The sequence below is a fragment of the Streptomyces sp. NPDC039423 genome (genome assembly GCF_055598725.1).
Map to the genome: position 1 here is coordinate 482,138 of NZ_JBVKAH010000005.1, position 57,671 is coordinate 539,808.

Here is a 57,671-nt window from a genome sequence, read left to right on the forward strand (position 1 = left end):
GCGGGCCCGTGATACGGGTCAGCAGAGCCACCCGTGCCTCCTTGCGTGTTGAGCTGGTCGAGCTGCCGATTTGGTCGAGTCTAATGTTCCGCCTCCGACGGTGGTCATCGGGCGGTCCGTAAAGTGCCGGGCATTGGCTCAGACGCAGCAATGCCCGGCGCCGGTTGACGGCGCCGGGCATCGCGGTGGTCACACTAGGCGCGACCTGCGGTCTTCTGGGTGCGGCGGGAGATCGAGTCGATCACGACGGCGGCGAGGAGCACCGCGCCGGTGATCATGTACTGGATCTCGGAGGCCATTCCGAGCATGTTGAGGCCCTGCTGGATCGACTGGATCACGATCATGCCGAGCAGCGCGGACCACACCTTGCCGCGGCCGCCGAAGAGGCTGGTGCCGCCGATGACGGCCGCCGCGATGACGAGCATCAGGGTGTTGCCGCCGCCCAGGCTCTTGGTGGCGCCGCCGGAGAGGCTGGCCACGAAGAGGCCGCCGAAGGCGGCGAGCAGGCCGGAGAGGCCGAAGACCATGATCCGGACCCGGTCGACGTTGATGCCGGCGCGGCGGGCCGCCTCGGCGTTGCCGCCGACCGCGAAGACCTGGCGGCCGAAGGTGGTGCGGCGGGCGACGAAGTCGGCGACGACCAGGACGGCGAGGAAGAGCACCAGCGCGAGCGGCAGGCCGCGGGCACCGGCGGGCTCGTTGAGGACGTACGCGACGACGAAGCACAGGACGGCGACGAAGCCGGCGCGCAGGACGATCTCGCTGGCCGGGCGGGCGGGCAGCGCGGCGGCCTTGCGGCGCTTGCTGTCCAGCAGCAGGGACCCGGCGTAGGCGAGGACGGCCACCAGGGCGAGGCCGTACGCGGCGGCCTTGTCCTCGAAGTAGTAGCCGGTCAGGTGCTCGACGACGCTCCCGGTGGGGGCGTTGATGGAGCCTTCCTGGCCCATGAGCCAGATCTGGAGGCCGCTCCAGCCGAGGAAGCCGGCCAGGGTGACGACGAACGCCGGTACGCCGATCTTGGCGAAGAAGAAGCCGTGCAGCAGGCCCAGCGCCAGGCCGGAGAGGACGGCGAGGGCGACGGCGAGCCAGTCGTTCATCCCGTTGCTCACATTGAGCACGGCCCATACGGCGGCGCCGACACCCGCGACGGAGCCGACCGACAGGTCGATCTCGCCGAGGATCAGCACGAAGACGATGCCGACCGCCATGATGCCGAGGCCCGAGGTGTAGACCGCGATGTTGGCGACGGAGCTGGCGGAGAGGAAGTTGCTGTTCTGGAGCTGGAAGACGACCGCGATGACGATCAGGCCGATGAACACGGGCAGGGAGCCCAGCTCACCGCCGCGCACCTTGCGGGTGAACTCGGTCCAGTAGCCCTTGAGGCCCTCCTCGCGCACCAGGAGGCGCGGGTCGACGGCCGGGATCGGCGCGGCGGACTGCTCGGCGGCGTCGGGGGCGGGGGTCTTGGTGAGGTCGCTCACTTCGCGTCCTCCTTCGTGGCCGTGCGCGCCTGGCGGCGGGTGACGGCGTTGTCCGTGGCGCCGGTGATCGCGGCGATGATCTCTTCGTGCGTGGTGTCCTTGACGTCGAAGACACCGTTGTTGCGGCCGAGGCGGAGCACCGCGACCTTGTCGGCGACGGCGCGCACATCGGCCATGTTGTGGCTGATGAGGATGACGCCGTGGCCCCGCTCGCGCAGCCGCTCGACCAGGTCGAGGACCTGGGCGGTCTGCTCGACGCCGAGGGCGGCGGTGGGCTCGTCGAGGATGACGATCTTGGGGTCGCCGATCAGGGCGCGCGCGATGGCGACGACCTGGCGCTGTCCGCCGGAGAGGGCAGCGACGGGGATGCGCACGCTGGGGATGCGGATGGACAGGGTGTCCAGCAGCTCCTTGGCGCGCTTCTCCATCGCGATCTCGTCGAGGACGGAGAGGCTCTTCAGCTCGCTGCCGAGGAAGAGGTTGGCGACGACGTCGAGGTTGTCGCAGAGGGCCAGGTCCTGGTAGACGGTGGCGACCCCGAGGTCCTGGGCGTCGTTCGGCCGGCTGATGCGGACCGTGTTGCCCTCCCACTCGATGGCGCCTTCGTCGATGGGGTGGACCCCCGAGATGGTCTTGACGAGCGTCGATTTGCCGGCGCCGTTGTCGCCGACCAGGGCGACGACCTCACCGGCGTGGATCTCCAGGTCTACGTCGGTGAGCGCCTGGACGGCGCCGAACCGCTTGGAGACTCCGCGCAACGCCAGCACGGGCGTAGCGAACACGTGAATCATCTCCTTCGCCGCCTGTCCGGCGGGGATGGTGGTACGTGGAGCTTGAGGGGGACCGGGTCCGCGGGCCCGGGTGCGGGCCGCGCCGCCGGGCGGGCGTCCGTCCGGGGGCGGCGCGGGGCGCCGGGGGCGGACGGTGCGGGGGCGGGGTCGCGGTGCGCCGTGGGAGGGCGGGTGCGGCGGGTGCCCGGCCGGTCCGGGAGGGGGTGAGTCCGGCGCCCGTCCGTGCTTGCGGGGCGTGGAGGGCGGGCGCCGGACCGGTTCGGGAGGCCGCCCGGTTACTTGATGCCGGCGGCGGCGCAGGCCGCCTTGTACTCGGCGGTGCAGATGTCGGCGGCCTTGTAGACCTTGTCCGCGATGATCGTGGAGCCGATGTTCTCCTTGGTCACGACCTGCGCGTCGTACAGCTTGGCCGGGATGTCCTTGAACTCACCGGTGAGGCTGGTGACCTTGGTGGTGGCCAGGTCGTCGATCTTCTCGCCCTTGAGCAGGCGGACCGCGATCTCGGCGGTGGTCTCGGCCTCCGGCTTGATCTGCTTGTAGATCGTGAAGGCCTGCTCGCCCGCGAGGATGCGCTGGAGACCGGCGAGCTCGGCGTCCTGACCGCCGACCGGGACCTTGATGCCCTGCTTCTTCAGGGCGGTGATGATGCCGCCGGCCATGCCGTCGTTGGCGGAGTACACGCCCTGGAAGCCGCTCTTGCCCAGGGAGTCGATGGCGGCGCCCATCTTCTTGTTGGCCTCGTCCGGGGACCAGTCCGGGATGTCCTGCTCGTACACGACCTTCTTGACGCCGCCGTCGAGGACGCTGTGGGCGCCCTTCTTGAACAGCGGGGCGTTGGGGTCGGTCGGCGAGCCGTTGATCATCACGACGTTGCTGTCCTTGGCCTTGGCGCCCAGCGCCTTGACCAGGCCCTCGCCCTGGAGGCGGCCGATCTTCTCGTTGTCGTAGCTGACGTACGCGGAGATCGGGCCCTCGGCGAGACGGTCGTACGCGACGACCTTGACGCCCTTCTTCTCGGCCTGCTGCACCCAGGACTTGGTGGCCTTGTAGTCGACCGAGTCGAGGATGATCACCTTGACGCCCTGGGTGACCAGCGCGTCGAACTGCTTCTTCTGGGTCTCGGTGTCCTGCGCGGCGTTGTTGTACTTGACCTCGCAGTCGCCGCACAGCGCCTTGATCTTCGCCTCGATGATGGGGCGGTCGAACGTCTCGTACCGGGTCGTCTTGTTCTCCGGCAGCAGCAGGCCGATGGTCTTGCTGTCGCCGCCGCCGCCGGCGGTGTCACCGTCGCCCGCCTTGCCACAAGCGGCGAGGGAAGCGGCCATCGATACCGCTGCCGTGCCTATGACGATGCGTCGCGTCATTGCGTTCATGTGGGTTGCCTCCCTGACGAGGCCGCGACGTTGCGGCCGAGGTGGCTGGAAGTCAACTCGGCCGCAAGGTCGTCGTCAAGGAGTAAATTGACAACGAGATGACAACGGTGCCATCCGTTATCTAAGTGAACGCAGGAGTGACCGGGGTGAGCGCACTCTCAAGCAGGGTCGAATCGCCCATCTCGCTCAGGACGAGGGCCAGCGCGCCGAGCACCTCGGCCCGGCCGCCGAGGGCGCCGGGAGCCACCGAGAGCTGCCGGGCGGCACTGGGGATGGCGTAGCGGGAGACCGAGTCGCGGATGGGCCCCAGCACCAGTTCCCCGGCCTCGGCGAGGTCGCCGCCCAGCACGACACGGCTGGGGTTCAGCAGGTTGCAGAGGTTGGCGACACCGCTGCCGATGTGGCGTCCGACGTCCGCGATCACCCGGCGGCAGCCGGGGTCGCCCTCGCGGGCGAGCTGCACCACCCGCTCCATGGTCAGGTCGGGCCCGTGACTGGGCTGGAGCAGGGGCAGGACGTAGCGGGCCGCGGTGAACGTCTCCAGGCAACCGCGATTGCCGCAGCGGCAGACGGGGCCGGACTCGTCCAGGGTGATGTGGCCGATCTCGCCGGCGGTGCCGCCGGGGCCCCGGTAGATCTGCCCGTCGATCACCAGGCCGGCGCCGACACCGCTGGCGACCTTGATGTACGCCAGGTCCTTGACCCCGCGCCCGCCGCCCCAGACCAGCTCGCCGAGCGCGCCGAGGTTGGCGTCGTTGTCCACGTACACCGGGACCCCGAGCCGGCCCGAGAGCTCCTCGCTCGGGTTGATGCCCTTCCAGCCCGGCAGGATCGAGGTGGAGCCGAGCGTGCCGGAGGAGACGTCGATGGGGCCGGGGACGCCGAGGCCGACGCCGACCACCTTGTCCTGGCCGATCCCGGTCGCCGCGATCAGCCGTTTGACCAGGGCTTCCGCCCGTCCGAAGCCTTCCTCGGACGACGCGTCGACGTCCAGCGGCTCGGCCTCCTCGGCGAGCACCTGGTGGGCCAGGTTACCCACGGCGACGCGGAGGTGCGTATGGCCGAAGTCCACGCCGATGACGATGCCGGCGTCACCGCTGAGCGAGACGCTGCGGGCCCGGCGGCCGCCCGCGGAGGTGGGGGTCACCTCGACGGTGCCGCCGTCCTTGAGCTCCCGGACGATGTTGGAGACCGTGGCGGCGGAGAGGCCGGTCGTTCTGGCGATCTCCGCCTGGGTGAGCGACCCGGCCATGCGCACCGCGCGCACGACCCGCTCGAGATTGGCCCGATGCAGAGATGTCTGCGACCCCGGAGTCTCCATCGACTCACTCACTCCTGCCGTTTTCTCCAACATGTGAACTCTAAGCTGAGCCTTTCGGGTTGGTCCCCGTCAAGACCTTGAGCGTCGAAGGCCTCCGATGAGCGAATTAGATGCGGAGGAAAAGGACATTTACCTGCATGTCGCAGAGAAACGGCCCGTCGGGAGCGTCCGCTCCACCGACGAGCCGTTTCGGATCGTGATGTGAACTACTTCAGGGCACCCGCCGTGAGACCGGACTGCACCTGGCGCTGGAAGACCGAGTAGACGATCAGGACCGGCAGCATGGCGATCATCATTCCCGCCATCAGCGCGCCCCAGTCGTTCTCATAACCCTGCTGCAACGCGATCATCGCCAGGCCCTGGGTGAGGACGTACTTGTCCTCCTGCTGATTGAGCACCATCGGCAGCAGGTACTGGTTCCACTGCCCCAGGAAGTTGAAGATGCCGATGCTGATCAGGCCCGGCTTGGCCATGGGCACCATCACCTGGAAGAACGTCCGCGTGTGCGAGGCGCCGTCGATCATCGCGGCCTCGGCCACCGAGGTCGGCAGGGTCCGGAAGAAGGCCGTCATGAAGAAGACGGTGAACGGCAGCGAGTACGCGATGTAGACCAGGATCAGTCCGTGGTACGTCGCCAGCAGCGAGCTGCCCGGGAAGTCCCGCATGACGAAGAAGAGCGGAATGACCAGCATGAAGACCGGGAAGGACATGCCGGCGACGAACAGGTAGTAGAGGAAGCGGTTGCCGGGGAAGGTGAAGCGGGCCAGGACGTACGCGGCCATCGACCCCAGCACCATCGTGCCCACCACGGACCCGCCGACCACGATCGCGGTGTTGATGAAGTACCGGCCCATGTTCGCGTCGTTCCACGCGTTGGACCAGTTCTCCCAGTGCAGGACGGTCGGCAGGCCCCACGGGTCGGTCAGGATCCCGTTGCTGTCCTTGAAGGCGCTCCACAGCACCCACAGCAGCGGCACGCCCACCATCAGCGTCCACAGGACGAGGATGCCGTGGGAGAAGACGTTGAGGGCCCCGCCCTCCGAGGTGCGGCCGGTCGTGGGGCCGAGCCGGCGGGTGACCCCGGCGGGCGCGGCGGTGTCCTGCTTGGTCACCGCTTCGATCTCTTCGGTCGTCATCGCCGTACCCCTAGTACTCGATCCGCTCACAGCGCCCGAAGCGCAACGCGAGCACTGCGAAGGTCATGGTGACGACGAGCATCGCGACGCCCATGGCGGAGGCGTAGCCGAACTGGCTGTCGCGGAAGGCCGTCAGGTACAGCCGCAGCGGCATGACGTCCGTGGCGCCGTCGGGCCCGCCCATGTTCACCGACATGATCTGGACGAGCGCGAACGCGTCCAGCGCGATGATCCCCATGTACACCCAGCCGGTCTGGACCGTGTCCCACAGCAGCGGGAGGGTGATCCGGAAGAAGGTGTGCGAGCGGCCGGCGCCGTCGAGCAGTGCGGCCTCGTAGATGTCGCGCGGGATGGAGGCCATCGCGGCGGAGAACAGCACCACGTAGAAACCGACGTGGCCCCAGACCATGACCGCGCCGATGCACCACAGGGCGAGGCTCTTCTCGCCCAGCCAGGCGTTCTGGAGGCCGTCCAGGCCGACCGTGCCGAGCAGGGAGTTGAGCATGCCGTCGTCCGGATCGGGGTTGTAGATGTTGAACCAGATGACGGCGATGATCGTGATGGAGATGACCTGCGGGAAGAAGAAGACGAACTTGTAGAACCGGGAGCCCGCCACACCGGTGACGACCTCGTTCTTCCGGCGGCGGCCGCCGACATTGAGCATGAAGGCGAAGAAGAGGCCCAGCGCGAGCGTCACCACCGGTACGAGCGCCAGCATGTAGACGTTGTGGCGCAGCGCGTTCCAGAACTCGTCGCTCTCCCACAGCTTGACGAAGTTGTCCGGGCCCACGAATTCCGCGGTGCCCACCAGGCCCGACCAGTCGGTCATCGAGATCTGGAAGGCCTGGACGAACGGCGAGATGACGAAGACGCCGTAGATGAGCAGAGGCAGGGCCAGGAAGCCCACGATGAATCGGTATTTGCCGTGTTGCATGGTGCTCCCCGGCCCTTCCCCTCGTTTCCGGCGACCGGCAGGTCAGGCGGTCCGCCTTTTCCCTTTCAGGCCGTGCGCGTGAACTTGGTGACGGAGTCGTCCTTGGCCACCTTGTCGCATTCCGCCTGGGTCTTCTTGATCCAGTCGGCGGCCTTCAGCTCACCGGCGAGCAGCTGGCCGGTCAGGCCGCCGATCTTCTCGTCGGTGAGCGCCGGGTACCACTCCTGGAGCTGAAGACTGATCAGGTTGTCCCCGGCCTCCTTGAAGACCTTGCTGGCGGAGGCGAGGCCGGGTGAGAGGGTCATGCCCTCTGTGGCGTCCATGACACAGGTCAGGGACTTCACCTTCGTGGCGAAGTTCTGCGCGTGTTTTTTGGAGAGCATGATGCGCAGCAGTTCCATGCCGCCGGCCGGGTTCCTGCCCTTGCTCGCGACGATGTACGGCTCGCTCGGCTCGCCGCGCAGGGTGCCGTGCGGCATCTTGTCGCCGGTGCCGTCGAAGAGGGCGCCGACGGCCATGCCGAAGTCGGCGGGCGTGGTGGGGGCGGCCTCGTTCTCGACCCAGGAGCCGTTGGGGATGAACACCGCCTTGCCCTTGGTCCAGGCGGTCTGGGACTGGATGTGGGTGAGGCCCTGGCTGCCTTCGAGGAAGTACTTCTTGGCCGCGAGCTCCTCGTAGTGCTCGACGACCTCCTTGACCGCGTCGTTGGAGGTCCAGGCGTTCGGCTCCAGGTTGTCGATCGCGATCCACTTCTCCATGCCGCCGATCTTGGCGATCTGGGCGAAGAGGTTGAAGTGCACGTAGTAGGGGAATTTGCCCGCGTACGTCCATGGGGCGACGCCGGCCTTCTTGATCTCCCCGCACAGCGTGACCATCTCGGACAGGCTCTTGGGGTACGTCCAGCCCTTGTCGGCGAGCAGCTTCCGCGAGTACCAGGTGCCGTAGATGGTGAAGGCGTAGTAGAGCACGTCGAAGGTGTCGCCGTGCTTGCCCTTCTCGATGGTGCTGGGGTGGATGGTGTCCCGGACCTTCTTCGCCGGGTCGTCCATCGAGGCGGCGTCGAGCAGGGCGGCGAGGTCCTGGAGCTGGCCCTGGGTGGAGAGCTTGTTCATGTCGAGGTGGTCGGCGCCGGAGTTGTCGATGACGTCCGGCGGGTTGCCGCCCGCGAAGCGCGGGGTGAGCTTGGGCCCGACCTGCTGGGTGCCGGTGTGCTTGACGCCGGCGCCGTAGGTGGCCTTGTAGTCGGTCTCGGCGTCCTTGGCGTACTGGTCGCCGAGGCCGCCCTTGAAGATGAACGCCTCCAGCGGGGCACCCTTGGCCACGCCGAGCGGGTTCTTCTCGGACTTCGGGCCGCCGGGGGCCTTGGTCCGCCCCTCGTTGCCGCCACCACCACCGGTGGCGCAGGCGGACAGGACGCCCATGGTCGGTACGGTGATCAGGCCGAGCGCGGCGGACCGCCTGATCAGATCGCGACGACCGAGGCCCTCGTCGACCGGGCCCCCGTGGACGGGGCCCCCTTTGGTGCGGCCGGAGGTGGATCCCATGCTCAAGTCCTCGCCTTCTCCAGGACTCAGGCGGTGTACCGGTCGCCCGTCCTGCTCGCCTGAGGCGAAGGGCCCCGCCACCGCGGTCGTTTGCTGGGTCGTGCAGGTGCTGGGTGTGCGTGCGGTGCTGAATGCTGCCATGCCACTCGGACGCCGACAGGTATAGTCCACTTCGCGTCAGATGAGCAAGATCGAAAACAACTTTGGTCAGGAGTCTTTCCCGAGTTGAGACCTCGGGGAAACGCCGGACCCGCCGGTCCGCGATAACCGGTCACCTCGTTCGGCGGAACGGCTGAATCGGATCTTCCCGCACCGTCAACACCCTTGACACCGGCCGCCACTCAGCTCCCTACTGGTTCCTGCGCAGATCGCCTGACAACGTTGTCCAACGCGCTTTCGGCAGGAGGCAGGACGCGGGATGCAGCCCAGACACCCCAGCACGTCCGGACCCGGAACCCGTCACCGATTCCCCCGAACGGCCGCCCTCGTGGCGGCCGCTTCGCTGCTCGTGGCGGCCGCGCCGCCGGCCGCGGCCCAGGCCCGCCCGGCCCGACCGTCCCAACCCGCTTCCGCCGAGCAGGAGTTCCGCTCGTCCTTCGAGGCGGACGAGCGCCCGCCGGACTGGCGCGACACCGTCGAGGTGGGCGCCGACGGCCGCAAGCGGGCCTCCGGGGTGGACGGCGCCTTCACGGCGGGGATACCGGGCAACGTCACGGACAAGGTCTCCGCGCTGCGCGCCAGCGGCGAGAACGGCGGCGCCGGTGAGACCAAGGAGAACCTGACCGACCTTCAGCCGGGCACCAAGTGGCTCACGTTCTCCGCCACCGCCTGGGTGGAATTCGACCTGGACGAACCCGTCGAGGTGGTCACGTACGCGCTGACGTCCGCGAACGACCACGCCGAGCGCGACCCCCGGAACTGGACGCTTTCCGGCTCGGCCGACGGCAGGGAGTGGAAGGTCCTGGACACCCGCGAGGGCCAGACGTTCGAAAAGCGATTCGAAACGCGGACCTACGAGTTCGACAATGCAACGGAGTACGCGCATTACCGGCTGGAGATCACGCGGAACAACGGCGCCCCCGGCATCACCCAGCTCGCCGACGTCCAGTTCTCGAACGGCGACACCTCCACCCCCGTCCCGCCCGACATGCGCACCCACGTCGACCGCGGCCCCGGCGGCTCTCCCACCGCCAAGGCGAACGCCGGGTTCACCGGGGTGCGGGCCCTGCGGTACGCGGGCACCCACCGGCCGGCCGGCCGGGCCTACTCGTACAACAAGGTCTTCGACGTGAACACGGTGGTACGGCGGGACACCGAGCTGTCGTACCGGATCTTCCCGTCGCTGCCGGAGACGGACCTGAACTACCCGGCCACCAACGTGGCCGTGGACCTCGCCTTCACCGACGGCACCTACCTGAGCGAGCTGCGCGCCGTCGACAGCCACGGCGGGGCGCTCACCCCGCGGGGCCAGGGCGCGGCCAAGCGGCTCTACGTCAACCAGTGGAACCAGGTGACGGCCGGGATCGGGACGGTGGCGGCCGGCCGGACCGTGGACCGGATCCTGGTGGCGTACGACTCCGCAGGGGGCGCCGCGAGGTTCCAGGGCTGGATCGACGACATCACGATCGGCCGCGCCGCACCCGCGCCGCGGCACGCCCGGCCGTCCGACCACGTCTCGACCGTCCGCGGCACCCACTCCAGCGGTTCCTTCTCGCGCGGCAACGCCTTTCCGGCCACGGCCGTTCCCCATGGCTTCAACTTCTGGACGCCGGTGACCAACGCCGCGTCCAAGAGCTGGCTGTACGAGTACGCGCGCGGGAACAACGCCGACAACCTGCCCACGGTGCAGGCGTTCGCCGCCAGCCACGAGCCGAGCCCCTGGATGGGTGACCGGCAGACGTTCCAGCTCCTGCCGTCGGCGGCCGCCGGGACGCCCGAGACCGACCGCGTCCGGCGCGCGCTGCCCTTCCGGCACGAGAAGGAGACGGCCCGGCCGCACTACTACGGCGTCACCTTCGAGAACGGCCTCAGGGCCGAGATCACCCCGTCCGACCACGCGGCGATGATGCGGTTCACCTATCCGGGCGCGGACGCGTCGGTCGTGTTCGACAACGTCACGGAGGAGGGCGGTCTCACGCTCGACCCGGCGACCCGCTCCTTCACCGGCTTCTCGGACGTCAGGAGCGGGCTGTCGGCCGGCGCCACCCGGATGTTCGTGTACGGCGTCTTCGACGCGCCGGTCACCGGCTCGGCGTCGGCGGGCGTCAGGGGGCACCTGCGGTTCGACGCAGGCGCGGACCGGACGGTGACGCTGCGGATGGCGACGTCGCTGATCGGCGTGGAGCAGGCCAGGCGGAACCTGGAGGCCGAGATCCCGGCCGGCACCCGTTTCGAGCGGGTCCGGGAGCGGGCCCAGGGCGCCTGGGACCGGCTGCTCGGCCGGGTGACGGTCGAGGGCGCGACCCGCGACCAGCTCGTCACCCTGTACTCCAGCCTCTACCGGCTGTACCTGTACCCGAACTCCGGCTTCGAGCGGGTCGACGGCGAGGACCGGTACGCGAGCCCCTTCTCGCCGCGGACCGGGCCGGACACCCCGACGCGTACGGGTGCGAAGATCGTCGACGGCAGGGTGTACGTCAACAACGGCTTCTGGGACACCTACCGCACCACCTGGCCCGCGTACTCCTTCCTCACCCCGCGCAAGGCGGGCGAGCTGGTGGACGGCTTCGTCCAGCAGTACAAGGACGGCGGGTGGATCTCCCGCTGGTCGTCTCCGGGCTACGCGGACCTGATGACCGGCACGTCGTCGGACGTGGCGTTCGCCGACGCGTACGTCAAGGGGGTCGACTTCGACGCGGAGGCGGCCTACGAGGCGGCGCTGAAGAACGCCACGGTGGTGCCGCCGTCGTCGGGCGTCGGCCGCAAGGGCATGGACACGTCCCCGTTCCTCGGCTACGCATCCACCGCGACCCACGAGGGCCTGTCCTGGTCCCTGGAGGGGTACCTCAACGACTACGGCCTGGCCAGGATGGCGGAGGCGCTGCACGCGAAGACCGGGAAGGCCCGCTACGAGGAGGAGGCGGCCTACTTCCGCAACCGGGCCCGCAACTACGTCACCCTCTTCGACAAGGAGGCCGGCTTCTTCCAGGGGCGGGACCTCAAGGGCGGCTGGCGGGTGCCCTCGGCCTCGTACGACCCCCGGGTGTGGGGTCACGACTACACGGAGACCAACGGCTGGGGTTACGCCTTCACCGCCCCGCAGGACAGCCGGGGCCTGGCGAACCTGTACGGGGGACGGGCCGGCCTGGCGAAGAAGCTGGACGCCTACTTCTCCACGCCCGAGACCGCCTCGCCCGAGTTCGTGGGCTCCTACGGCAGCGTCATCCACGAGATGACGGAGGCGCGGGACGTGCGGATGGGCATGTACGGGCACTCCAACCAGGTCGCCCACCACGTGCCGTACATGTACGACGCGGCCGGGCAGCCGTGGAAGACGCAGCAGAAGGTGCGCGAGGTGCTGTCGCGGCTGTACACGGGCAGCGAGATCGGGCAGGGCTACCACGGCGACGAGGACAACGGCGAGCAGTCGGCCTGGTGGCTGTTCTCGGCGCTGGGCTTCTACCCGCTGGTGATGGGCAGCGGCGAGTACGCGATCGGCTCGCCGCTCTTCACCAGGGCGACCGTGCGGATGGACAACGGCCGCACGCTGGTGGTGAAGGCCCCGGAGAACAGCGCGCGCAACATCTACGTGCAGGGGCTGGAGGTCAACGGCGAGCGCTGGACGTCGACGGCGCTGCCGCACCGGCTGCTGGCGCGGGGCGGGACGCTGGAGTTCGCGATGGGGCCGGAGCCTTCCGCATGGGGCACGGGCCGGGGCGCGGCGCCGGTCTCCCTCACCCGGGGCGACGCGGTGCCCTCGCCGCGGCGGGACGTGCTGGCGGGGCCGGGTGAGCTGTTCGACGACACGTCGGCGACGGCCGCGTCGGTGGAGGCGGTGGAGCTGCCGGTGCCGGCGGGCGGGGTGCGGGCGGCGCAGTACACGCTGACCTCGGCGGCGCGGGGGGCCGCCCCCTCGGGGTGGGTGCTCCAGGGGTCGCGGGACGGTACGGCGTGGGCCGACCTGGACCGGCGGTCGGGCGAGTCGTTCGCGTGGGACCGGCAGACGCGGGTGTTCACGGTGGCGCGGCCCGGCCGGTACGCGACCTACCGGCTGGTGCCGGACGCGGTGGCGACGCTGGCGGAGGTGGAGCTGCTGCGCTGACCCGGTACGCGGCGAGGGCCGCACCCCCGTTGCCGGGGGTGCGGCCCTCGCCGTGTGAGCGCTGTCCGGTCAGCCGCGGATCAGGTTGCGCAGCACGTACTGCATGATGCCGCCGTTGCGGTAGTAGTCCGCCTCGCCGGGGGTGTCGATGCGGACGACCGCGTCGAACTCGACGCCCGTGTCGGTGGTGACCTTCACCGTGCGGGGCGTGGTGCCCTCGTTGAGCTCGGTGACACCGGCGAAGGAGAAGGTCTCCTCGCCGGTCAGGCCCAGCGACTCGGCCGACTGGCCCTCGGGGAACTGGAGCGGGAGGACGCCCATGCCGATGAGGTTCGAGCGGTGGATGCGCTCGTAGGACTCGGCGATGACGGCCTTGACGCCCAGCAGCGCGGTGCCCTTGGCGGCCCAGTCGCGGGACGAGCCGGAGCCGTACTCCTTGCCCGCGAGGACGACGAGCGGGATGCCCTGCTCGATGTAGTTGCGGGAGGCGTCGTAGATGAACGACACCGGACCGCCGTCCTGGGTGAAGTCGCGGGTGTAGCCGCCCTCGGTGCCCGGCGCGATCTGGTTGCGCAGGCGGATGTTGGCGAACGTACCGCGGATCATGACCTCGTGGTTGCCGCGGCGGGAGCCGTAGCTGTTGAAGTCGCGGCGCTCGACGCCGTGCTCCGTGAGGTACTGGCCGGCCGGGGTGTCGGCCTTGATGGCACCGGCCGGGGAGATGTGGTCGGTGGTGACCGAGTCGCCCAGCTTGGCCAGCACGCGGGCGCCGGTGATGTCGGAGACCGGGGTGGTCTCCATCGTCATGCCCTCGAAGTACGGGGGCTTGCGGACGTAGGTGGACTCGGTGTCCCACTCGAAGGTGTTGCCGGTGGGGATCGGCAGCGCCTGCCACTGGGCGTCGCCCGCGAAGACGTCCTGGTAGGACTTGTTGAACATGTCCTCGCCGATGGCGTTCGCCACGACGTCGTTGACCTCGGCCTCGGAGGGCCAGATGTCCTTCAGGAAGACCGGGTTGCCGTCCTGGTCGGTGCCCAGGGCGTCCTTGGTGATGTCCACCTTCATGGAGCCCGCCAGGGCGTACGCGACGACCAGCGGCGGGGAGGCCAGGTAGTTCATCTTGACGTCGGGGTTGATCCGGCCCTCGAAGTTGCGGTTGCCGGAGAGGACCGAGGTGACCGCGAGGTCGTGCTCGTTGACGGCCTTGGAGACCTCCTCCGGCAGCGGGCCGGAGTTGCCGATGCAGGTGGTGCAGCCGTAGCCGACGAGGTTGAAGCCGACCTTGTCGAGGTACGGGGTGAGGCCCGCCTTGTCGAAGTAGTCGGTGACGACCTTGGAGCCCGGGGCGAGGGTGGTCTTGACCCACGGCTTGCGGGTCAGGCCCTTCTCCACGGCCTTCTTCGCGACGAGCGCGGCGGCGACCATGACGTACGGGTTCGAGGTGTTGGTGCAGGAGGTGATCGCGGCGACGGTGACGGCGCCGTGGTCGATCTCGTAGGTCGAGCCGTCGGGGGCGGTGACGGTGACCGGGTTCGACGGGACGGCGGCACCGGTGCCCTCGGCGTGGTGCGGGGCGCCCGCGCCGTTCTCCTGGCTGCCGTAGGCCGGGGCGTCGGAGGCCGGGAAGGACTCGTCGCTCGCCTCGTCCACCGGGGAGGCGGCGGTGCCGGCCTGCGCGGTCGGGATCTCGACGTAGTTGAGGACGTCCTTGGCGAACTGCTGGGCCGCCTCGGCGAGGACGATGCGGTCCTGCGGGCGCTTCGGGCCGGCGATGGAGGGGACGACCGTGGAGAGGTCCAGCTCCAGCTTCTCGGAGAAGTCCGGCTCGGCGGCCGGGTCCAGCCAGAGGCCCTGCTCCTTGGCGTACGCCTCGACCAGCGCGACCTGCTGCGGGGAGCGGCCGGTGAGCTTGAGGTAGTTCAGGGTCTCGTCGTCGATCGGGAAGATCGCGGCGGTGGAGCCGAACTCGGGCGACATGTTGCCGATGGTGGCGCGGTTCGCGAGGGAGGTGGCGGCGACGCCCTCACCGTAGAACTCGACGAACTTGCCGACGACGCCGTGCTTGCGCAGCATCTCGGTGATGGTGAGCACCAGGTCGGTGGCGGTGGTGCCGGTGGGCAGCTCGCCGGTCAGCTTGAAGCCGACGACGCGCGGGATCAGCATGGAGACCGGCTGGCCGAGCATGGCGGCCTCGGCCTCGATGCCGCCGACGCCCCAGCCGAGCACACCCAGGCCGTTGACCATGGTGGTGTGGGAGTCGGTGCCGACGAGGGTGTCGGGGTACGCCTGGCCGTTGCGCACCATGACGGTGCGGGCCAGGTGCTCGATGTTCACCTGGTGGACGATGCCGGTGCCGGGCGGGACGACCTTGAACTCGTCGAAGGCGGTCTGGCCCCAGCGCAGGAACTGGTAGCGCTCCTTGTTCCGGCCGTACTCCAGCTCGACGTTCTGGCCGAAGGCCTCCGCGGTGCCGAACTTGTCGGCGATGACGGAGTGGTCGATGACCAGCTCGGCCGGGGCCAGCGGGTTGATCTTCGCCGGGTCGCCGCCGAGCTCCTTGACGGCCTCGCGCATGGTGGCGAGGTCGACGACACACGGCACACCGGTGAAGTCCTGCATGATCACGCGGGCCGGGGTGAACTGGATCTCCTGGCTCGGCTGAGCCTGCGAGTCCCAGTCGCCGAGGGCCCGGATGTGGTCGGCGGTGATGTTCGCGCCGTCCTCGGTGCGGAGCAGGTTCTCCAGGAGCACCTTCAGGCTGTAAGGGAGGCGCGCGGAGCCCTCGACCTTGTCCAGCCGGAAGATCTCGTACGACTCGTCGCCCACGCGCAGCGTGCTGCGGGCGTCGAAGCTGTTCGCCGACACGACAGTCTCCTTCATCAATGTGCGCGTTCTTACCGCATCCTGCCGCGATGGCTCCTCGCCGATCCGCTAAGGTAAGACTTAGTTAGGTAACCCTTACCGGCTGGCGCGGCTGCGGTGCGTCTTTCGGCAGATATCTCGATGTCGAGATAACTCTAGTACATGACCCCGCCGCGCGACGAGGCGCGCCCGGCGGGCCGTCGCGTCAGTCGCCGAACCGGCGGACGAAACGTCTCTGCCAGGGGGTCTCGACGGCGTGCCGGTCGTACTCCCGGCGCACGAAACGCACCGCTTCGTCCGCCGGGACGCCGTCGAGGACGGCCAGGCAGGCGAGGGCCGTGCCGGTGCGGCCGCGTCCGCCGCCGCAGGCGATCTCGACCCGCTCGGCGGCGGCGCGCTCCCAGGCCTCACGGAGGACGGCGCGGGCGTCCGCCGGGCTGCTCGGCAGCCGGAAGTCGGGCCACCGCAGCCAGCGGGCCTCCCACGGGACTCCGGGCGGCTCCTTGCCGAGCAGGTACACGGCGTAGTCGGGGACCGGCCCGGCCGGCAGCGGGCGCCGGAGGGCACGGCCCCTGACCGTGCGCCCCGAGGGGAGTCGCAGCACGCCGGGGTCCGCGGCGTTCCAGGTCCGGGTCATCCGCCCACGGTAGCGGCGGCGCCCCGCGGCCGGGGCGGGTCCACGGCGGGTCGGCGTCCTCCAAATCCGGGCATACGAAACCAACCACCCATGTCGCCGCGCGCGGTGCTGCCGGAGCGCCCGGACGGGCGTACCACGCCGACGGGAACGGGCGACGGCACCGGGCACCGGGCATGCCCGGTGGCGTGCATCGCCCCCTCCGCCAAGGACGCCGACGAGGACCGGGAGTTCGCCGCGCGACGGCATCGGATGAACCGCCGCCCGACGGGCCGCGTCACCCCACCGGCCGCGGTCCATCACCCTGATGGCGGACCCCGACACCAGCGCCATCTCATATCTGAGATAGCCTGCCCCCATGGCAGACGACTACCTCGTACGCATCGGCAAGCTCATCCGTGACGCCCGGCAGCACCGCGGCTGGACGCAGACGCAGCTCGCCGAGGCGCTGGCCACAAGTCAGAGCGCCGTCAACCGCATTGAGCGCGGCAACCAGAACATCAGCCTTGAGATGATCGCCCGGATCGGTGAGGCGCTCGACAGTGAAATCGTGTCACTCGGGTACGCGGGTCCCATGCACCTGCGTGTCGTGGGCGGCCGCCGGCTGTCCGGCTCCATCGACGTCAAGACGAGCAAGAACGCGTGCGTGGCGCTGCTGTGCGCCTCGCTCCTCAACAAGGGCCGCACCACGCTGAGGCGGGTCGCCCGGATCGAGGAGGTCTACCGGCTGCTGGAGGTCCTCAACTCCATCGGGGTGCGCACCCGTTGGATCAACGACGGGATGGACCTGGAGATCGTCCCGCCCGCGCACCTGGACATGGCCGCCATCGACGCCGACGCGGCCCGTCGCACCCGCTCCATCATCATGTTCCTCGGCCCGCTGCTGCACCGGCTGCGGCAGTTCAAGCTCCCGTACGCGGGCGGCTGCGACCTCGGCACGCGCACGATCGAGCCGCACATGATCGCGCTGCGCCGCTTCGGCTTGGACATCACGGCCACCGAGGGGCTTTACCACGCGGAGGTGGACCGGCGGGTCACCCCCGACCGCCCGATCGTGCTGACCGAGCGCGGCGACACCGTGACCGAGAACGCGCTGCTCGCGGCCGCCCGTCATGACGGCGTCACCGTCATCCGCAACGCCTCCTCCAACTACATGGTCCAGGACCTGTGCTTCTTCCTGGAGGCGCTGGGCGTCCGGGTCGAGGGGATCGGCACGACGACCCTGACCGTGCACGGCATCCCCGCCATCGACGTGGACGTCGACTACTCGCCCTCCGAGGACCCGGTCGAGGCGATGAGCCTGCTGGCCGCGGCGGTCGTCACCGAGTCGGAGCTGACGATCCGTCGCGTACCGATCGAGTTCCTGGAGATCGAGCTCGCGGTCCTGGAGGAGATGGGCCTCGACCACGACCGGACCGCGGAGTACCCCGCCGACAACGGCCGGACCCGGCTGGTGGACCTGACGGTACGGCCCTCCAAGCTGGAGGCGCCGATCGACAAGATCCACCCGATGCCGTTCCCGGGCCTGAACATCGACAACGTGCCGTTCTTCGCGGCCATCGCGGCCTCCGCCCAGGGGCAGACCCTCATCCACGACTGGGTCTACGACAACCGGGCCATCTACCTCACCGACCTCAACCGCCTCGGCGGCCGCCTCCAGCTCCTGGACCCCCACCGCGTCCTGGTGGAGGGGCCGACCCGCTGGCGCGCCGCCGAGATGATGTGCCCGCCGGCGCTGCGGCCCGCGGTGGTCGTCCTCCTCGCCATGATGGCGGCGGAGGGGACGTCGGTGCTGCGCAACGTCTACGTCATCAACCGCGGTTACGAGGACCTGGCGGAGCGCCTCAACTCGGTGGGCGCGCAGATCGAGATCTTCCGGGACATCTGACCGGAGGTCCGCCTCGGGTGCGGTCCGGTCGCCGGCGGGCGGGAGGGGTCCCGTTCGCCGGCGTCCGGCGGGTGCGGGGCGGTCGGCGCGGGTCAGTCGAGGCCGAGGGTGGTCATGGCCCGTTCGGCCATGCGCCGCTCGCCGAGGGCGTTGGGGTGGACGGGGACGACGCTGGTGCCGAACAGCAGGGGTTCGATCCAGCGGGTGCCGCCGGGCCGGCAGGCGTCATGGCCCTCGGAGGCCTGGGAGAGGTCGACGTAGGTGGCACCGGTGTCCTCGGCGGCCCGTTCGACGGCCGAGTTGAGGTGGGCCTGGATGCCGCGCAGGTAGGGCACGTCGCCGGGGGCGATGGGCATCTTGGCGAAGCAGGCCGGGTCGGCCGTGGCCGGCAGGATCCAGGGGTAGCCCAGGATCGCCACGCGGGCGTGCGGGGCCTTGCTCCGGACGGTGGCGAGGGCGGCCTTGAGTGCGGGGTAGGTGTTCGCCTCGATCCGGTCGTCGAAGGAACTGCCGTGCTTGTCCTGGCAGGGGCTGCCCTTGCCGCCACTGAGGATGCCAGCCGTGCCGCAGGCGAGCATGGCGCCGATGAAGGTGTTGTCGTCGTTGCCGCCGATCGTCATGGTCACCAGGTCGGTGGCCGGTCCCAGCGCGTCGGCCTGGGGGGCGACCCCGGGGTACTGGCCGCGGGTGAAGTGCGCGGTCTGGGCGGCGCCGCAGGTGACGTCGGTGAGGCGGGCGCCGGTGCGGTCGGCGATCACATGGGGGTAGTTGGCCGTGGAGCGCAGGCAGAGCAGGGCGCCGGTGTCCACCGGGAGGACGCCGGAGCCGGCGCTGTAACTGTCGCCGAGGGCCACGTAGTCCAGCGGGGTCGTGGCGTGCGAGGCCGGAGCGGTGAGGCCGAGGGCCAGGGCTCCGAGGGCGGCTGCGGTCGCGGTCATGACACGCATGGAGGCATGCAGGGGCATGGTCCCTCTTCTCGAGGTGCGCGGGGCGGCGGAGGGGCACGACCGTGCCCCCGGGGATGCGGACGTGCTGACGTGCGGTGCGGCGGCTCGAACGGGGACGGCACCGGCGGCGGCGCCGATGGGGGGAGCGCGCCTGTGGCACCGGGGAGCGAGGAGGACCCGGGCGGGGTTACCACGCGGTTCTACCGCTAGGTAATGTGCAGCCGCCGCGGCGCCGCGTCAACATTGTTGACCGAACTTCTGCCCGCGACGCGGTCGCCGTTTTGCGGTTTCCGCAAAGGACCTTGTCGGGCCGCACGCGGCCGTCCGAGCCTGGTGGACGACCGAAGCGCGTCGATCCCGCCAGGAGGCCCTGCCATGACCACCCCTGACACCACGTCACCCAACGACCGCGTCCACCTCGTGCGCGCCGGGGAGCTGAGCGGCACCACCGCTCTCAGCGGCGGCACCACCGGCTCGAAGAGGCTCTGGATGGGCCTGGTGGAAACCCCGCCGCTGAGCGCGACGGGCAACCACCACCACGGCGACTCGGAGGCGGGGATCTACGTGGTCAGCGGGCACCCCGTGTTCGTCCACCACGACGGCACCCGGGAGGTGCGGACCGCCGCCGGCCCCGGCGACTTCGTGCTCGTCCCCCCGTACGTCCCCCACCGCGAGGAGAACCCGTCCCCGGACGAGCCCGTGGTCGTCGTCATCGCCCGGACCACCCAGGAGCCGATCACGGTCCCGGTCCCGGAGCTCTACCGCATGGGCGGCACGGAGCCGGACACCACCCCCTGACCACGGCGGCACCTACCCCGGCCGGCGCCGCCGGGCCGGACCTATGCTGGCCGCATGGCACGGTCCGGATCCGGCGGCACGACACGCGAGGCCATCCACGGGGCCGCCGCGCGCCTGTTCCGGGAGCAGGGGTTCGCGGGGACCACCGTGCGGCACATCGCGGCGGCGGCCGGGGCGGATCCGGCGCTGGTCATCCGGCACTTCGGGAGCAAGGAGACGCTGTTCCTGAAGACGATGCACCTGACGCTCGACGACGAGCCGCTGCTGGACGTACCGATCGAGCGGCTGGGGGAAAGGCTCGTCGAGCTGCTCATCGACCTCGACGGGGCCGCCCGGGGGATATTCCTGGCGCTGGTGCGCGCGAGCAGCGAGACCCGGATCTCGGAGCGGCTGAGGGCCACGCACGAGGCGCTGTTCATCGCGCCGTTGCGCGCCCGGCTGGCCGGGCCCGACGCAGACCTGCGCTCGCGCATGGCGGGGGCGCTCGCCGGGGGGCTGCTGTACGCGCTCTGGGTGGCCGGGGACGAGGGGCTGCTGCGGACGGACCGGGACGAACTGGTGGCCCGGTACGGGGCGTTGCTCCAGAGCGTGCTGACGCCCGAGACATGAGGATGCCGGGCCCGCCCCCGGCCCGGTGCCATCACTTGTCGAACGCCTCGTCACCTCGCGTACGGGGGCGATTTCCGAGCGTTCCGGCCGGTGTCGCCGAACCGGTGGCGGCCGTGGGCCCGTTGGCCCCGCACGCTGGGGTGGAGTGACGTACCGGACGGTCGGCGGTCGCGGCGATCGTACGCAATCGGCGGCCCGTCAGGGCGGACGACACATCCAGGAAACACGCCGGGATGGCGAGATCTCGGCGGCGGTGCTCCCCGCCCTGCCTAGGCTCACTGCGCAATCGTTCGAGAAGTGAAGGGATGATCACCGTTGCGCCCGATATCGCGTTCAACCATTCGTGTCGCTGCCGCCGGACTCCTCGCCATCGCCGCGGGCTTCGCCCAGGCCCCCGGCGCGGTGGCGGCCACGTCGGCGGAGGTGGCGCCGTCGTGCGTGGAGTACACGACGAGCTGGCGCTACACGTTCGTCACCAACGGCTGCGACGCCCCCCAGCACGTCACCGTCGAGTACCGGGACGGCTCCAGCGTGCCCTGCCGGACGGCGGAACCGGGTGACACGGTGACGTTCCCGGGCTACGGGACCGGGGACAACCGCGTCGTCGGGGTCGTCCTCTGCCCCACCCCGTCCTGACGCCCCGCCCGGCGCCCGGCGCGGCTGTGCCCCCGGCGCGGTTCAGGAGCCGCGGCGGGCGGGGGCCCGGGGCGGTACGGGTTCCGCCGGGGGCGGTCCCGCCAGGGGGTGCGCTCCGGCCGAGGGGTGCGCTCCGGCCGGGGCGGGCGGCCCCGTCGCCGGAGGCGGTCCGGCCGGCTCCACGGGCGTGGTCAGCGGGACGTCGCCGGTGCGGCGGATCTTCTGCCAGCGCAGTCGCCCGCCGGTGGCCGCGGTGACGAGGGCGTGCAGGAGGACCAGGTACATGAGCTGGCGGTAGACGAATTGCTGGAGGGGCAGCATCACCAAGTAGCCGTACCGCTCCTTGTCGAGGTGGAAGGCGTACAGCGCGCACAGGAACTGCAGCACGAGCACCGCGCTCCACGCGGCGATGGACTTCCAGGGTGAGATCGCGATGATGCCGTAGATGGTGAAGATGTCGATGAGCGGGGACAGCAGCGGCGCGACGACGGTGAACAGCACGACCAGGGGCATGCCGACGCGGCCGAACCGGCCGGACGGCCCGCGTTCGATGACGCACCGGCGGTGCTTCCACAGCGCCTGCATGGTGCCGTAGCTCCACCGGTAGCGCTGGCGCCACAACTGGCGGAGGGTGGCCGGGGCTTCGGTCCAGGCGATGGCGGTGTCCTGGTAGACCACGCGCCAGCCGTCGCGGTGCATGGCGATGGTGACGTCGGTGTCCTCGGCGAGGGTGTCCGTGCTCATCCCGCCGGTCCGCCGCAGGGCCCGGCGGCGGAAGGCGCCGACCGCGCCGGGGATGACGGGGATGCAGCCCAGGACGTCGTACATGCGGCGGTCCAGGCTGAAGCCCATCACGTACTCGATGTGCTGCCAGGCGCCGAGGACCGACCCGCGGTTGCCGACCTTGGCGTTGCCGGAGACCGCGCCGACGTGAGCGTCGGCGAAGGGCTGGACGAGTTCGTGGACGGTGGAGGGTTCGAAGACGGTGTCGCCGTCCATCATGACGATGAGGTCGTGACGGGCGTGGCGGATACCCGTGTTGAGCGCCGCCGACTTGCCGGCGTTGCGCTGCCGGACGACCCGGACGCCGGGCAGTACCGCCGCGAGCGCCTCGGCGATGTCGGCGGTGTCGTCGGTCGAACCGTCGTCGACGACGATCACCTCGACGGGGTGCGTGCCGGCGGCCAGTGACCTGAGGGTCTTGGCGATGCACTTGCCCTCGTTGTACGCGGGGACGAGGACGGACACCGGTTCGGTGACCTCCCGGCCCCAGGAGAACGGCGGCCGTCCGGTCTTGGGGTGGTGCCTCCGGTGGTGGCGGTGGGCGAGGATCAGCATCATGACAAAGCGGAGGATGACCAGGGCGCCGACGGTGTAGAGCAGGTAGGTCAGGACGGGCGTGAAGATCATGGTCACCGTGCTGACGGCCATCATCGCCTTGCCCTTCCAGAGGAGCCAGCCCGTCGCCTCCTGGACGGCCTTGTCCGTGTGCAGGACGTCGCTGATGGTGGTGAAGGTGTAGCCCTCGGACTTCATCTTGGCGATGTAGCCGTCGAGCGCCAGGACGGTCTGGGTGCGGTCGCCGCCCGCGTCGTGGAAGAGCACCACCGCGCCCTGGCCGTTCCTGGGGGTGGCCTGGCGGATGATGCTGCTGATGCCGGGCTTCCTCCAGTCGTTGCTGTCGGTGTTCACGAAGACCGTGATGTACCCCTTGGCGGCCAGCGAGCGGAGGATCGGCTGGGTGTCGTTCCCGATGGCTCCGACCTCGGAGGAGTAGGGCGTGCGCATGAGCGAGGTGGTCCTGTCCACCGCTCCGGCGAAGGCCAGTTGCGTCTCGGCCAGTTCACGGTTCACGCGCTCGCGGCTCTGGTAGGTCAGATCGATGTGGGTGAAGGTGTGCGCGCCGATCTCATGGCCCTCGTCGACCATGCGGCGCACGAGGTCGCTCTCGCGGACGACGCTCTGGCCGATCAGGAAGAAGGTCGCCGGGACGTCGTGCTTCTCCAGGATCCTGAGGACCTTGGGTGTCCATCGGGCGTCCGGGCCGTCGTCGAAGGTGAGGACCACCGTCTTCCGGGGGACGTCGCGGCTGACGAGCCTTCCGTCCTGCTCGAAGATGATGGGGCCGCCCTCCCTGACGGAGATCGGTACCTGGTCCGCCGGGGCGCGTTTGCGGGGCCCCGGGTCGCTCTTCGTCGTCCCGCTCAGATGGCTGTTGAGCAGCAGCATGCAGGTCATGGCGAGGAGGCAGAGCAGGCCGAGCACGACCCGGGGGCGGGGCACGATGTGCGGGACGCGCCGCGCGTCGCGCCGGTGGCGGTGGCGGTGGCGGGGCATGGTCACCGGACGGCCACGGTGGGGGTGTCCGCCGCCGGCAGCAGGACACCGCTGGGGGCGAGGTCGGCGTCACCGGTGGCGACCAGGGCGAGGGCGAGCAGGGCCGCGAAGGCGATGCAGGCGAGGGCGACGAGGATCCCGACGGCCCAGACGAAGCGGGCCCGGCGTCCCGACTCGTCCACGAATACGGGGTGTGATTCCGTCTGCCGAGTGCGCGCTTTCATGATCAGTGCCGCAATCTGGGGGTCAGCCGAAGGCCCGGATGAAGGCCATGTCCTTCTGTGGCACGCCGGAACAGGAGTCGTGGGGCGTGTCCACGGGGGTCCCTTCCGGGCACTGCCGGTCGCGGTTGACCGACCAGACGGACAACCACGCGAGACCTTTGTCGTCGGCGAAGCGTCGCAGTTGTGCGGCGTCCTCGAGGGTGAAGACCTCGCCGGAGCCGTCGTTGACGCCGATCATGGCGGTGACGGCGAGCCTGCCCCACGCCTTGTCGTCGTCCTTGATGCCGAGGACGCGTTTCACCTGGCGGTGACTGGCGGTCGCCGCCTGCTCGGCGTACGTCCCCATGTCCCCGCGGTACGAGGGGCCGTAGTGCATCGCCATGATGTTGACCGCCGACACGGAGACGCCCTGCCGCTCGGCCTCGGCCAGGAGTTCCACGTTCTCCGGAGGCATGCCCCGGGGGGTCACGGAGAGGGTGAGGGTGACGTCCAGGCCGGGGTGGCTCTTCTGGAGCCGGGCGATGGCCTGGGAGCGGCGGGTGTTGGCGGCGGTGTCGGACACGACGTCGGTGCCCTCGATGTCGAAGTCGACGTCGGTGAGCCCGTAGATGTCGATGACCTGGCGGTAGGCGTCCTCCAGGGCGTCGACCGACCGGCAGGCCAGAGCCAGTTCCGTACCGGCCTGCCCGCCGAAGGAGGCACGGACCTCGCCGCCGCTCACCCGCAGGTCGTCGACCTGCCGGGCGATGGGAGCGGCGTCCAGGGCGGTGCGGCCGCCCCACTTGGGCTCGCAGCGGCCGTCGGCGGCGATGACGAACCCGATGTGGAACCGCTTGACACCCGTCTTCTCGGCCAGGCCGGTCAGGTCGGGGACGGTGTTCCGCTGGGTCTGGACGTAGGGCGCGAACGGGGTGTGGCCGGTGTCGCCGGTGAGGGCGAGGGTGGCGAAGGCGCCGCCGGCGACCAGGGCGGCCACGGTGGCGAGGACGACGGCCCGCTTCCGGCGGGAGGCACCGGGGCGGGTGCGGTTGCGTCCGCGGTCGGGTCCGGGGCGGGTGCCGGGGGGCGGGGCGGGGCCGGGGGCGGTCACGACGGCCCGCCCGGGGACGCGTCATGCCCTGTCCGGCGCGACGCCGGGACAGGGCATGGGAAGGGGTCGGTGACGTGGGGGAACCGCCTGCCGGGGCCGTCCGGCCCCGCCGGACCGCCGTCGCGGCGCCCGCCGGGCCGGCGCGGTGCGGCGGACCGGGTCCGCCGGCGTCGCCGCGCGGCGGCCGGGCGGTACGGGACGGTGACGCGGCGTACGGGGGCAGGGGCGGACGTCAGACGGTCGGAGGCCCGCCGGGCGGGGTGGGATCGGGGGGTGCGGCGCCGGTCGTCGGGGCCGTGGGTCCGCAGCGTGGCGGGCCAGTCCGTCGCGCGCCGCAGCGGGTGCGGCACGGGCACGGACGCCCTGCTGGTGCGGAAGGCCATCGCGCTTCCCTTCCCGATCGACCGGTCCCGGAGGCGGGCGGTGCGTGGCCCTCGTGGTCCGGGTCGCTCTGCTTCCCACCCTCGTCACACCTCCGCGTGGCCGTCAAGGTGTGAAGCATGATTTTTCGTACTTTTATGGACGATTTTCAGTGATCAGGCAGGAAAACGGCGGTTCCGGTACGGGCCCGGTGGATCCGGACGGGTGTCGTCCTGCGGGTGGGGCCAGCCGTCCTACGGGTGGGTCCGGCCGTCCTACGGGTGGGTCCGGCCGGGCCGGTCGCCGGACTCGGCCCACAGCGAGCGCACGTGACCCAGGTGCCGGGCCATGCAGGCCTCGGCCTTGACCGCGTCGCCCGCCAGCATCAGGTCGAGCAGCTCGTGGTGCTCCTCGGCGGAGGCGACCAGCAGGCCGCGCTCGGCCAGGGCGGTCAGCCCGTAGAGGCGGGCGCGCTTGCGCAGGTCCCCGACGGTTTCGACGAGCCGGTCGTTGCCGGAGAGGGCGAGCAGGGAGAGGTGGAAGCGCCGGTCGGCGTCGAGGTAGCGGATGAGGTCGTTCTCCCGGGCGCTGGTCACGATCTCCTCGGCGACCGGCCGCAGCGCCTCCAGCCGCTCGCGGTCGGCGCGGGCGGTGATGGCGCCGACGGTGGGCACCTCGATCAGCGCCCGCAGTTCCGTGTACTGGTCGAGGTCGCGCTCGCTGACCTCGGTGATGCGGAAGCCCTTGTTGCGTACGGGCTCGACGAGGCCCTCGCCGGCCAGGTCCAGCATCGCCTCGCGCACGGGCGTGGCGGAGATGCCGAAGTCGGCGGCGAGGGCGGGGGCGGAGTAGACCGTGCCCGGTTGCAGCTCACCGGCGATCAGGGCGGCGCGCAGCGCGTGCGCCACCTGGTCGCGCAGGCGTTCCTGGCTGGTGAGGAGGTTCTTCAGGTGCTGGCCGGCCATGGGGCTGCCTCCGGGAGTCGTCGTCGGGATCGTAGGGGATCAGAGGAGGAAGCCCCCGGGGAAGGGGTCGGCCGGATCGAGGTAGTACTGGGCGGTGCCGGTGATCCAGGCGCGGCCGCTGACGGTCGGTACGACGGCGGGCAGGCCGCCGACCGTCGTCTCCCCGGTGAGGCGTCCGGTGAACCGCGTACCGATGAACGACTCGTTGACGAAGTCGCGGCCGAGCGGCAGTTCGCCGCGCGCGTGAAGCTGGGCCATGCGGGCGGAGGTGCCGGTGCCGCACGGTGAACGGTCGAACCACCCCGGGTGGATGGCCATGGCGTGCCGGGAGTGGACGGCGTCGGACCCCGGGGCGGCCAGGTAGACGTGTTTGACGCCGCCGATGGACGGGTCCTCGGGGTGGACGGGCCGGTCGGTGGCGTTGATGGCGTCCATGACCGCGAGCCCGGCCGCGAGGAGGTCGTCCTTGCGGGCGCGGTCGAAGGGGAGCCCGAGGGCGTCCAGGCCCACGAAGGCGTAAAAGTTGCCGCCGTAGGCGAGGTCGTAGGTGACGGTGCCGTGTCCGGGCACCTGGACCTTGCGGTCGAGGGCGGCGCAGAAGGCGGGGACGTTGGTGAGCGTGACGGAGGTCGCGGCGCCGGCCTCGACCCGGACGTCGACGGAGACCAGCCCGGCCGGGGTGTCGAGGCGGACGGTGGTGACCGGTTCGGTGACGGGCACCATGCCGGTCTCGACCAGGACGGTGGCGACGCCGATGGTGCCGTGCCCGCACATCGGCAGAAGCCCGGACACCTCGATGAACAGGACGCCGAAGTCGGCGTCGGGCCGGGTCGGCGGTTGCAGGATCGCGCCGCTCATGGCGGCGTGGCCGCGCGGTTCGTACATCAGCAGGGTGCGTACGTGGTCGAGGTGCTCCATGAAGTGCAGGCGCCGCTCGGCCATGGTGGCGCCGGGGACGGTGCCGATCCCGCCGGTGATGACGCGGGTGGGCATGCCCTCGGTGTGCGAGTCGACGGCGTGGTAGGCGTGCCGGGTCCGCATGTCAGGCGAGTCCTTCCGCGAGCGCCTTCTCCGTGGCGGCGCGGACGGTGCCCGCTCGCGCCTCGTCCAGTGGGGTGCGCGGGGGGCGGCACGGTCCCCCGTGGTATCCGGCGACGTCCATGGACAGCTTGATGGCCTGGACGAACTCGGGCCTGGAGTCCCAGCGCAGCAGGGGGTGGAGGGCCCGGTAGAGCGGCAGGGCGGTGTCCAGGTCGTGGGCGACGGCGGCGCGGTAGAGGGCCACGGACGCGGCGGGCAGCGCGTTGGGGTAGCCGGCGATCCAGCCGGTGGCGCCGGCCAGCGCGAGTTCCAGCAGCACGTCGTCCGCGCCGATCAGCAGGTCGAGATCGGGGGCGAGTTCGGCGATCTCGTAGGCGCGGCGCACATCGCCACTGAACTCCTTGACGGCGACGATGCTGCCGTCGCCGTGCAGGTCGGCCAGGAGGGACGGGGACAGGTCGACCTTGGTGTCGAAGGGGTTGTTGTACGCCACGACGGGAAGGCCCGCCCGGGCGACCTCGGCGTAGTGGGCGCGTACGGCGGCGGCGTCGGCGCGGTACGCGTTGGGCGGCAGCAGCAGGACGGAGCCGCAGCCGGCCTCGGCGGCGCGGTCGGCCCACCGGCGGGCCTCGGCACTGCCGTACGCGGCGACGCCGGGCATCACCCGGGCCCCGTCGCCGGCCGCCTCGACGGCCACCCGTACGACCCGGTCCCGCTCGTCGTCGGTGAGGGTCTGGTACTCGCCGAGCGAGCCGTTGGGGACGACGCCGTCGCAGCCCTGGGCGACGAGCCGGGCGACGTGCTCGGCGTAGGCGTCGTAGTCGACGGTGAGGTCGTCGCGCAGCGGCAGGGCGGTGGCGACCATGACGCCGTGCCAGGGGGAGGTGCGGTGGTCGGGGGTGCGGTCCATCATTCGGCTCCTGGTGGTTGTGCCAGTCGGCTGAGCGGTACGGGGCAGGACAGCGGGCGCCGGTCCGGCGCCGGGTCCCCGCCCGCGAGGCGGGCGACGGCCTGGCCGCATGTGCGGCCCTGGCACCAGCCCATTCCGGCGCGGGTGAGCAGCTTGACGGTGCGGGCGTCCCGGGCGCCCAGGTCGGTGACGGCCGTGCGGATCTCGTCGGCGGTGACCTCCTCGCAGCGGCACACCTCGGTGGTGCCGTCCAGCCAGTCGGTCCAGCCGGGGCCGGGCCGGTGGGCGGCGGCCATGGCGTCGGCGAAGGCGCGGAGGCGGTCGCGGCGGCGCTTTTGCCGGAGGACGGCCGCGGTCCGGGCGCCGGCGACGGAGTGCGCGGCGATCTCCCCCTCGGCGGCCGCGAGTTCGGCGCCGCCGACGCCGCAGGTCTCGCCGGCCGCCCAGACGCCCGGTACGGAGGTGCGCTGTTCGGCGTCCACCTCCAGGGCCGGGGTCCCGTCGGGCGTGCGCCGGGTGGCGCAGCCGAGTGCGGTGGCGAGTTCGAGCTGTGGGACGAGGCCGTGGCCGACGGCGAGGGCGTCGCACGGGACGCGGCGGCCGGTGCCGGGGACGGGGCGCCAGTCGGCGTCGAGCCGCGCGACGGTCACCGCCTCGACGCGGGTGGTGCCGTGGGCGGCGGTGACCGCGTGCCGGGTGAGGAGGCGGGTGCCGCGGCCGAGGAGGGCACCGCCGTGCAGGGCGCCCTGGACGAGCTTGGCCGGGTTGCGCGCGAGGACGGGGACGTGCCGGGCGTACGCGGTGTAGTCGGCCGCCTCGACGAGGGCCGGCACGCGGGCTCCGGCGGCGGCCAGGGTGGTGGCGACGGCGAGCAGCAGGGGCCCGCTGCCCGCGACGACGATCCTCCTCCGGGCTCCCGGCTCCGGGCGCGCGGGGAACGCCCCCGCGCCGGGGAGGGCGAGGCCGCCCTTGAGCATCGCCTGGGCGCCGCCCGCCCCGACGACCCCGGGCAGCGTCCAGCCGGGGAAGGGGAGCTGGCGTTCGTACGCGCCGGTGGAGAGGAGGACGGCGCGGGCGCGGACGGTGGCGGGGGCCTCCTCGGGGCCCGCGACGGCGTGCAGGAGCCAGGTGTCCGTGTCCCCGTCGCGCACGACGGTCCAGACGTGGTGACCGGGCAGGTGGGTGACCCCGCGTACGCCCCGGGTCAGGCGGCGGACGGCCCGTGGGGCGGCGCCGAGCCCGGGGGCGGGGTGCCGGTGGATCTGCCCGCCCGGCCGCTCGGCCGCGTCCAGCAGGGCCACCTCCAGCCCCAGTCCGGCGGCCGTCACGGCGGCGGCGAGCCCGGCGGGCCCGGCCCCGACCACGGCGAGGTCGACGACGCCGGGGCGTGCGGCGGGTGTCGCGGGCGCGGACGTGGCGGGGGCGGCGGAGGCGGGCGTTCCGGTGATGGGCCTTCCGGGGGCGGGCGTGTCGGGGGCCGGCGTGGCGGGCCGGGGCGTGGCGGGGGCCGGCGTGGCGGGCACGCGGCGGGCACGGCCCGCCGGGTCAGTGGGGGGCATGGCCCGTGCCCTCCTGGGTGGTGACGGTGTCGCCGGGGCGGACGGGCAGGAGGCAGGCGCGCTGGTTGGGGCGGCCGTTGACGGTGGCGAGGCAGTCGTAGCAGGTGCCGATCCCGCAGAACGCGCCGCGCGGGGCGCCGCCACGCCGGGTGGTGCGCCAGGAGAGGATGCCCGCCGACCACAGCGCGGCGGCGAGGGACTGGCCGGGCAGGGCGGTGACGGGGCGCCCGTCGAAGGTGAACGGGAACGGGGCGGGTGTCGCGCGGGATGTGCGGACCTTCACCGGGCGGTTCCTCAACCGGCGGACCTTCACCGGGCGGCTCCTTCCGTGTCGTCGAAGCGGTCGGGGCGGAACGGCCGGACGTCCAGGGCCGGTCGCCCGCCGGACAGGGCGGCCGCGACGAGCAGTCCGGTCGCGGGGGCGAGGCCGATGCCCGCGCCCTCGTGTCCGCAGGCGTGGTACAGGCCGGGGACGCGCGGGTCGGGGCCGATGGCCGGGAGGTGGTCGGGCAGATAGGGGCGGAAGCCGTGGTAGGCGCGGATGGCCCGGACGCGGCCGAGGAACGGGAACAGGGCGATGGCCTGTGCGGCGAGTCGCCGCAGTGCCTCGGTGGACAGTGTCCGGTCGAAGCCGACGCGTTCGCGGGTGGCGCCGATGAGGACCGTCCCGGCGGGGGTGCCCTCGACCACGGCGGAGGACTGGAGGCCGGCCGAGTCGCTGGCGACGTCGGCGACGTAGTCCGCCGCGTACACCTTGTGGCGCACCAGGCGCGGCGGCAGGGGTTCGGTGACGAGGACGAAGCCGCGCCGGGGCAGGACGGGCAGGTGCGTACCGGCCAGTGCGGCGAGCGCGCCACCCCAGGTGCCGGTGGCGTTGACCACGGCGGGGGTGTGGTGGTCGCCGTGCGCGGTGCGGACGCCCCGGACGGCGCCCGAGGGGGCGGTGAGCACGGCGGTGACCTCTTCTCCGAGCCTGACGTCGGCGCCGGAGGCCCGGAGGAGCTGGGCGGCGGCCATGGCCGGCTGGACCTGGGCGTCCTGGGGGTAGTGGAACCCCCCGGCGGGGCCGGGGCCGAGGTGCGGTTCCAGGTCGCGCAGCCCGTCGGCGGGGATCTCGTGCGCCTCGACGCCCGCCTTCACCTGCCCGTCCGCGAAGCTCCGCAGTGCGGTGAGGGCGGTCTCGTCCGATGCGACGACGAGACCGCCCTTGGGCTCGTACTCGGTCTCCGGTGGGAGTGTGTCGGCGAGTTCGCGCCACAGTCGGGTGGACAGCAGCGCGAGGTCGAGCTCGGGGCCCGCCCCCTTGTCGGAGACGAGCAGGTTGCCTTCTCCGGCACCTGTGGTGCCGCCCGCGACGGGACCGCGGTCGAGGACGGTGACGCGGAGGCCGGCGCGGCCGGCGTAGTACGCGCAGGCCGCTCCGACGACCCCGGCACCGATGATCACGGCGTCCGGCGAATGACTCACGTGTCTCGTGGGCACGGCAGTAATATTTCACATGTTACTGCCGCTGTACAGACCGGTGCACGGGGCCGAATCCGCGTCCGTTCAGGGCCTGTTCAGCTTCGGAGCGGCCCTTCGCAGACATAGTCGGAGGTCCCGGCCGACCGGTCGGACCAGATCTCCACCTCCCCGAAGGAGCAGTTCATGTCGGCGAGGTTGGTGGAGGCGGTGGCGGACCGGTCGAGCAGGAAGTGGTCGACCGTCTCGGACATGTCCCGGAAGACCCGGTCCGCGTCACCGGCGTCGCCGAGGCGGGCGGTGACCCGGCCGGTGCACACGAACCGCCGCGTCCCCGGGTCGCCGTTGTCGACGCAGCGGGGGGTGGCCGCGGTGGCCGCCGCGAAGGAGGCGCGTACGCCCTCGGCGGTGGCGTCCCGCAGCCGGTCGTTGGGGGTGTACCGGGTGTCGGGGACGAACAGGTCGTCGACCTCGGCGATCCGGGCGTCCAGGAAGGCGTCGTACGCGCGCTGCACCGCCGCGTCCCGGCCCAGCCGGTCGCGCCAGGCGTCGAAAGCGGCCGGGTCGTCGGCGCGCAGGTGCCGGTACATCTCCCGCAGCAGGGTGGGCCGTTCCGTCCACAGGTAGGTGAAGAACGTGCCGGCGTACGCGTAGAAACGGAAGCCGTCGCCCTCGTAGGTGGCGTGCAGCAACTGGTCCACGCTCATCCGGGGGCGGCCGTTCGCGGTGTCGGCGATGACGCTCCGGACCAGGGACTTGCGGGCGGCGACCCCGTCGTCACGGGTCGCGCCGGCGAAGAACTCGGCCGTTCCCTCGTCCATGGCGGTGGTGCGGTCCGCCTCGTACCAGGGTCCCTCGCCGAAGTAACCGGGCACGGCGAAGCGGCCGTTGAGGTAGTGCGTGTACTCGTGCCGGAACAGTTCCTCCAGCGTGAGCGAGGAGTCCTGGGGGACGCGGCGCTGGTAGGTGTAGAAGGTGGCGCCGCGCTCGATGTAGACACCGCCGTTGTTGGTGTCCATGCCGGTCAGCAGCGGATGGTAGTTCTCGTAGTCCGCGCGGGAGGCGTACAGGACGATGGTGAGGGCGGTGTTGGTGTCGCCCGCGAGCGGCCGGTCGGTGCCCAGCACCCGGTGGAACTGCGCCTTGACCTGCTTGCCCGCGTAGTAGAGCTGGTCGACGGTGGCCCGGTCGAGGCCGGTGCGGACCTTGACGGCCGCGTTGTCGTAGCGGTACGTGCCGGGGAAGATCTCCCGCTCGATGTCGTCCTTGCAGACGGCGTAGGGCTTGCACGCATCGTAGAAGTTCAGCCAGGACGCCAGCCGGGCCCAGGGGGCGCCGCCCCGGCCGAAGTCGCGGGCGACGGGGGCGAGCAGCGCGCCGAGGTCGGGTATGACGGTGCCGGTCAGCGGCGCGACCTGCCCGAAGCGGCCGTACTCGGCGAGGGCGTCGCGCACCACCCACTCGTTGGGCGTGCCCTTGAGGTGGGTGTAGGCCGAGAACTTCCGGAAGGCGTCGCGGTACGCGGTGTTGCGCGCGACGAGCGTGTGGAAGGCGGTGTCCTTGTTGCCCGGGTAGACGCCCAGGTAGTTGACGGACAGCGCGGCGAGGGCGGCGCCGCCCCAGGCCGGGTCCTTGTACGTGGTGGTGTGGTACCGGTCCATGGTGGCCAGCACCTTGCGGATCAGGTCGAGCTGGGAGTGGCGCAGCCCGGGGGCGCTGCCCGCGTAGAGCGCCTCGCGCAGCGACTCGGCGTTGGTGCGGGTCACGTCGAAGGAGCGGGGTGCGGTGCCGTAGGCGTACGTCGCGCGGCGCATCGCCTCGGTGGTGGGCGGGTCGGTGACGTCGATCTCGCCGCGGGAGAAGTCGTGGTAGGCCACGGCGTGCAGGTAGGTGAGCATCTCCAGCAGGTGGCTGCCGTTCCTGCCGTCGTGGGTGGCGGCGAGGGTGGTCACGCGGCGGGAGACGGCCTGGACGTGGGCGTCGGACATGACCGGGGCGAGCCGGGCGTCCCAGGTCCAGATGAGGTCGCGCAGGCAGCCGTCCGCGGTGACGGCCGGGTCGGCGAGGAAGTCGGCGAACCGCTCGGCTCCCAGGCGGGTGACATGGTCGAGGGTGCAGGCAGCGGTGTCGGCGACCGCCGGGGACGCCGGGCCGGCCGGCGTCTGCGGGCCCGGTGTCCGGAAGGCGGTCCGGCCGCCGGGGGCGGGGGCCGGGGGCACGGCCCGCCTGGGGGCCCTGGCGAGGCGTTCGACCTCGTCGTGCGGGCCGCCGGCGGTGGCCGGCGAGGCGGCGAGCGCGGTGGCGGCCGGGGCGGTGGTGGTGGCGGCCGGGCGCGGTTGCGGCGTGGACGCCCGGGCCGCCGGGGCGAGCTGGCTCGTCGCGCCGAGCGCCGTCACGGTGACGACGGCCGCCGCGAGGGCTCTGCGCAGGGGATGACTGATGGATCGCTGGGACACCTGGGCTCCTGTGTGGGAGGTGGGGAGTGGTCCGTGCAGCGGTGCGTGAACGGCGCGGTCGCGCCCCTTGAAGGGTGCATGCCACCGCCGTGTGACGTGCAACATAGTAATGTGACATTGCACTGACAACCCTTCGCGCACACCGGAGTTGGAGCCCGCCCCGGCCCCGGCGGCCGTCGGAGCGCACGACCGCCGGGGTGCCGCCGCGTCAGACGTCCGCGATCAGCGCGTACCGCTCGTCGTCCACCGGCCCTCCCCACAAGTCCGGCTCCCCGTCGAGCGGTTGCACCCGCACCTCCCCGCCGACCAGCGGCCGCACCGCCGCCACCAGCGCCTCGGCACCGATCCCGCCGCGCCAGGGCAGCCTCTCGGCACCGGCCACGTACGGCACCGCGCCCCCCGCCGCCTCGCGCCAGCGTCCCTCGACCAGCACCAGCCGCCCGCCCGGCCGCAGCCGGCCCACCCAGTCCCGCAGGGCCGCCTCCGGGTCGGGCAGGGTCCACACGAGGTGGCGGCAGAGCACGACGTCGAACCGCTCCTCCCCCGTGGGCGGGTGCGTGGCGTCGCCGGTGAGGAAACGGCCCGCCAGGCCGGCGGCGGCGAACTTGGCGCGCGCCCGCCCGGTCATGCGCGGCGCCAGGTCCACGCCGGTCACCCGGTGCCCGCGCTCCGCCAGCAGCAGCGACATCGACCCCGTACCGCAGCCCACGTCGAGGACGTCGGCCGGACCGGACGGTATCCAGGAGCGCACCAGCCGGGCCCAGGCCGCGCGCGTGGGGGCGGCGCGCATGCCGTGGTCGGGTTCGTCGTCGAAGGACTCCGCGGCGGTGTCCCAGTAGGTGGTGACGGCGGCGGTGACGTCGGCGGTGGTCGCCGTGGGGGTGGTGGCGGTGGTGGCGTCGGCGGTGCTCGCCGCGGGGGGAGCGGCGGTGGTCGCCGCGTCGGCGGCTGCGGTGCGTGCGATGGTCATGCTCCGATGGTGCCGGACGCCACTGACAACGCCGGTCCCCCACCGGCCCGTTCCGTCCGGCCCCCGGCCCTCCGGCCGCCCTCCCCGCCGCCGCACCCGCCCGGCCCGGCCCGGGGTCAGTCCAGGACGGCGATCCCGTCGAGTTCGACCAGGGCCCGCTCGTCCCAGAGGCGGACGGCGCCGACCACCGCCATGGCCGGGTAGTCACGGCCCGCCAGGCGGCGCCAGACGCGGCCCAGTTCGGCGGCCCGCGCCCGGTAGTCGGCGACGTCCGTGGCGTAGACCGTGACGCGGGCGAGGTCGGCGGGGGTGCCGCCGGCCGCCTCCAGGGCGGCCAGAAGGTTGCCGAGGGCGGTCGCGAACTGGTCCGGCAGGGTCTCCCCCACCACCCGCCCGTCCCCGTCGAGGGCGGTCTGCCCGGCGAGGAGGACCAGCCGGGAGCCGGTGGCCACGACGGCGTGGGAGAACCCCGTGGGCGGGGACAGGTCCGCCGGGTTGACGCGTTCGAGGCTCATGTGGCGTACAGCTCCTTCGCGATGACGGTCCGCTGGACCTCGGTGGCGCCCTCGTAGATGCGCGGCGCCCGCACCTCCCGGTACAGGTGCTCCAGCAGGTGGCCGCGTTGCAGGGCGCGGGCGCCGTGGAGCTGGACGGCGGCGTCGACGACGTACTGGGCGGTCTCGGTGGCCAGCAGCTTGGCCATGGCGGCCCGCTTGGGCACGTCGGGGGCGCCGGCGTCGTGGGCGGCGGCCGCCGCGTACACCAGGAGGCGGGCCGCCTCGGTACGGGTGGCCATCTCGGCGACCTGGTGGGACACGGCCTGGAGGTCCTTCAGTACGCCCCCGAAGGCCTGCCGTTCGGCCGTGTGGGCGAGCGTGGCGTCCAGGGCGGCCTGGGCCATGCCGACCGCGAACGCCCCGACGCTGGGGCGGAAGAGGTTGAGCGTGGTCATGGCCACGCGGAAGCCCCGGTCCACCTCGCCGAGGACGTCGTCGGGGCCCACCGCTACGCCGTCGAGGTGGAGAGCGCCGATGGGGTGCGGGGACAGCATGTCGAGCCGGCTGCCGGTGAGCCCGGGACGGTCGGCGGGGACGAGGAAGGCGGTGACGCCGCGCGCCCCGGCACCCGGGGTGGTGCGGGCGAAGACGGTGTAGAAGTCGGCTTCGGGGGCGTTGGAGATCCACCGCTTCTCCCCGGCCAGCCGCCATCCGTCGCCCTCCCGCACCGCCTCCAGCGCCAGCGCGGCCGCGTCGGAGCCGGCGCCGGGCTCGCTGAGCGCGAACGCCGCGACCGCCCGGCCCGCCGTCACCTCCGGCAGCCAGCGCGCCCGCTGCCCCGGGGTGCCGGACGTGGCCACCGGGTGGGCCCCCAGGCCCTGGAGGGCGAGGGCCGTCTCCGCCTCCGTACAGGCCCGGGCCAGCGACTCGCGCATCAGGCACAGCTCCAGCGCCCCGGCGCCGAAGAGGCGCTCCAGCAGCCCCAGCTCGCCGAGCGCGGCGACCAGCGGGCGGTTGACCCGGCCCGGTTCGCCCTTCTCGGCGAGGGGCCGCAGCCGTTCGGCGGCCAGGGCACGCAGCTCGGCACACCAGGCGATCTGTGCCGGTTCGAGCGAGAATACGGGCATTCATGCCCCCTCAAAAGACATCTATCGCGGGCCGTTGACTGTCGTCACATGAACGATACGCTCGATGAGCGTTCCCACCACGCCAAGGGGGCGAACCATGGAGCTCACGCCGTCGGCCCACCGTGACACCTTCGCCAGGGACCACCTGCCGCCGCGCGAGCAGTGGCCGGACCTCGTCTTCGACCTCCCCGAGCTGCGCTACCCCGACCGGCTCAACTGCGGCACCGAACTGCTGGACCGCACGATCGAGCGCTTCGGCGCGGACCGGCCCGTCTTCCGGGACGGCGCCGGCCGGGTCTGGAGCTACGGCGAGCTGCGCGGCCGGGTCGACCGCATCGCGCACGCCCTCACCCACGACCTGGGCGTGGTGCCCGGCAACCGGGTCCTGCTGCGCGGTCCCACCACGCCCTGGCTCGCGGCCTGCTGGCTGGCCGTGATGAAGGCGGGCGCCGTCGCCGTCACCGTCCTCGCCCAGACCCGCGCCGGCGAGCTGGCCGTCATGTGCGAGATGGCCCGGATCGGCCACGCCCTGTGCGACGTACGGTCGGTGGACGACCTGGTGAAGGCGGAGGTGCCCGGGCTGCGGATCACCGCGTACGGGGGTGAGGCGCCCGACGACCTGCTGCGCCTGGCGGCCCGGCACCCGGAACCCTACGAGGCGGTCGCCACGGCCGCCGACGACGTCGCCCTGATCGCCTTCACCTCCGGGACCACCGGACGCCCCAAGGGGTGCGCGCACTTCCACCGCGACGTACTGGCCGTCGCCGACACGTTCTCCGCGCATGTGCTGCGGCCCGGGCCGGACGACCTGTTCGCGGGCAGTCCCCCGCTGGGGTTCACCTTCGGGCTCGGCGGCCTGGTGATCTTCCCGATGCGGGCCGGCGCCTCGGCGCTGCTGCTGGAACAGGCGGGCCCCGGGCAACTGCTGCCCGCCATCGCCCGGCACCGGCCCACGGTGCTCTTCACCGCGCCGACCGCCTACCGGGTGATGCTCGACGGCCTCGACGGCCATGACACCAGTTCGCTGCGCCGCTGCGTGTCGGCCGGCGAGAACCTCCCGGCGGCCACCTGGCGGGCCTGGTACGAGCGCACCGGGCTGCGCCTGATCAACGGCATCGGCGCCACCGAGCTGCTGCACATCTTCGTCTCGGCGGCCGACGACGCCATCCGTCCCGGCACCACGGGCGTGCCCGTTCCCGGCTGGCACGCGCGCGTGGTGGACGGTTCCGGCGAGCCCGTCCCGGACGGGCAGGAGGGGCTGCTGGCGGTGCGCGGACCGGTGGGCTGCCGCTACCTGGCCGATCCGCGCCAGGGCGAGTACGTCCGGCACGGCTGGAACGTCACGGGCGACACCTACGTACGCGAGCCGGACGGCTACCTGCGCTACGTCGCCCGCGCGGACGACATGATCATCTCGGCCGGCTACAACATCGCCGGCCCCCAGGTCGAGGAGGCCCTGCTGGCCCACCCCGACGTGGTGGAAGCCGCCGTGGTGGGCCACCCGGACGAGGTGCGCGGCCGGATCGTGGTGGCGTACGCGGTGCTGCGCGACGGGCTGCCGCGCGACGACACCACGGCCCAGACGCTGCGCGCGTTCGTCAAGGACCGGCTCGCCCCGTACAAGTGCCCGCGCCGGATCGTGTTCCTGGACGCGCTCCCGCGCACGGCCACCGGGAAGCTGCAACGGTTCCGGCTGCGCGCCCAGGACACGCCCGGGGACCCGCCCGTACAGTGATCACGTGGCCGAGCAGCACACCCCGCGTTCCCTGATCGTCTCCCTGTACGGCGCGTACGGGCGGACGCCCGACAACGCCCCGCTGCCGGTGGCCGAGCTGATCCGGCTGCTGGCGGTGCTGGGCGTGGACGCGCCGTCCGTCCGCTCCTCCGTCTCCCGGCTCAAGCGCCGCGGGCTCCTCCAGCCGCGCCGCACGCCCGGCGGGGCGGCCGGGTACGCGCTGTCGGACGACGCGCGCCAGCTTCTGGACGACGGTGACCGGCGGATCTACGCGGCGGGCGAGCCGCACGAGGACGACGGCTGGGTGCTCGCCGTCTTCTCGGTGCCCGAGGTGGAGCGGCACAAGCGGCACCTGCTGCGCTCGCGGCTGGGCCGGCTGGGGTTCGGGACGGCGGCCCCCGGGGTGTGGATCGCACCCGGCGCGCTGTACGAGGAGACCCGGCACACCCTCCAGCGGCTCCAGCTCGACCCGTACGTGGACCTGTTCCGCGGCGAGCACCTGGGGTTCGCCGCGACCGCGGAGGCGGTCGGCCGGTGGTGGGACCTGGCGGCGATCGCCAAGCTGTACGAGGAGTTCCTCGACCTCCACGAGCCGGTGCTGCGCGCCTGGTCGACCCGCGAGCCGTCCCCGGAGGAGGCCTACCGGGACTACCTGCTCGTCCTGGACTCCTGGCGCCGCCTGCCGTACGCCGACCCGGGCCTGCCGGCGGAACTGCTCCCGGCGGGCTGGCCGGGCGGCCGGGCGGCGGCGGTGTTCGGCGGGCTGCACGGGCTGCTGCGGGACACCGGCGAGGGGTTCGTCAGGCGCGGGGCGTGAGCGAGAGCCGGGGTTTGGGCGCGTCGGTCCGGCCCGTCGGGGGCGTGCGGCTGCCGGCGCGGTACGGGGCCGGCCAGGGGGCGGCGGGGCCCTCGTAGCCCTGTTCGGCGGCGGCGTGCAGGGTCCAGTGCGGGTCGTACAGATGGGGGCGGGCCAGGGCGCACAGGTCGGCGCGGCCGGCCAGCAGCAGCGAGTTGACGTCGTCCCACGAGGAGATCGCGCCGACCGCGATGACCGGGACCTTCAGCGCGTTGCGGATCCGGTCGGCGTACGGCGTCTGGTACGAGCGGCCGTACTCGGGGCGCTCGTCGGGCACGACCTGGCCGGTGGAGACGTCGATGGCGTCGGCGCCGTGCTCGGCGAACGCGCGGGCGATCTCGACGGCCTCCTCGGCGGTGGTGCCGCCGGGCGCCCAGTCGGTGGCGGAGATGCGGACGGTCATGGGCCGCTCGCCGGGCCAGGCGGCGCGTACCGCGTCGAAGACCTCCAGCGGGAAGCGCAGCCGCCCGGCCAGGGAGCCGCCGTAGGCGTCGGTGCGCCGGTTGGTGAGCGGGGAGAGGAAGCCGGACAGCAGGTAGCCGTGGGCGCAGTGCAGTTCGAGCAGGTCGAAGCCGGCGCGGGCGGCGCGCCGGGCGGCGGCCGCGAACTCCTCCCTTATGTCGGTGAGCGCGGCCCGGTGCAGTGCGTGCGGGACCTGGTTGACGCCGGGGCGGTACGGGAGCGGGGAGGCGGCGACCACGGGCCAGTTGCCGGAGTCGAGGGGCCGGTCGATGCCCTCCCACATGACCTTGGTGGAGCCCTTGCGCCCGGAGTGGCCGAGCTGGACGCCGATGGCGGTGCCGGGCGACTGCTGGTGGACGAAGTCGGTGACACGGCGCCAGGCGGCCGCCTGGCCGGGGGTCCACAGTCCCGCGCAGCCGGGGGTGATGCGCCCCTCGGGGCTGACGCAGACCATCTCGGTCATGACGAGCCCGGCGCCGCCGAGGGCACGGGCGCCGAGGTGGACGAGGTGGAAGTCGCCGGGGACGCCGTCGACGGCCGAGTACATGTCCATGGGCGAGACGACGACCCGGTTGCGCAGGGTCAGGCCGCGCAGCCGGAACGGGGTGAACATCGGCGGGGTGCCGGGCGGGCAGCCGAAGTCGCGTTCGACGGCGTCGGTGAAGCGGGCGTCGCGCAGCCGCAGGTTGTCATGGGTGACGCGGCGGCTGCGGGTGAGCAGGTTGAAGGCGAACTGGCGGGGCGGCTGGTCGAGGTAGCCCGCCAGGTCCTCGAACCAGCGGAGGCTGGCGGCGGCCGCGCGCTGGGTGGACTCGACGACCGGGCGGCGTTCGGCCTCGTACGCGGCCAGCGCCCGGTCCAGGCTTGGCTGCTCCTCGACGCAGGCGGCCAGCGCGAGGGCGTCCTCGACGGCGAGCTTGGTGCCGGAGCCGATGGAGAAGTGGGCGGTGTGGGCGGCGTCTCCGAGGAGCACGATGTTGCGGTGGGACCAGCGGCCGGTCACGACGGTGCGGAAGGCGGTCCACGACGAGTTGTTGGACGTGAGCGGCCGGCCCTGGAGCGCCTCGGAGAAGATCTTGGCGCAGCGGGCGATGGACTCCTCCTCGCCGGCTTCGTCGAAACCGGCGGCCCGCCACACCTCCTCGCGCATCTCGATGATGACGGTGGAGGCGCCGGAGTGATGCGGCGGCCCGGAGGGCCTCGTCGAGGGGTGGTGGTCGGGCGACGGGCGGGCGTAGGGGTAGCCGTGCAGCTGCATCACCCCGTGCTCGGTCTCCGCGATCTCGAAGCGGAAGGCGTCCAAGGCGAAGTCGGCGGCGAGCCAGATGTAGCGGCAGCGGTGCCCGGTCACGTGGGGTTCGAAGACGTCGGCGTGGGCCTCGCGGGTCCTGCTGTGCACGCCGTCGGCGGCGACGACCAGGTCGTGGGTGCGGGCCAGCTCGGCCGCGGGCGGGGCCTGCTCGCGGAAACGGAGCCGTACGCCGAGCTCGGCGCAGCGCTCGTGGAGGATCTCCAGCAGCCGGCGGCGGCCGAGCGCGGCGAAGCCGTGGCCGCCGGACGTCAGGACGTGGCCGCGGTGGACGATGTCGATGTCGTCCCAGCGGACGAACTCGGCCTGGAGGGCGGCGTGGACGGCGGGGTCGGCGTGCTCGATGCCGCCGAGGGTCTCGTCGGAGAGGACGACGCCGAAGCCGAAGGTGTCGTCCGGGGCGTTCCGTTCCCAGACGGTGACGTCACGGGTGGGGTCGAGCCGCTTGAGCAGGGCGGCGGCGTACAGTCCGCCGGGCCCGCCGCCGATGACGGCCACGCGCACGGCCGGTCACCGCCCCCGCCACTTGGGCGGCCGCTTCTCGGTGAAGGCCGCGTGGAACTCGGCGTAGTCCTCCCCGTTCATCAGGAGGGCCTGGGTGGCCGCGTCCAGTTCGACGGAGGCGGCGAGCGGCATGTCGAGCTCGGCCGTCAGCAGCGCCTTCGTCTGGGCGTGCGCGAGGGCGGGGCCGTCGGCGAGCCGGCGGGCCAGCTCGGCGGCGCGGGCGTCGGCGCCGCCTTCCCCGGTCAGTTCGCTGATCAGGCCGATGCGCTCGGCCTCGGGGGCGCGGACGGGTTCGCCGAGCATCAGCAGCCGGGTGGCGTGCCCGAGCCCGACGACGCGCGGGAGCAGGTAGGCGGCGCCCATGTCGCCGCCGGAGAGGCCGACCCGGGTGAACAGGAACGCGAACCGGGCGGAGGGGTCGGCGATCCGGAAGTCGGCGGCCAGCGCGAGGACGGCGCCGGCGCCGGCGGCGACCCCGTGGACGGCGGCGATCACGGGGAAGGGCGCCTCGCGCAGCGCCCGGACGACCTGGCCGGTCATCCGGTTGAAGTCGAGGAGCTGGGCGGTGTCCATGGCGAGCGTGGCACCGATGATGTCGTCGACGTCGCCGCCGGAGCAGAAGCCCTTCCCCTCGCCGGCGAGGACGAGGGCGCGGACGGCCCGCTCCCGGGACAGCTCGGCGAGCAGGTCGCGCAGGTCGGCGTAGGCGCCGAAGGTGAGCGCGTTGAGCTTCGCCGGCCGGGCGAGGGTGACGGTGGCGACCCCGTCGTCGACGGAGAGCCGCACATGGCGCCACTGCTCGGTGCGGGGCGCGGAGCTGGAGAACGGGCTCATGAGGTGCGGCCTCCCTCGGTCTGCCTGCGCGGATGCCTGCCTCTCGAAGCTATCACTTGTACGTGACTTCCGTCACGTAGGCGCGATACGCTGAGCGGTGACCATGTAACAGCCGTCCGTGACCGACGCAGGTCCTGTACCAGCTGTGGCACAGGTCTCCCCATGGGTGGGCGGGGGCCTCTGGTGCGGTTGGCCGCCCTACGTAAGGTGGTGGGCAGACCTCACGGGTCTCAGACGTCCCGCCGCTCCCCTCACCCCGCTCCGCACCGCCCTGCCCCCGCCGCACCCCGTTCCCCTCCCCCGCCGTGCCGCGGTCCCCGCCGCGGACCCGGCGCCCGCTTCCCCCGTCCCCGCCCCTTCCCTGCTCCCGAATGGAACCGGCTTCACCGATCGGACCCCGGCCTTGCTCGAAGCTCCCGACCCTTCCTCCTGGCGCATCGCGCTGCCGCACACCACGGCCGCGGTGCCCATCGCCCGCGCCCTGATACGGACGGCACTCGCGGATCTGGACGCGGCGGCCTACCGGGACACGGCGGAGCTGCTGACGGCCGAGCTGGTCGCGAACGCGGTGGAACACACGGCCGGCAAGGGGCCGATAGAGCTGGTGGTCCGCCTGCTGCCGAGCGGCTGCCGGGTGGAGGTCCACGACCGGGACCCCGAACCGCCGGGCGACCTGGTGCCGGAGCACGACACCCCGCCCGACCCCTGGCAGGAGCACGGGCGGGGCCTGCTGCTGATCCGTACGCTCAGCGGCGCCTGCGGGCACCGGCGCACCGACCGGGGCAAGGCCGTCTGGTTCACGCTCCCGGGGCTCCAGACCCCGTGACGGACCCGCCCGGCCCACCCGGCCCGCCCGCGGCACCGGGGCCGTCCACCGCCGCCCCGAGCCGCGAGTTGCGGCGCCCGTACAGCGCGTACACCAGCGCGCCGACGACCAGGAAGACGGCGAACTGCACCCAGGTCGTCCAGCCGGTGCCCCACATGAGGTAGAGGCACATGGCGACGCCCAGCACCGGGCTGAGCGGGTAGAGCGGCACCCGGAAGCCGCCCGGGGTGCCCGGGTAGCGGCGGCGCAGGGCGACGACCGCGATGTTGACCACGACCATGACGGCGAGCGTGCCGATGGTGGTCAGGTTCAGCACCACGTCGAGGGGGACGACGGCGGCCGGGATGGCGAAGACGCCGGCGACGATCCAGGTGTTGGCCACCGGGGTGGCCGTCTTCGGGGAGACCTTCTCGAAGACGTGCGGGATCAGTCCGTCGCGGGACATCGACATCAGGATGCGGGTCTGGCCGTACATCACCGCCAGGACGACGGAGGCGATGGCGACCACGGCGCCGAAGGCGATGACGCCCCCGCCCACGGCCGACTCGGTCACCCGGTCGACGATCAGGGAGAGCGCGGCCGGCTGGTCGGCGACCTCGTCGGCGGAGAGTGCGCCGATGGCGGCGACGGCGACGAGGCAGTAGAGCAGCGTCACGATGCCGATGCAGATCATGATCGCCAGGGGGATGTTCTTGCGCGGGTTCTTCACCTCTTCACCGGCCGTGGTGATCGCGTCGAAGCCGATGTAGGAGAAGAACGCCACCGAGGCGCCCGAGGTGACCCCGGCCAGGCCGTGGGTGGCGAAGGGCGCGAGGTTGCCCCCCTCGTAGGCGCGGAGGGCGATGGCGCAGAAGAGGACCAGGATGGCGATCTTCACGACGGCCATGACGGCGGTGGCACGGGCGCTCTCCCGGATACCCCGCACCAGGAGCACCGCGGCGAGGCCGATCACGACCACGGCCGGAATGTTGACGACGCCGCCGTCGCCGGGCGGGCTGGACAGCGCGGCGGGCAGTTGCCACCCGACCAGGCTGTCGAGGAGTTCGTTGAGGTACTGGCCCCAGCCGACCGCGACGGCCGAGACGGACACCCCGTACTCGAGCAGCAGGCACCAGCCGACGAGGAAGGCCACCCGCTCGCCGAGGGTGGCGTAGGCGAAGGAGTAGGAGCTGCCGGAGACGGGAATGGCGCTGCCCAGCTCGGCGAAGGAGAAGGCGGTGAAGATACAGGTGATCGCGGCGAGGACGAAGGAGACGACGACCGCCGGGCCGGCCTCGGCGACGCTGTCGGAGAGCCCGACGAAGATGCCGGTGCCGACGATGGCGCCGACGCCGAAGCACACGAGCTGGAAGAGGCCCATGGTGCGCTTGAGGCCGTGCCCCTCGAGGTCCGCACCGGACTCGGCGATCAACTGGCTGGGGCTCTTGAGGCGGAGCGGTCCGCTGGGACGCATGGGGTGGTTCTCTTCTCTGGGCCGTGGCGTGGAACACATGCGAAGTGGGGTTCGAGCGTGCGAGCCCGAACCCCACCATGTGTCCCGATATTAACCGCCACACCGCATATACACCCAATCAGGCGTATCGCTATTCCGCTCCGGCACCCGCCCCGGCGCCGGCGGCACCGGGGCCGCTCCCGGGGGTACCGGCGCCGGCCAGTGTGGCCACCATGACGGCCTTGATGGTGTGCATCCGGTTCTCGGCCTCGTCGAAGACCACGGAGTGCTCCGACTCGAAGACCTCGTCGGTGACCTCCAGCTCGGTCAGCCCGTGGCGCTCGTGGATATCCCGGCCGACGGAGGTGCCCAGGTCATGGAAGGCCGGCAGGCAGTGCAGGAACTTCACCCCCGGGTTACCGGTGGCCTTCAGCACCTCCATGGTCACGGCGTACGGGGCGAGGGCCGCGATCCGCTCGTCCCACACCTCCTGGGGCTCACCCATGGAGACCCAGACGTCGGTGCCGACGAAGTCGGCGCCGTGGACGCCCTCCGCGATGTCCTCGGTGAGCGTGAGGCGGGCACCGCTGGCGCCGGCCAGCTCGCGGGCGCGGGCCACGACGGCGTCGGCCGGCCAGTACGCCCGGGGCGCCACGATCCGGACGTCCATGCCCAGCAGCGCGCCGGTGACCAGGTAGGAGTTGCCCATGTTGTAGCGGCCGTCACCCAGGTACGCGAAGGCGACGTCCTCCAGCGGCTTGTCGGTGTGCTCGGTCATCGTGAGCACGTCGGCGAGCATCTGGGTGGGGTGCCAGTCGTCGGTGAGCCCGTTGTAGACGGGGACGCCCGCGTGGGCGGCGAGCTCCTCGACGATCTCCTGGGCGTCGCCCCGGAACTCGATGGCGTCGAACATCCGGCCGAGGACGCGGGCGGTGTCCTTGGCGGACTCCTTCTTGCCGATGTGCGACCCGGCGGCGTCGAGGTAGGTGGTGGAGGCACCCTGGTCGGCCGCGGCGACCTCGAACGCGCAGCGGGTCCGGGTCGACGACTTCTCGAAGATCAGCGCGATGTTCTTGCCGCGCAGCCGCTGGACCTCGGTGCCCGACTTCTTGGCGGCCTTCAGTTCCGCGGCCAGGTGGAGCAGGCCGCGGAACTCCTCGGCGGTGAAGTCCAGCTCCTTGACGAAGTGGCGGCCGGTGAGGTCGGTGGCCATGGGGCGCTCCTGGGGGTCCGGGGACGGCGACCGTGGAAGTCTATACGAATCTTCACATTAATATACGGGCGCCCTGGGGACGGACGCTGGGGCGCTGCCTCCGGTCTAGCCGGGATCGGCGTCGCGCACCACCGGGCAGCTCATGCACCGGGGGCCGCCCCGGCCTCGGCCCAGCTCACTGCCGGGGATCTCGATCACCTCGATGCCCTCCTTGCGCAGGTGGGTGTTGGTGGTGACGTTGCGCTCGTAGGCGACGACGACGCCCGGCTCCACCGCCAGCACGTTGCACCCGTCGTCCCACTGCTCCCGCTCGGCCGCGTGCACGTCCTGCGTGGCGGTCAGCACCCGGATCGCGGGCAGCTCCAGCGCCGCGGCGATGGCGCTGTGCATGTGCTGCGGCGGATGGTCGGTGACCTTGAGCGCCCGGTGCCCGTCACCGGGCTCGATGGTGTACGAGCGGAGCATGCCGAGCCCGGCGTACTGGGTGAACGTGTCGTGCGCGACCATCGTCATCACCGTGTCCAGGTGCATGAACGCCCGGCGCTTCGGCATGTCCAGCGCCACGATCGTACGGGCGGAGCCGGCCGCGAACAGCCCGCGGGCCAGCATCTCCACCGCCTGCGGGGTGGTGCGCTCGCTCATCCCGATCAGTACCGCGCCCCGGCCGATGACCAGGACGTCACCGCCCTCGATGGTGGACGGGTAGTCGTCCTGCCCCTCCGACCAGTGGTGGAAGGAGCCCGCGTCGGAGCCGGTGAAGAGCGGATGGTGCTTGTAGATGGCCTCGAAGTGGACGGTCTCGCGCTGCCGGGCCGGCCAGCGCATGGCGTTGATGGAGACACCGTCGTAGATCCACGCCGAGGTGTCGCGGGTGAACAGGTGGTTCGGCAGCGGCGGCAGCAGGAAGTCGTCCAGATCCATCACATGGAAGCGGACGGACACCGGCTCGGAGTGACCCGCCAGGAAGTCACGTTTCGTCATCCCGCCGATCAGCGCCTCGACGAGCGCGCCGGTGTCCATGCCGTCGAACACCGCTCTGATGTGGTCGGTCGCGAGCGGCCCGTACTCCTTCTCGTCGAAGACCCGGTCCAGGACGAGCTTCCTCGCCGCCGGGACCTCCAGCGCCTCACGCAGCAGGTCCCCGACGAGGTGCACCTCCACACCCCGGTCCCGCAACACGTCGGCGAACCCGTCGTGCTCCTGACGCGCCCGTCGCACCCACAGCACGTCGTCGAACAGCAGCGCGTCCTTGTTGGACGGCGTCAGGCGCTTCAGCTCGAGATCGGGCCGGTGCAGGATGACGCGGCGGAGCCGCCCGGTCTCGGAATCGACATGGAATCCCATGACTCCATCCTCACCGCGCGAGCCCCGGTTCACCCGTGCACGGCCCGACATCCCTCGTACCCCACCGGTTTCCCGGTGTCAGGCGCGGCAGCGCAGCATCTCCAGCGGCGGGTTGGCGTGGAAGTCCGCCCAGTGGTCCGCGCCGAACGCGCGCAGGCCCGCGTCGGACACCTTCAGCGGAACCCAGGCCACCTCACGGAACCCGGCCGCCTCCAGACAGGTCTCGTAGACCTCGCGGCGCGGCCGGTTGGCGACGAACGAGACGGGCGGGTCGAGCAGGGCGGTGGTCCGCACCCGCGGTCCGGTCTCGACCTCCTCGCCGGTGAGCTCGCTGCGGAAGCCGTAGCGCTCCGGGGTCGGCCCGTCGAAGCGGAAGTCGGGCGACTGGTTGAGCAGGAACAGCTCGGCACCGGGCTTCAGACTCCGGTGGATGTTGCGGCACATCAGCTCGGTGGTGGCGATGTCCGGCGCGTAGTTGAGCAACTGGACCGCCAGGCCCACGTCGAAGGGCCGCTCGAAGGTCCGCAGCGCGGACACGTCGCCGACCTCGTAGCGCACACCCAGCGGGTCGCGCTCCTCCAGCTTCCGCGCCACGGCCACCATCTCGCCGGAGATGTCGATGCCGAGCACGTCCACGGCGCCGCGCCGCCGGAACTCCCGGCTGTAGAAGCCGGTGCCGGAGGCGAGGTCGAGGACCGACTTCCCGCGCACGTCCCCGACCATGCGCAAGAAGCTGGGCACCACCGCGTACTGCTCCAACGGCAGCCCCTTGAAGCCCTCGTACGCCTCACCGATCTCGTCGTACTGCTGCTGCGCACTCACGTGTGCCGTCCTCCCGTGTGCGTGGTCATGCCCTCGCGACGGCCCACCGCCCCCCCGGGGACGGGCGGTGATCCGTGCTTGGCAGTCTCTACGCATCCGGCCGGGCCGCCGTACTGGCGGAAAGCACGAAGATCCGGGCCGCGCCCCGGCCGTGTGTACGGGCCGGGGCGGACGCACGGGTGGCGGCCCGGCGCCCCGGTCCGGGCGGACCGGGGGCCGGCCGCGCGTCACAGGCGGGGGTCGACCGGCTCCGACTCCAGGGCCAGCACCGCGAACACCGCCTCGTGGACGCGCCACAGCGGTTCACCGTCGGCGAGGCGGGCGAGGGCCTCCAGGCCGAGGGCGTACTCGCGCAGCGCGAGCGACCGCTTGTGGCCGAGGTGGCGCTCCCGCAGCCGCGTCAGGTTCTCGGGGCGGGTGTACTCCGGGCCGTAGATGATCCGCAGGTACTCCCGGCCGCGCACCTTCACGCCCGGCTGGACCAGCCGTCCCTTGCCGTCGCGCACCAGCGCCCGCAGCGGCTTGACGACCATGCCCTCGCCGCCCGCGCCGGTCAGCTCCAGCCACCAGTCGACGCCCGCCCGGACGGAGGCCTCGTCACCGGTGTCGACGACCAGCCGGCGGGTGGTCCGGAGCAGACCGGTCGGGTCGTGCTCCACCAGCCGGTCGAGCCGTGCGAGCTGCTCGTCGTGCGGCACGTCCGCCAGCGACCGGCCCCGGACCGCCAGGATCTGGAACGGCGCGAACCGCACGCCCTCCAGCCCCTCCGTGTCCCAGCAGTAGCGCCGGTACGCCTCGGTGAACGCGGCCGCGTCCGCCGCCCGCTCCCGCTGCCGGTCCAGCAGCCCGGCCACGTCGACGCCCCGGCCCACCGCCGCCTCCAGCGCCGCCACCGCGCCGGGGAACACCGCGCCGGAGGCGGCGCCGACCGCCGCGTACTGGGAGCGCAGCAGACCGGCCGCCTTGAGCGACCACGGCATCAGTTCGCCGTCCAGCAGCAGCCAGTCGGTCTCCAGGTCGTCCCACAGCCCCGCCGCGCCGGCGGCCGCGCGCAGCCGCTCCAGGACCTGCTCGGTCATCGCCGGGTCGTCGAAGAACGGCCGCCCGGTCCGCGTGTGCAGCGCGCCGGTGGCCCCCTCCACGCCGAAGCGCGTCCGCGCCGCGTCCGCGTCCCGGCACACCAGCGCCACCGCGCGCGACCCCATGTGCTTCTCCTCGCACACGACCCGGTCGACGCCCTCGGACCGGTACTGCGCGAAGGCCTCCGCCGGGTGCTCCAGGTAGCCGTCCTCCCGGGACGTGGCCGTCGGCGCCATCGTCGGCGGGAGGTACGCCAGCAGCCGCGGGTCCACCGCGAAGCGGCTCATGACCTCCAGCGCGGCCGCCGCGTTCTCCTCGCGCACGCCGACGTTGCCCGCGTACCGCGTCTCGACGACCCGGCGCCCGTGCACGTCCGCCAGGTCCAGCGGCCGGCCCTGGTGCCCGCCGGGCGCCTCCGTCACGAGCGGCTTGACCGGCTCGTACCAGACCTTCTCGGCGGGTACGTCGACGAGTTCCCGCTCCGGCCAGCGCAGCGCGGTCATCCTCCCGCCGAACACCGCCCCGGTGTCGAGGCAGAGGGTGTTGTTGACCCAGGAGGTGGTGGGCACCGGGGTGTGGCCGTACACCACCGCGGCACGGCCCCGGTAGTCCTCCGCCCACGGGTAGCGCACCGGCAGTCCGAACTCGTCGGTCTCACCGGTGGTGTCGCCGTACAGGGCGTGCGAGCGCACCCGGCCCGACGTGCGGCCGTGGTACTTCTCCGGCAGTCCGGCGTGGCAGACCACGAGCCGGCCCCCGTCCAGGACGTAGTGGCTGACGAGCCCGTCGATGAAGGTCCGCACCTGCTCGCGGAACTCCTCGCTCTCCCCCTCAAGCTGGGCGATCGTCGCGGCGAGGCCGTGGGTCCGCTGCACCTGCCGGCCCTTGAGCCAGCGCCCGAGCTTGTTCTCGTGGTTGCCGGGCACGCACAGGGCGTTGCCGGCCGCGACCATGCCCATGACGCGGCGGAGTACACCGGGGCTGTCCGGGCCGCGGTCGACGAGGTCGCCGACGAAGACCGCCGTGCGCCCCTCGGGGTGCGCCCCGTCCTCGTACCCGAGCGTGGTGAGCAGGGTCTCCAGTTCGGAGCTGCACCCGTGGATGTCACCGATGATGTCGAAGGGACCGGTGAGGTGACGGAGGTCGTTGAACCGCCGCTCCAGGACGACCTCGGCGGTCTCCGCCTCCTCCACGCCGCGCAGGACGTGCACCTTGCGGAAGCCCTCGCGCTCCAGGCCGCGCAGTGAGCGCCGCAGCTCGCGGCGGTGCCGCTGGATGACGTGACGGGGCAGGCCTGCGCGGTCGGGCCGGCCGGCGTTGCGCGCGGCGCAGACCTCCTCGGGCATGTCGAGGACGATGGCGATCGGCAGGACGTCGTGCTCCCGTGCCAGCCGTACGAGCTGCCGGCGGCTCTCCTGCTGCACGTTGGTGGCGTCGACGACGGTCAGGCGCCCGGCGGCGAGGCGCTTGCCGACGATGTAGTGCAGGACGTCGAAGGCGTCACCGCTGGCGCTCTGGTCGTTCTCGTCGTCGGCGACGAGCCCCCGGCAGAAGTCCGAGGAGACGACCTCGGTGGGCTTGAAGTGCCGGCGCGCGAAGGTCGACTTGCCGGAGCCGGTCGCCCCGATGAGCACGACGAGGGACAGGTCGGTGACCGGCAGCCGGCGGCCGCGCGTCGCGGTGGTGTGGGTGGTGGTCTCGGTCATGCGGCCTTCTCCTCGTCGGCGGCCCCGGCGGTGCCGGTGGTGCCGGTGGTGCTGTCGGCACCCGGGGTGCCGGCGGTGTCCAGGGTGAACACGGCCATCTGCGTGGGCGGCCCGACTTCCGGGTCGTCCGGCCCGACGGGGACGAACTCCACGCCGTACCCGTGCCGCTCCCCCACCTCGTGCGCCCAGGCGCGGAACTCCGCGCGGGTCCACTCGAACCGGTGGTCCCCGTGGCGGACGTGCCCGGCGGGCAGCGTCTCCCAGCGGACGTTGTACTCGACGTTCGGCGTCGTCACGATCACGGTCGTGGGCCGCGCCGACCCGAACACCGCGTACTCCAGCGCCGGCAGCCGCGGCAGGTCGAGGTGCTCGATCACCTCGCTGAGCACGGCGGCGTCATAGCCCGCGAGCCGCTTGTCGGTGTACGTGAGCGATCCCTGGAACAGGGTCACGCGCCCGGCCTGCCGCTCGCCCATGCGCTCCAGCCGCAGCCGGCGCGCGGCGACGGTCAGCGCCCGGACGGACACGTCGACGCCCACGACGTCGGTGAACCGGACGTCCTCGAGCAGCGCCTGCACGAGCCGGCCCTGTCCGCAGCCCAGGTCGAGCACCCGGGCGGCGCCCGCCGCGCGGAGCGCCCGGAGGATGGCCTCGCGGCGCTGCTCGGCGAGCGGCACGGGCCGGTCCTCGGTGTCGGTCGTCTCGTCGACGGCGTTGTCGATCTCCTCGACGTCCACACCGTCGGCCTCGGCCAGCCGGACCAGTTCCAGCCGCTCCATCGCCTGCCGTGTGAGGTTCCAGCGGCGCGCGAGGTAGCGGCGGGTGATCAGCTCGTGCTCAGGGTGGTCGGCGAGCCAGCCCTCACCGGCCCGCAGCAGCTTGTCGACCTCGTCGGGCGCCACCCAGTAGTGCTTGGCGTCGTCGAGGACCGGCAGCAGCACGTACAGGTGCCGCAGGGCGTCGGCGAGCCGCAGCTCCCCCTCCAGGACCAGCCGTACGTAGCGGGAGTCGCCCCACCCCGGGAACCGCTCGTCCAGCGCCACCGGCTCGGCCTCGACGGACGTCCAGCCCAGCGGGCCGAAGAGCGCCCGGACCAGCTCGGCACCGCCCCGGGCGGGCATCGCCGGGACCTCGATCCGCAGCGGCAGCGGCTGGTCCGCCCGTCCGGGCAGAGCGGCGCACACCCCGCGCAGCGCGCTCTTGAACACGGTGCTCAGCGCGACGGACAGCAGCGACGACGCCGCGTACGGCCGGTCGTTGACGTACTGGGCAAGCGCCGAGTCAGGCGCGCCGCCCCGGCCCTTGCCCCTGCCGCGCCGGACGAGCGCCACGGGGTCCACCTCCAGCAGCAGCGCCGCCGTGCAGCGCTCGGGGGACGCCTCCGGGTAGAAGACGTGCGCCGTGCCGTGCGCGGTGGAGAACGCCTGCGCCTTGTCGGGATGCTTGTGCAGCAGGAAGCCGAGGTCGGTGGCGGGGCGCTCTGGGGTACCGGTGGTACTGATCGTCAGGAACACGTGTCCGAGTATCGCCCGGCGCGCACCGCCCCTACCAGGGGTTTTCCACCGCCCTCGGCCGGGTGTCAGGGGAGCTGGGACATGACCTGCGAGGAGATCAGCTCCAGGTGGTCGAGGTCGTCCAGGTCGAGGACCTGGAGGTAGACGCGCGAGGAGCCGAGCTCCCCGTACCGGCCGATCTTGTCGACGGCTTCGGCGGGCGAGCCGGCGAGCCCGTTCGCCTTCAGTTCCTCCACCTCCCGTCCGATGGCCGCCGCGCGGCGGGCCACCTCCGTGTCGTCCTTGCCGACGCAGACGACCAGCGCGTTGGAGTACACCAGGTCTCCGGCGGCGCGCCCGGCCTCCTCGGCGGCCGCCCGCACCCGGGCGAACTGCCGCTCGCTGTCCTCCAGGGAGGCGAACGGGATGTTGAACTCGTCCGCGTACCGCGCCGCGAGCCGCGGGGTGCGCTTCGCGCCGTGCCCGCCGATCAGGACGGGCACCTTGGCCTGGGCCGGCTTGGGCAGCGCGGGCGAGTCGGTGAGCTGGTAGTACGTACCGTCGTAGGAGAAGGTGTCGCCCGTCTCCGTGGCCCACAGGCCGGTGACGATCGCCAGCTGCTCCTCCAGGCGGGCGAACTTCTCCTTCGGGAAGGGGATGCCGTACGCCGTGTGCTCCTCCTCGAACCAGCCCGCGCCGAGCCCCAGTTCGACCCGGCCGCCGGACATCTGGTCGACCTGGGCGACCTGGATCGCCAGCACCCCGGGCAGCCGGAACGTCCCCGCCGTCATCAGCGTGCCCAGCCGGATCCGGCTGGTCTCCCGGGCGAGGCCGGCCAGCGTGATCCAGGCGTCCGTCGGGCCGGGCAACCCGTCGGCGGAGCCCATGCGGAGGTAGTGGTCGGACCGGAAGAAGGCGTCGAAGCCGAGGTCCTCCGTGGCCTTCGCGACGGTCAGCAGGGTGTCGTAGCTCGCCCCTTGCTGGGGCTCGGTGAAGATTCGAAGATCCATGCCTCCATCCTGCACCGTCGGCCGCGCGTCAACCGGGCCGTCCCCGCCGGGTGAACCTCGTGGATCCTCCGTTCCCCGAGGCTCCCCGCCAGTGCCCCCCGGCCCGCGCGCCGGCGGCGGATACCGGCGCGTCGTCTCTCCGTCGCCCTTCCCCGTCACGCCCTAGGCACCCGCGGAGGAGTCCGCGGGGTCGGGGGGTCTGGCGCGCTCGCGCACGGCGAGCCGGCGGAGCATCACGCGCACCCGGTCACCGGCCTCGTCCGCGGCGTCGATCGCCTCGATGCACTGCCAGTACAGCCCCTCCTCGTCGGTGGCGCAGGCGACGCCCACGAGGGCGAGGCCCACCTCGCCCAGCAGCGCGCCCAGGCTCAGCAACGTGATCCGCACGTCCGCCACCACCGTCAGCCGCAGCGCCCGGGCCGGGTGGTCCGGGGCCGTCCCGCCGCGGCTGCCTATCTCGCTGAGGCCGCGTGCCTCGCCCCTCAGCTCGATCGGGCCGCACTGAGCCAGGTGGCTGCCGATCGCCTGCGCCAGCATCTGGGCCTGCCAGGCCTCCCCCACGATGTCCCACGCCACCCGGCTGTCCGCCAGGGCGCGCCGGCCGGTCGCGATGAGCCGCTCCGCTTCCATGTACGCCGCCCCCGTTCGTACGACTGTCCGCCCATCTATTCACTACCCAGAGTGAAGGTGAACGGACCCAAAAGCTAGGGGAATTCGGAAATCTGTGGACAGGAAGCTCAGTGTGGATAAGTGGATCACTCCGTAGAGTGACGATCCGGTGTCGATGTCGCCCGCGCGGCACGTCCGGGCGGCCGTCCGACCGGGAAACGCACCTCATTGCGGTCGATCTTGGCGGACAGCGCGGCCAGCGGATCGACGCCCAGCGCACCGCAGAACTGGAGCAGGTAGGCCAGCACGTCCGCCACCTCGTCGGCCACCCGGTGCGCCGTCTCCGGGTCCTCCATGACCCGGTCGGCCTCCTCGGGCGTCAGCCACTGGAAGATCTCCAGCAGTTCGGCCGCCTCGACGCTCAGCGCCGCCGCCAGGTTCTTCGGCTTGTGGTACGGCTGCCACTCCCGCGAGGCCGCGAACTCGGCGAGCCGGCGCTGCAATCCCTGCACATCCAGTTCCGTCACGGGTTCAGGTCTACCACCGTGACCCCGGCGCGTCCGCGCGCGGCCCTGGCCCCCGCCTCCCCGATCGTCCCCACCAGCCGCATGTGCCCCTCGGCGCAGATCTGTGCGGCCAGGCCGGAGAGTTCGCGGGTCTGGCGCCGGTCGAGGGAGCGGTCGAAGCCGTCGGCGAGGACGGTGAGGGTCTGCATCGCGTGGGGCACCTCGGCGGCCGGGTCCATCGCCAGCACGCCCGGACCGGTGAGCAGCACCAGCGCGAGGGCGAGGTAGCGCAGCTCGCCGTCGCCGAGCCGTCCGAGGGGCGTGCCGCCGGCCGTGTCCCGGCCCAGGACCGCCCGCACCGCCCCGTCGGCGAGCTCCTCGACGGCCAGCTCGCGCACGGGGCCGGCGCAGCCCGCCCGGGCGACCGCGGCCAGCCGGGCGTGGCGGCGGGGGCAGCCGGTGCGGGTGCGGTGGAGGACCTCCGCGAGGTTGTCGCAGCCGCGCCGGAGCCGTCCGTCGCCCGCGGCCACGGGCGCCCGCATCCGCTGGGGCTGCGGATCGCACGGGAAGACGGACCGGAGGGCGACGACGACCTGCTCGGCGGCGGCCAGCACATGGCGCTGCCCCTCGGTCTTGCCCGCCACCCGCAGCGGCAGCAGGGCCGTGCCGAGCCGGTCCCCGGGGAGCGGGGCGCGGGTGACCGGAACCGACCCGGCGGTGTGCCACTCGGCCTGCACGGTACGCCGGCCCGGGTCGCGCAGCGCGGTGGTGAGCAGGGTGCGCCCGCCGCCGTCGGTGAGCCGCTCGCCGACGACCCGCAGTTCCGGTTCGGCCTGGACGGCGAGGTCGAGGCGCACCGGTCCGGCGGGGCCGTCCACGGTGCAGCCGATCCGGAACCCGCGCCGCCCCTCCGGGTCCGCCTCCGCGCGTTCGGGTACGCAGCCGACGGGGTCCGGGAAGGCGGCGTCGAGCGGGGCGCCGGCGCCGAGCAGGGCGAGCGCTTCGTACGCCTGTAACGCGCTCGACTTGCCGGTGCCGCTCGCCCCCGCGAAGAGGGTCACCGGCGCGAGCCGGAAGGCGGCGGCGCGGTGGGCCTTGAAGGCGGACAGCCGAAGTTCCGTGACGGCGGGGCGGGCCGGCGCGGTGGAGGACGTCGGGGCGATGGCGGTGCTGGTTGCGTGCATGACTCGGACCGTACGAGCACGTGTCCCGCTGAACCGTTCCGCCCGGTCGGCTCTCCTACGATCGGGGGAAACCGCCTAGGAATGCGGAACCGCCGCGGCGGCGACGCCCTCGACCTCCGTGCCCGCCGGCGCCAGCAGGAAGACGTTCCGGTCGACGCGGTGCATGCCGCTGCCGAGGCCGAAGACCACACCGCTGCTGAAGTCCAGGATCCGCTTGGCCACGTCCGTGTCGGCCGCCGTCAGGTCCAGCAGGACGGGCACCTGCGCGACGAGGTACTCGGCGACCTCCCGCGCGTCGGCGAAGACCTGCACCCGCAGTACGACCATGCGGCGCTGCTCGGCGGCCTCGTAGTCCTGCGGGATCGTGCTGTGGTCGACCCTGGACGGCCACTCGTTGCGCCCCCTCAGCGGGACGACCTGCGCCAGGCCCTCCCACTGTTCGTCGGTGACGTCGTACCTCTCGTACCTACTCATACGCCTATCCTCGCCCCCCTCACCCGTTCGGCCCAACTGCGACACGGCGCCGGTCCGAACCGGTCGGTCGTGCGGGTCGTCCGGTCACGCCCGGGCGGTGGGGCGGGCCGGGAGGTGACGGGCGGTCACGCCGGTCGGCCGGAGGTGGAAGTGCCGCGCGTCGCAACGTCAGGTGACGTGTCGTCCGAAAGAGTGGGGGGCGGGCACCAGGGCCGTCACGGTGGCCTGCCGGGTGGCCCCGGACGGCGCGGCCGCGCAGCATTGACAGTGCAAAACAGCCCAGCTACTTTCGGCCCAGGCCGAAACTGTCCAGGTTTTGACAGGCCTTCCGGAGGCCCAGCATGAAGACAGGGTTCAAGCGCGCCACCGTTCCTCTCGCACTCCTCACCCTCACCGCGCTCACCGCGGCCGGGTGCACCAGCGGTGACAGCGGCTCGGGGTCGAACAAGGTCACCGTCTGGATGTACCCGGTGATCATGGATCCGAAGGCCAATGCCGCCTACTGGGACGGCATCGAGAAGGGCTTCGAGGCCGCCCAGAAGGACCTCGACCTCACCATCGAACAACTGCCCTGGGAGAACCGCGACCAGAAGCTCGCCACCGCCTTCGGCAGCGGCAAGGGCCCCGACGTGGTCCTGCTCGGTCCGGACCAGATCCCGCAGTTCCAGGCGAACGGCGCGGTCCAGCCCGTGGACCGGGCCATCGAGAAGTCCCGTGCCGCCTTCCGCCCGGCCGCCCTCGACGCCATGACCCAGGACGGAAAGGTCTACGCGGCGCCGATCTACCACACCGTCACCAGCACGCTCTACAACAAGAAGCTGCTCGACAAGGCCGGGATAAAGGAACCCCCCGCCACCTGGGACGCCCTGAAGGCCGCCGCGCCGAAACTGAAGCAGGCCGGTGTCGCCACCCTCGACTACTCCGCGAGCAACGAGGCGTCGCTCAACATGAGCTTCTACCCGCTGCTGTGGCAGGCGGGCGGCCGGGTGTTCGACGAGAGCGGCAGGAAGACCGCCTTCAACAGCCCCGAGGGGGTCGAGGCGCTCACCTTCCTCGTGGACCTCTACAAGAGCGGCGCCGTCCCCAGGTCCGCCCTGACCAACGCCAACCTCTTCACCGACCACGCCCTCGGCAAGGAGCAGGTGGCGATGGGCTACACCAACACGCCGTCCGACGCGGCCCTCGCCGAGAAGACCTGGGGGAAGGACAACGTGATCGTCGGTCCCGCCCTCGCGGGGCCCCGCAAACAGGTCTGCTTCGGCATGCCGGGCGGCCTCGGCATCAACGCGCGGACGAAGAACCTGGCCGGGGCGGAGAAGTTCATCGCGTACATGACCGAGCCGGCGCAGATCGCGTCCATGGGCAAGGCTGGCGGCTTCTTCTCCCCGCGCACGGACGTCACCGTGCCCCACGGCGGCCCCTTCGCCAGGGCGTACGAGGCGGCCCTGGCCAACACCTTCCCGGGTGAACCGCACCCGGCCGCGCGCCAGCTCATGGCGCTCATCACGCCGGAGATCCAGGCCGCGCTCACCGGCAAGAAGACACCCGAGCAGGCGCTGGAGGCAGCGGCCAAGGAGGGCGACGACCTGCTGGCGCGGCAGCGTTGAGCAAGGTCGAGCCGCGCGAGGCGTTCCCCGAGGAGCCGGACCCCTCCGAGCCCGGCTCCCCGGCGGACCGGGACGCGGCCGCGTCCCCCTCCCTTCCGGTCGGCACCCCCGTGATCGGGGCGCCGGTGGCCGGGGCGGCCGTAGTCGGAGGGCCCGTCGCTCCCCCGGGCGCCGAACCCCGCGCGGGTGCCCCCGTGCGCCCGGCCCGCCCGGTGGGCGCCCCGCCGGACGTGCCGGCGGACGTTCCGGCCGGGCCCGGTGCTCCTTCGCGGGCCGGCCCGCCGGGGAAGGGGCGCGGAGACGGCCGGCGCAGTCCGGCGCGGCGGAGGGAGGCGCTGGTCGGGCTGGCGTTCGTGGGGCCGATGCTGGTGCTCTTCCTGATCTTCCGGTTCGGCCCGACCCTCGGGGCCGCGTTCCTGTCCCTGACGGACTACCGGCTCAGCGGCGAGTGGG

47 protein-coding genes (2 of these 47 running past the window's edge) are annotated in these 57,671 nt (G+C 72.3%); 10 read left to right on the plus strand and 37 right to left on the minus strand.

The window, feature by feature from the left end; genetic code table 11:
* From dxs to ngcE, 8 genes are all read right to left on the minus strand, one after another.
* Positions 1–31, minus strand: partial view of a 1-deoxy-D-xylulose-5-phosphate synthase gene (dxs, locus tag ACZ7LK_RS19505; RefSeq protein ID WP_392274283.1) — the beginning only. The gene continues 1,883 nt to the left of window position 1, outside the view; the window shows 31 of its 1,914 coding nt (coding positions 1–31); its start codon is at positions 29–31; its stop codon lies off the left edge, out of view.
* 163 nt (positions 32–194) lie between these two features.
* On the minus strand, positions 195–1,481 hold the full coding sequence (locus ACZ7LK_RS19510; protein ID WP_392274284.1) for a sugar ABC transporter permease: 1,287 nt from the start codon (positions 1,479–1,481) through the stop codon (positions 195–197).
* Positions 1,478–2,272: an ATP-binding cassette domain-containing protein gene (locus ACZ7LK_RS19515; protein WP_392274285.1), complete on the minus strand. Its 795-nt coding sequence runs from the start codon at positions 2,270–2,272 to the stop codon at positions 1,478–1,480. Before ACZ7LK_RS19515 ends, ACZ7LK_RS19510 begins: the two co-directional genes overlap by 4 nt.
* A gap of 275 nt (positions 2,273–2,547) precedes the next feature.
* On the minus strand, positions 2,548–3,645 hold the full coding sequence (locus tag ACZ7LK_RS19520) for a substrate-binding domain-containing protein (protein WP_471142122.1): 1,098 nt from the start codon (positions 3,643–3,645) through the stop codon (positions 2,548–2,550).
* A 121-nt stretch (positions 3,646–3,766) separates the two neighbouring features.
* Entirely contained in the window at positions 3,767–4,966 is a 1,200-nt protein-coding gene (locus tag ACZ7LK_RS19525; protein ID WP_392274287.1) for an ROK family transcriptional regulator, read from the minus strand.
* A gap of 206 nt (positions 4,967–5,172) precedes the next feature.
* Entirely contained in the window at positions 5,173–6,102 is a 930-nt protein-coding gene (locus ACZ7LK_RS19530) for a carbohydrate ABC transporter permease (RefSeq protein ID WP_471142126.1), read from the minus strand.
* A 10-nt stretch (positions 6,103–6,112) separates the two neighbouring features.
* Entirely contained in the window at positions 6,113–7,036 is a 924-nt protein-coding gene (locus tag ACZ7LK_RS19535) for a carbohydrate ABC transporter permease (protein ID WP_471142129.1), read from the minus strand.
* Between the two features lie 65 nt (positions 7,037–7,101).
* Complete coding sequence (ngcE, locus tag ACZ7LK_RS19540) at positions 7,102–8,580, minus strand: N-acetylglucosamine/diacetylchitobiose ABC transporter substrate-binding protein (RefSeq protein WP_471142132.1); 1,479 nt, start codon at positions 8,578–8,580, stop codon at positions 7,102–7,104.
* 418 nt (positions 8,581–8,998) lie between these two features.
* Here ngcE and ACZ7LK_RS19545 point away from each other — a divergent pair, with 418 nt between their 5' ends.
* Positions 8,999–12,841 (plus strand): GH92 family glycosyl hydrolase, encoded by a 3,843-nt coding sequence (locus ACZ7LK_RS19545; protein ID WP_471142135.1) that lies wholly within the window; start codon positions 8,999–9,001, stop codon positions 12,839–12,841.
* Positions 12,842–12,910: 69 nt separating this feature from the next.
* Here the strand turns inward: ACZ7LK_RS19545 and ACZ7LK_RS19550 are convergent, their stop codons facing one another.
* Positions 12,911–15,706, minus strand: a complete 2,796-nt coding sequence (locus ACZ7LK_RS19550; protein WP_392274292.1) for an aconitate hydratase — start codon at positions 15,704–15,706, stop codon at positions 12,911–12,913.
* Positions 15,707–15,908: 202 nt separating this feature from the next.
* Positions 15,909–16,340: a protein-tyrosine phosphatase family protein gene (locus tag ACZ7LK_RS19555; protein WP_392274293.1), complete on the minus strand. Its 432-nt coding sequence runs from the start codon at positions 16,338–16,340 to the stop codon at positions 15,909–15,911.
* A 355-nt stretch (positions 16,341–16,695) separates the two neighbouring features.
* Here ACZ7LK_RS19555 and ACZ7LK_RS19560 point away from each other — a divergent pair, with 355 nt between their 5' ends.
* Complete coding sequence (locus ACZ7LK_RS19560) at positions 16,696–18,225, plus strand: helix-turn-helix domain-containing protein (protein WP_471142139.1); 1,530 nt, start codon at positions 16,696–16,698, stop codon at positions 18,223–18,225.
* Between the two features lie 92 nt (positions 18,226–18,317).
* Here ACZ7LK_RS19560 and ACZ7LK_RS19565 read toward each other — a convergent pair whose 3' ends face one another.
* Positions 18,318–19,190 (minus strand): SGNH/GDSL hydrolase family protein, encoded by an 873-nt coding sequence (locus tag ACZ7LK_RS19565; protein WP_392274307.1) that lies wholly within the window; start codon positions 19,188–19,190, stop codon positions 18,318–18,320.
* Between the two features lie 357 nt (positions 19,191–19,547).
* Between ACZ7LK_RS19565 and ACZ7LK_RS19570 the strand changes: the two genes are divergently transcribed.
* The 3 genes from ACZ7LK_RS19570 to ACZ7LK_RS19580 all read left to right on the plus strand — a co-directional run bounded on the left by ACZ7LK_RS19570 (position 19,548) and on the right by ACZ7LK_RS19580 (position 21,215).
* Positions 19,548–19,970 carry a cupin domain-containing protein gene (locus ACZ7LK_RS19570; protein ID WP_469464280.1) on the plus strand — a complete coding sequence of 141 codons (423 nt, stop codon included), beginning with the start codon at positions 19,548–19,550 and terminating at the stop codon, positions 19,968–19,970.
* Between the two features lie 54 nt (positions 19,971–20,024).
* Positions 20,025–20,579: a TetR/AcrR family transcriptional regulator gene (locus tag ACZ7LK_RS19575; protein ID WP_392274309.1), complete on the plus strand. Its 555-nt coding sequence runs from the start codon at positions 20,025–20,027 to the stop codon at positions 20,577–20,579.
* 315 nt (positions 20,580–20,894) lie between these two features.
* Positions 20,895–21,215, plus strand: coding sequence for an alpha-amylase (locus ACZ7LK_RS19580; RefSeq protein WP_392274310.1), 321 nt, complete (start codon positions 20,895–20,897; stop codon positions 21,213–21,215).
* Between the two features lie 42 nt (positions 21,216–21,257).
* Here ACZ7LK_RS19580 and ACZ7LK_RS19585 read toward each other — a convergent pair whose 3' ends face one another.
* The 13 genes from ACZ7LK_RS19585 to ACZ7LK_RS19645 form a co-directional block, all read right to left on the minus strand.
* Positions 21,258–23,552 (minus strand): bifunctional polysaccharide deacetylase/glycosyltransferase family 2 protein, encoded by a 2,295-nt coding sequence (locus ACZ7LK_RS19585; protein ID WP_471142250.1) that lies wholly within the window; start codon positions 23,550–23,552, stop codon positions 21,258–21,260.
* Between the two features lie 2 nt (positions 23,553–23,554).
* Positions 23,555–23,734 carry a hypothetical protein gene (locus ACZ7LK_RS19590; RefSeq protein ID WP_471142144.1) on the minus strand — a complete coding sequence of 60 codons (180 nt, stop codon included), beginning with the start codon at positions 23,732–23,734 and terminating at the stop codon, positions 23,555–23,557.
* A gap of 64 nt (positions 23,735–23,798) precedes the next feature.
* Positions 23,799–24,866 (minus strand): chitinase, encoded by a 1,068-nt coding sequence (locus ACZ7LK_RS19595; RefSeq protein WP_392274312.1) that lies wholly within the window; start codon positions 24,864–24,866, stop codon positions 23,799–23,801.
* Between the two features lie 635 nt (positions 24,867–25,501).
* The gene (locus ACZ7LK_RS19600) at positions 25,502–26,191 is read right to left on the minus strand and encodes a GntR family transcriptional regulator (protein ID WP_392274313.1); all 690 of its coding nucleotides are present in this window, start codon (positions 26,189–26,191) and stop codon (positions 25,502–25,504) included.
* A 39-nt stretch (positions 26,192–26,230) separates the two neighbouring features.
* Entirely contained in the window at positions 26,231–27,232 is a 1,002-nt protein-coding gene (locus ACZ7LK_RS19605; RefSeq protein ID WP_392274314.1) for a proline racemase family protein, read from the minus strand.
* A 1-nt stretch (position 27,233) separates the two neighbouring features.
* On the minus strand, positions 27,234–28,142 hold the full coding sequence (locus ACZ7LK_RS19610; RefSeq protein ID WP_471142149.1) for a dihydrodipicolinate synthase family protein: 909 nt from the start codon (positions 28,140–28,142) through the stop codon (positions 27,234–27,236).
* Positions 28,142–29,701, minus strand: coding sequence for an FAD/NAD(P)-dependent oxidoreductase (locus ACZ7LK_RS19615; protein WP_471142151.1), 1,560 nt, complete (start codon positions 29,699–29,701; stop codon positions 28,142–28,144). Before ACZ7LK_RS19615 ends, ACZ7LK_RS19610 begins: the two co-directional genes overlap by 1 nt.
* Positions 29,688–29,984 (minus strand): (2Fe-2S)-binding protein, encoded by a 297-nt coding sequence (locus ACZ7LK_RS19620; RefSeq protein WP_392274317.1) that lies wholly within the window; start codon positions 29,982–29,984, stop codon positions 29,688–29,690. The genes ACZ7LK_RS19615 and ACZ7LK_RS19620 overlap by 14 nt, the downstream gene beginning before the upstream one ends.
* Before the next feature lie 26 nt (positions 29,985–30,010).
* Positions 30,011–31,183: an NAD(P)/FAD-dependent oxidoreductase gene (locus tag ACZ7LK_RS19625; RefSeq protein WP_471142154.1), complete on the minus strand. Its 1,173-nt coding sequence runs from the start codon at positions 31,181–31,183 to the stop codon at positions 30,011–30,013.
* 77 nt (positions 31,184–31,260) lie between these two features.
* Positions 31,261–33,723 (minus strand): collagenase, encoded by a 2,463-nt coding sequence (locus ACZ7LK_RS19630; protein WP_471142157.1) that lies wholly within the window; start codon positions 33,721–33,723, stop codon positions 31,261–31,263.
* Positions 33,724–33,826: 103 nt separating this feature from the next.
* Complete coding sequence (locus ACZ7LK_RS19635; RefSeq protein ID WP_469464285.1) at positions 33,827–34,588, minus strand: class I SAM-dependent methyltransferase; 762 nt, start codon at positions 34,586–34,588, stop codon at positions 33,827–33,829.
* A 116-nt stretch (positions 34,589–34,704) separates the two neighbouring features.
* Positions 34,705–35,103, minus strand: coding sequence for a RidA family protein (locus ACZ7LK_RS19640; RefSeq protein ID WP_392274321.1), 399 nt, complete (start codon positions 35,101–35,103; stop codon positions 34,705–34,707).
* Positions 35,100–36,212 carry an acyl-CoA dehydrogenase family protein gene (locus ACZ7LK_RS19645; RefSeq protein ID WP_392274322.1) on the minus strand — a complete coding sequence of 371 codons (1,113 nt, stop codon included), beginning with the start codon at positions 36,210–36,212 and terminating at the stop codon, positions 35,100–35,102. Before ACZ7LK_RS19645 ends, ACZ7LK_RS19640 begins: the two co-directional genes overlap by 4 nt.
* Positions 36,213–36,309: 97 nt before the next feature.
* Between ACZ7LK_RS19645 and ACZ7LK_RS19650 the strand changes: the two genes are divergently transcribed.
* Positions 36,310–37,947 (plus strand): AMP-binding protein, encoded by a 1,638-nt coding sequence (locus ACZ7LK_RS19650; RefSeq protein WP_392274323.1) that lies wholly within the window; start codon positions 36,310–36,312, stop codon positions 37,945–37,947.
* 4 nt (positions 37,948–37,951) lie between these two features.
* On the plus strand, positions 37,952–38,764 hold the full coding sequence (locus ACZ7LK_RS19655) for a PaaX family transcriptional regulator (RefSeq protein WP_392274324.1): 813 nt from the start codon (positions 37,952–37,954) through the stop codon (positions 38,762–38,764).
* Here the strand turns inward: ACZ7LK_RS19655 and ACZ7LK_RS19660 are convergent.
* Both ACZ7LK_RS19660 and ACZ7LK_RS19665 read right to left on the minus strand, forming a co-directional pair.
* Positions 38,748–41,078 (minus strand): bifunctional salicylyl-CoA 5-hydroxylase/oxidoreductase, encoded by a 2,331-nt coding sequence (locus tag ACZ7LK_RS19660; protein WP_471142163.1) that lies wholly within the window; start codon positions 41,076–41,078, stop codon positions 38,748–38,750. The two genes, ACZ7LK_RS19655 and ACZ7LK_RS19660, sit on opposite strands and share 17 nt — an antisense overlap.
* 6 nt (positions 41,079–41,084) lie before the next feature.
* On the minus strand, positions 41,085–41,912 hold the full coding sequence (locus ACZ7LK_RS19665; protein WP_392274326.1) for an enoyl-CoA hydratase family protein: 828 nt from the start codon (positions 41,910–41,912) through the stop codon (positions 41,085–41,087).
* 403 nt (positions 41,913–42,315) lie between these two features.
* On the opposite strand from ACZ7LK_RS19665, the gene ACZ7LK_RS19670 reads away from it, so the two are divergent.
* Positions 42,316–42,738, plus strand: coding sequence for an ATP-binding protein (locus ACZ7LK_RS19670; protein WP_392274327.1), 423 nt, complete (start codon positions 42,316–42,318; stop codon positions 42,736–42,738).
* On the opposite strand, the gene ACZ7LK_RS19675 is transcribed toward ACZ7LK_RS19670, so the two are convergent.
* The 11 genes from ACZ7LK_RS19675 to ACZ7LK_RS19725 form a co-directional block, all read right to left on the minus strand.
* Positions 42,710–44,191 carry an amino acid permease gene (locus ACZ7LK_RS19675; protein ID WP_469464289.1) on the minus strand — a complete coding sequence of 494 codons (1,482 nt, stop codon included), beginning with the start codon at positions 44,189–44,191 and terminating at the stop codon, positions 42,710–42,712. The genes ACZ7LK_RS19670 and ACZ7LK_RS19675 overlap by 29 nt on opposite strands.
* A gap of 130 nt (positions 44,192–44,321) precedes the next feature.
* A complete protein-coding gene (gene argF, locus ACZ7LK_RS19680; RefSeq protein WP_471142167.1) occupies positions 44,322–45,383 on the minus strand; it encodes an ornithine carbamoyltransferase in 1,062 nt (353 codons plus the stop codon).
* Positions 45,384–45,488: 105 nt separating this feature from the next.
* Positions 45,489–46,727 carry an arginine deiminase gene (locus ACZ7LK_RS19685; protein WP_392274330.1) on the minus strand — a complete coding sequence of 413 codons (1,239 nt, stop codon included), beginning with the start codon at positions 46,725–46,727 and terminating at the stop codon, positions 45,489–45,491.
* A gap of 78 nt (positions 46,728–46,805) precedes the next feature.
* The gene (locus ACZ7LK_RS19690; RefSeq protein ID WP_471142171.1) at positions 46,806–47,549 is read right to left on the minus strand and encodes a class I SAM-dependent methyltransferase; all 744 of its coding nucleotides are present in this window, start codon (positions 47,547–47,549) and stop codon (positions 46,806–46,808) included.
* 227 nt (positions 47,550–47,776) lie between these two features.
* Positions 47,777–50,335, minus strand: a complete 2,559-nt coding sequence (locus ACZ7LK_RS19695) for a polynucleotide kinase-phosphatase (protein ID WP_471142173.1) — start codon at positions 50,333–50,335, stop codon at positions 47,777–47,779.
* Positions 50,332–51,849, minus strand: a complete 1,518-nt coding sequence (locus ACZ7LK_RS19700; RefSeq protein WP_471142176.1) for a 3' terminal RNA ribose 2'-O-methyltransferase Hen1 — start codon at positions 51,847–51,849, stop codon at positions 50,332–50,334. The genes ACZ7LK_RS19695 and ACZ7LK_RS19700 overlap by 4 nt, the downstream gene beginning before the upstream one ends.
* Positions 51,850–51,914: 65 nt before the next feature.
* A complete protein-coding gene (locus ACZ7LK_RS19705; RefSeq protein WP_392274334.1) occupies positions 51,915–52,838 on the minus strand; it encodes an LLM class F420-dependent oxidoreductase in 924 nt (307 codons plus the stop codon).
* 162 nt (positions 52,839–53,000) lie between these two features.
* Positions 53,001–53,468 carry a DUF6099 family protein gene (locus ACZ7LK_RS19710; protein ID WP_392274335.1) on the minus strand — a complete coding sequence of 156 codons (468 nt, stop codon included), beginning with the start codon at positions 53,466–53,468 and terminating at the stop codon, positions 53,001–53,003.
* Positions 53,469–53,593: 125 nt separating this feature from the next.
* Positions 53,594–53,974, minus strand: a complete 381-nt coding sequence (locus ACZ7LK_RS19715; protein ID WP_392274336.1) for a nucleotide pyrophosphohydrolase — start codon at positions 53,972–53,974, stop codon at positions 53,594–53,596.
* Positions 53,971–55,137 (minus strand): AAA family ATPase, encoded by a 1,167-nt coding sequence (locus ACZ7LK_RS19720; RefSeq protein ID WP_471142181.1) that lies wholly within the window; start codon positions 55,135–55,137, stop codon positions 53,971–53,973. The genes ACZ7LK_RS19715 and ACZ7LK_RS19720 overlap by 4 nt, the downstream gene beginning before the upstream one ends.
* A 75-nt stretch (positions 55,138–55,212) precedes the next feature.
* A complete protein-coding gene (locus tag ACZ7LK_RS19725; protein WP_392274338.1) occupies positions 55,213–55,611 on the minus strand; it encodes a cell division protein SepF in 399 nt (132 codons plus the stop codon).
* 341 nt (positions 55,612–55,952) lie between these two features.
* On the opposite strand from ACZ7LK_RS19725, the gene ACZ7LK_RS19730 reads away from it, so the two are divergent.
* Positions 55,953–57,218, plus strand: coding sequence for an ABC transporter substrate-binding protein (locus tag ACZ7LK_RS19730; protein WP_392274339.1), 1,266 nt, complete (start codon positions 55,953–55,955; stop codon positions 57,216–57,218).
* Positions 57,215–57,671, plus strand: the 5' end (the start) of a protein-coding gene (locus ACZ7LK_RS19735) for a carbohydrate ABC transporter permease (RefSeq protein ID WP_471142184.1). 728 nt of this gene lie beyond the right edge of the window; the window shows 457 of its 1,185 coding nt (coding positions 1–457); the start codon lies at positions 57,215–57,217; its stop codon lies off the right edge, out of view. The genes ACZ7LK_RS19730 and ACZ7LK_RS19735 overlap by 4 nt, the downstream gene beginning before the upstream one ends.

Excerpts from the sequence above, each read along its gene's own strand:
- ACZ7LK_RS19515 (WP_392274285.1), bottom strand. The coding sequence starts at position 2,272 with ATGATTCACGTGTTCGCTACGCCCGTGCTGGCGTTGCGCGGAGTCTCC.
- ACZ7LK_RS19520 (WP_471142122.1), bottom strand. The coding sequence starts at position 3,645 with ATGAACGCAATGACGCGACGCATCGTCATAGGCACGGCAGCGGTATCG.
- ACZ7LK_RS19525 (WP_392274287.1), bottom strand. The coding sequence starts at position 4,966 with ATGGAGACTCCGGGGTCGCAGACATCTCTGCATCGGGCCAATCTCGAG.
- ACZ7LK_RS19530 (WP_471142126.1), bottom strand. The coding sequence starts at position 6,102 with ATGACGACCGAAGAGATCGAAGCGGTGACCAAGCAGGACACCGCCGCG.
- ACZ7LK_RS19535 (WP_471142129.1), bottom strand. The coding sequence starts at position 7,036 with ATGCAACACGGCAAATACCGATTCATCGTGGGCTTCCTGGCCCTGCCT.
- ngcE (WP_471142132.1), bottom strand. The coding sequence starts at position 8,580 with ATGGGATCCACCTCCGGCCGCACCAAAGGGGGCCCCGTCCACGGGGGC.
- ACZ7LK_RS19545 (WP_471142135.1), top strand. The coding sequence starts at position 8,999 with ATGCAGCCCAGACACCCCAGCACGTCCGGACCCGGAACCCGTCACCGA.
- ACZ7LK_RS19555 (WP_392274293.1), bottom strand. The coding sequence starts at position 16,340 with ATGACCCGGACCTGGAACGCCGCGGACCCCGGCGTGCTGCGACTCCCC.
- ACZ7LK_RS19560 (WP_471142139.1), top strand. The coding sequence starts at position 16,696 with ATGGCAGACGACTACCTCGTACGCATCGGCAAGCTCATCCGTGACGCC.
- ACZ7LK_RS19565 (WP_392274307.1), bottom strand. The coding sequence starts at position 19,190 with ATGCCCCTGCATGCCTCCATGCGTGTCATGACCGCGACCGCAGCCGCC.
- ACZ7LK_RS19570 (WP_469464280.1), top strand. The coding sequence starts at position 19,548 with ATGACCACCCCTGACACCACGTCACCCAACGACCGCGTCCACCTCGTG.
- ACZ7LK_RS19575 (WP_392274309.1), top strand. The coding sequence starts at position 20,025 with ATGGCACGGTCCGGATCCGGCGGCACGACACGCGAGGCCATCCACGGG.
- ACZ7LK_RS19585 (WP_471142250.1), bottom strand. The coding sequence starts at position 23,552 with ATGCCCCGCCACCGCCACCGCCACCGGCGCGACGCGCGGCGCGTCCCG.
- ACZ7LK_RS19600 (WP_392274313.1), bottom strand. The coding sequence starts at position 26,191 with ATGGCCGGCCAGCACCTGAAGAACCTCCTCACCAGCCAGGAACGCCTG.
- ACZ7LK_RS19605 (WP_392274314.1), bottom strand. The coding sequence starts at position 27,232 with ATGCGGACCCGGCACGCCTACCACGCCGTCGACTCGCACACCGAGGGC.
- ACZ7LK_RS19610 (WP_471142149.1), bottom strand. The coding sequence starts at position 28,142 with ATGGACCGCACCCCCGACCACCGCACCTCCCCCTGGCACGGCGTCATG.
- ACZ7LK_RS19615 (WP_471142151.1), bottom strand. The coding sequence starts at position 29,701 with ATGCCCCCCACTGACCCGGCGGGCCGTGCCCGCCGCGTGCCCGCCACG.
- ACZ7LK_RS19630 (WP_471142157.1), bottom strand. The coding sequence starts at position 33,723 with ATGTTGCACGTCACACGGCGGTGGCATGCACCCTTCAAGGGGCGCGAC.
- ACZ7LK_RS19635 (WP_469464285.1), bottom strand. The coding sequence starts at position 34,588 with ATGACCATCGCACGCACCGCAGCCGCCGACGCGGCGACCACCGCCGCT.
- ACZ7LK_RS19640 (WP_392274321.1), bottom strand. The coding sequence starts at position 35,103 with ATGAGCCTCGAACGCGTCAACCCGGCGGACCTGTCCCCGCCCACGGGG.
- ACZ7LK_RS19645 (WP_392274322.1), bottom strand. The coding sequence starts at position 36,212 with ATGCCCGTATTCTCGCTCGAACCGGCACAGATCGCCTGGTGTGCCGAG.
- ACZ7LK_RS19650 (WP_392274323.1), top strand. The coding sequence starts at position 36,310 with ATGGAGCTCACGCCGTCGGCCCACCGTGACACCTTCGCCAGGGACCAC.
- ACZ7LK_RS19665 (WP_392274326.1), bottom strand. The coding sequence starts at position 41,912 with ATGAGCCCGTTCTCCAGCTCCGCGCCCCGCACCGAGCAGTGGCGCCAT.
- ACZ7LK_RS19675 (WP_469464289.1), bottom strand. The coding sequence starts at position 44,191 with ATGCGTCCCAGCGGACCGCTCCGCCTCAAGAGCCCCAGCCAGTTGATC.
- argF (WP_471142167.1), bottom strand. The coding sequence starts at position 45,383 with ATGGCCACCGACCTCACCGGCCGCCACTTCGTCAAGGAGCTGGACTTC.
- ACZ7LK_RS19685 (WP_392274330.1), bottom strand. The coding sequence starts at position 46,727 with ATGGGATTCCATGTCGATTCCGAGACCGGGCGGCTCCGCCGCGTCATC.
- ACZ7LK_RS19695 (WP_471142173.1), bottom strand. The coding sequence starts at position 50,335 with ATGACCGAGACCACCACCCACACCACCGCGACGCGCGGCCGCCGGCTG.
- ACZ7LK_RS19705 (WP_392274334.1), bottom strand. The coding sequence starts at position 52,838 with ATGGATCTTCGAATCTTCACCGAGCCCCAGCAAGGGGCGAGCTACGAC.
- ACZ7LK_RS19710 (WP_392274335.1), bottom strand. The coding sequence starts at position 53,468 with ATGGAAGCGGAGCGGCTCATCGCGACCGGCCGGCGCGCCCTGGCGGAC.
- ACZ7LK_RS19720 (WP_471142181.1), bottom strand. The coding sequence starts at position 55,137 with ATGCACGCAACCAGCACCGCCATCGCCCCGACGTCCTCCACCGCGCCG.
- ACZ7LK_RS19725 (WP_392274338.1), bottom strand. The coding sequence starts at position 55,611 with ATGAGTAGGTACGAGAGGTACGACGTCACCGACGAACAGTGGGAGGGC.
- ACZ7LK_RS19730 (WP_392274339.1), top strand. The coding sequence starts at position 55,953 with ATGAAGACAGGGTTCAAGCGCGCCACCGTTCCTCTCGCACTCCTCACC.